The 57,671-nt window shown below is 40.9% G+C and carries 40 protein-coding genes (2 of these 40 cut by a window edge); 34 read left to right on the plus strand and 6 right to left on the minus strand.

Going from position 1 to position 57,671, the window contains the following annotated elements; translation table 11 throughout:
- From BXO88_RS01085 to BXO88_RS01110, 6 genes are all read right to left on the minus strand, one after another.
- On the minus strand, positions 1-80 hold the 5' end (the start) of the coding sequence (locus BXO88_RS01085; RefSeq protein WP_242945120.1) for a BrnA antitoxin family protein. 256 nt of this gene lie to the left of the window's left edge; only the first 80 of its 336 coding nucleotides appear in the window; the start codon lies at positions 78-80; its stop codon lies off the left edge, out of view.
- Positions 58-351, minus strand: a complete 294-nt coding sequence (locus BXO88_RS01090) for a BrnT family toxin (protein WP_078035923.1) — start codon at positions 349-351, stop codon at positions 58-60. Before BXO88_RS01090 ends, BXO88_RS01085 begins: the two co-directional genes overlap by 23 nt.
- 229 nt (positions 352-580) lie before the next feature.
- The gene (locus BXO88_RS01095) at positions 581-1,588 is read right to left on the minus strand and encodes a glycoside hydrolase family 5 protein (protein ID WP_078035924.1); all 1,008 of its coding nucleotides are present in this window, start codon (positions 1,586-1,588) and stop codon (positions 581-583) included.
- A 12-nt stretch (positions 1,589-1,600) separates the two neighbouring features.
- Positions 1,601-2,131, minus strand: a complete 531-nt coding sequence (locus tag BXO88_RS01100) for a hypothetical protein (RefSeq protein ID WP_078035925.1) — start codon at positions 2,129-2,131, stop codon at positions 1,601-1,603.
- Positions 2,132-2,143: 12 nt separating this feature from the next.
- Positions 2,144-2,440 carry an STAS domain-containing protein gene (locus BXO88_RS01105; RefSeq protein WP_078035926.1) on the minus strand — a complete coding sequence of 99 codons (297 nt, stop codon included), beginning with the start codon at positions 2,438-2,440 and terminating at the stop codon, positions 2,144-2,146.
- A gap of 156 nt (positions 2,441-2,596) precedes the next feature.
- Positions 2,597-3,619: a LacI family DNA-binding transcriptional regulator gene (locus BXO88_RS01110; protein WP_078035927.1), complete on the minus strand. Its 1,023-nt coding sequence runs from the start codon at positions 3,617-3,619 to the stop codon at positions 2,597-2,599.
- A 353-nt stretch (positions 3,620-3,972) separates the two neighbouring features.
- On the opposite strand from BXO88_RS01110, the gene BXO88_RS01115 reads away from it, so the two are divergent.
- The 34 genes from BXO88_RS01115 to BXO88_RS01290 form a co-directional block, all read left to right on the plus strand.
- Complete coding sequence (locus BXO88_RS01115) at positions 3,973-5,427, plus strand: 6-phospho-beta-glucosidase (RefSeq protein WP_078035928.1); 1,455 nt, start codon at positions 3,973-3,975, stop codon at positions 5,425-5,427.
- A gap of 175 nt (positions 5,428-5,602) precedes the next feature.
- Complete coding sequence (locus BXO88_RS01120; RefSeq protein WP_078035929.1) at positions 5,603-7,501, plus strand: beta-glucoside-specific PTS transporter subunit IIABC; 1,899 nt, start codon at positions 5,603-5,605, stop codon at positions 7,499-7,501.
- 4,686 nt (positions 7,502-12,187) lie between these two features.
- Positions 12,188-12,799: a formate/nitrite transporter family protein gene (locus BXO88_RS01130; RefSeq protein ID WP_078035931.1), complete on the plus strand. Its 612-nt coding sequence runs from the start codon at positions 12,188-12,190 to the stop codon at positions 12,797-12,799.
- A gap of 447 nt (positions 12,800-13,246) precedes the next feature.
- Positions 13,247-15,043, plus strand: coding sequence for an ATP-binding protein (locus BXO88_RS01135; protein WP_078035932.1), 1,797 nt, complete (start codon positions 13,247-13,249; stop codon positions 15,041-15,043).
- A gap of 312 nt (positions 15,044-15,355) precedes the next feature.
- Complete coding sequence (locus tag BXO88_RS01140) at positions 15,356-16,504, plus strand: ABC transporter substrate-binding protein (RefSeq protein WP_078035933.1); 1,149 nt, start codon at positions 15,356-15,358, stop codon at positions 16,502-16,504.
- Between the two features lie 217 nt (positions 16,505-16,721).
- Complete coding sequence (locus BXO88_RS01145; protein WP_078035934.1) at positions 16,722-17,501, plus strand: ABC transporter permease; 780 nt, start codon at positions 16,722-16,724, stop codon at positions 17,499-17,501.
- The gene (locus tag BXO88_RS01150; RefSeq protein ID WP_078035935.1) at positions 17,498-18,109 is read left to right on the plus strand and encodes an ATP-binding cassette domain-containing protein; all 612 of its coding nucleotides are present in this window, start codon (positions 17,498-17,500) and stop codon (positions 18,107-18,109) included. The genes BXO88_RS01145 and BXO88_RS01150 overlap by 4 nt, the downstream gene beginning before the upstream one ends.
- Positions 18,110-18,147: 38 nt before the next feature.
- Positions 18,148-18,759, plus strand: coding sequence for a Uma2 family endonuclease (locus BXO88_RS01155; RefSeq protein ID WP_078035936.1), 612 nt, complete (start codon positions 18,148-18,150; stop codon positions 18,757-18,759).
- A gap of 169 nt (positions 18,760-18,928) precedes the next feature.
- Positions 18,929-20,464 (plus strand): hypothetical protein, encoded by a 1,536-nt coding sequence (locus BXO88_RS01160; protein WP_078035937.1) that lies wholly within the window; start codon positions 18,929-18,931, stop codon positions 20,462-20,464.
- Between the two features lie 231 nt (positions 20,465-20,695).
- On the plus strand, positions 20,696-21,829 hold the full coding sequence (locus BXO88_RS16780) for a winged helix-turn-helix transcriptional regulator (RefSeq protein WP_242945121.1): 1,134 nt from the start codon (positions 20,696-20,698) through the stop codon (positions 21,827-21,829).
- 9 nt (positions 21,830-21,838) lie between these two features.
- Positions 21,839-23,176, plus strand: coding sequence for a sensor histidine kinase (locus tag BXO88_RS01175; protein WP_078035938.1), 1,338 nt, complete (start codon positions 21,839-21,841; stop codon positions 23,174-23,176).
- Between the two features lie 1,408 nt (positions 23,177-24,584).
- Entirely contained in the window at positions 24,585-25,352 is a 768-nt protein-coding gene (locus tag BXO88_RS01180) for a sulfite exporter TauE/SafE family protein (protein WP_078035939.1), read from the plus strand.
- 107 nt (positions 25,353-25,459) lie between these two features.
- Positions 25,460-27,676, plus strand: a complete 2,217-nt coding sequence (locus tag BXO88_RS01185; protein WP_078035940.1) for a thiamine pyrophosphate-binding protein — start codon at positions 25,460-25,462, stop codon at positions 27,674-27,676.
- Between the two features lie 59 nt (positions 27,677-27,735).
- Complete coding sequence (locus BXO88_RS01190; RefSeq protein ID WP_078035941.1) at positions 27,736-28,716, plus strand: NAD-dependent epimerase/dehydratase family protein; 981 nt, start codon at positions 27,736-27,738, stop codon at positions 28,714-28,716.
- 78 nt (positions 28,717-28,794) lie between these two features.
- Complete coding sequence (locus BXO88_RS01195; protein ID WP_139355466.1) at positions 28,795-30,168, plus strand: methyltransferase domain-containing protein; 1,374 nt, start codon at positions 28,795-28,797, stop codon at positions 30,166-30,168.
- A 101-nt stretch (positions 30,169-30,269) separates the two neighbouring features.
- The gene (locus BXO88_RS01200; RefSeq protein WP_078035942.1) at positions 30,270-31,511 is read left to right on the plus strand and encodes an alcohol dehydrogenase catalytic domain-containing protein; all 1,242 of its coding nucleotides are present in this window, start codon (positions 30,270-30,272) and stop codon (positions 31,509-31,511) included.
- Positions 31,512-31,645: 134 nt separating this feature from the next.
- Positions 31,646-32,704, plus strand: coding sequence for a glycosyltransferase family 2 protein (locus tag BXO88_RS01205; RefSeq protein WP_078035943.1), 1,059 nt, complete (start codon positions 31,646-31,648; stop codon positions 32,702-32,704).
- 19 nt (positions 32,705-32,723) lie between these two features.
- Positions 32,724-35,084 carry a glycosyltransferase family 2 protein gene (locus BXO88_RS01210; RefSeq protein WP_078035944.1) on the plus strand — a complete coding sequence of 787 codons (2,361 nt, stop codon included), beginning with the start codon at positions 32,724-32,726 and terminating at the stop codon, positions 35,082-35,084.
- A gap of 107 nt (positions 35,085-35,191) precedes the next feature.
- Entirely contained in the window at positions 35,192-36,607 is a 1,416-nt protein-coding gene (locus BXO88_RS01215) for an undecaprenyl-phosphate glucose phosphotransferase (RefSeq protein ID WP_078035945.1), read from the plus strand.
- Between the two features lie 86 nt (positions 36,608-36,693).
- Complete coding sequence (locus BXO88_RS01220; protein ID WP_078035946.1) at positions 36,694-38,751, plus strand: LCP family protein; 2,058 nt, start codon at positions 36,694-36,696, stop codon at positions 38,749-38,751.
- A 331-nt stretch (positions 38,752-39,082) separates the two neighbouring features.
- Entirely contained in the window at positions 39,083-40,762 is a 1,680-nt protein-coding gene (locus BXO88_RS01225; RefSeq protein ID WP_078035947.1) for a hypothetical protein, read from the plus strand.
- A gap of 157 nt (positions 40,763-40,919) precedes the next feature.
- Positions 40,920-42,782: an O-antigen ligase family protein gene (locus tag BXO88_RS01230; RefSeq protein ID WP_168171585.1), complete on the plus strand. Its 1,863-nt coding sequence runs from the start codon at positions 40,920-40,922 to the stop codon at positions 42,780-42,782.
- 88 nt (positions 42,783-42,870) lie between these two features.
- Positions 42,871-43,377, plus strand: a complete 507-nt coding sequence (locus BXO88_RS01235) for a hypothetical protein (RefSeq protein WP_078035949.1) — start codon at positions 42,871-42,873, stop codon at positions 43,375-43,377.
- A gap of 140 nt (positions 43,378-43,517) precedes the next feature.
- On the plus strand, positions 43,518-45,302 hold the full coding sequence (locus BXO88_RS01240) for a B12-binding domain-containing radical SAM protein (protein WP_242945122.1): 1,785 nt from the start codon (positions 43,518-43,520) through the stop codon (positions 45,300-45,302).
- Between the two features lie 223 nt (positions 45,303-45,525).
- The gene (locus BXO88_RS01245) at positions 45,526-46,452 is read left to right on the plus strand and encodes a glycosyltransferase family 2 protein (protein WP_078035950.1); all 927 of its coding nucleotides are present in this window, start codon (positions 45,526-45,528) and stop codon (positions 46,450-46,452) included.
- A gap of 68 nt (positions 46,453-46,520) precedes the next feature.
- Complete coding sequence (locus BXO88_RS01250; protein WP_242945125.1) at positions 46,521-47,288, plus strand: glycosyltransferase family A protein; 768 nt, start codon at positions 46,521-46,523, stop codon at positions 47,286-47,288.
- Complete coding sequence (locus BXO88_RS01255) at positions 47,279-48,268, plus strand: hypothetical protein (RefSeq protein ID WP_078035952.1); 990 nt, start codon at positions 47,279-47,281, stop codon at positions 48,266-48,268. The genes BXO88_RS01250 and BXO88_RS01255 overlap by 10 nt, the downstream gene beginning before the upstream one ends.
- Before the next feature lie 15 nt (positions 48,269-48,283).
- Entirely contained in the window at positions 48,284-49,729 is a 1,446-nt protein-coding gene (locus tag BXO88_RS01260) for a flippase (protein ID WP_078035953.1), read from the plus strand.
- An 86-nt stretch (positions 49,730-49,815) separates the two neighbouring features.
- The gene (locus BXO88_RS01265; protein ID WP_078036004.1) at positions 49,816-50,775 is read left to right on the plus strand and encodes a glycosyltransferase family 2 protein; all 960 of its coding nucleotides are present in this window, start codon (positions 49,816-49,818) and stop codon (positions 50,773-50,775) included.
- Complete coding sequence (locus tag BXO88_RS01270) at positions 50,754-51,773, plus strand: glycosyltransferase family 2 protein (protein ID WP_078035954.1); 1,020 nt, start codon at positions 50,754-50,756, stop codon at positions 51,771-51,773. The genes BXO88_RS01265 and BXO88_RS01270 overlap by 22 nt, the downstream gene beginning before the upstream one ends.
- Positions 51,763-53,010 (plus strand): hypothetical protein, encoded by a 1,248-nt coding sequence (locus BXO88_RS01275; RefSeq protein ID WP_078035955.1) that lies wholly within the window; start codon positions 51,763-51,765, stop codon positions 53,008-53,010. Before BXO88_RS01270 ends, BXO88_RS01275 begins: the two co-directional genes overlap by 11 nt.
- Positions 53,011-53,138: 128 nt before the next feature.
- Positions 53,139-54,362, plus strand: coding sequence for a hypothetical protein (locus tag BXO88_RS01280; RefSeq protein WP_139355468.1), 1,224 nt, complete (start codon positions 53,139-53,141; stop codon positions 54,360-54,362).
- 105 nt (positions 54,363-54,467) lie between these two features.
- Positions 54,468-55,835: an exopolysaccharide biosynthesis polyprenyl glycosylphosphotransferase gene (locus tag BXO88_RS01285; RefSeq protein ID WP_078035957.1), complete on the plus strand. Its 1,368-nt coding sequence runs from the start codon at positions 54,468-54,470 to the stop codon at positions 55,833-55,835.
- Positions 55,836-56,411: 576 nt separating this feature from the next.
- A protein-coding gene (locus tag BXO88_RS01290; protein ID WP_078035958.1) for a hypothetical protein crosses the window boundary here: on the plus strand, positions 56,412-57,671 show its 5' portion. 267 nt of this gene lie beyond the right edge of the window; only the first 1,260 of its 1,527 coding nucleotides appear in the window; the start codon lies at positions 56,412-56,414; the stop codon falls past the right edge of the window.

Raw genomic sequence — 57,671 nt, forward strand, 5'->3', positions numbered from 1 at the left:
TCTTTCAGCATATTTAACTGTTCGTTTGTAAGCCCTGCGGATACATCTATTTTTTTTCTAATAGTAGCCATAGTATTCATCCCTCTCTTCCTTTTCAGCTTTTCTTGCAGATATTAAACGGATAACCTTATCATCATTTCTCATGGTATAAGAAACAACGATGACCATGAGGTGTCCATTGATTGCTCCGATAACCTTAAAGCGATCCTCATCTTCACTGTGCTTTCCATCAAACTTTTCTATACGGCGATCGTCACCAAAGACATGCGCTGCCGTAGAAAAATCGATTTTATGTTTCTTGATATTTGTTTTTTCTTTTTGGTCATCCCATTCAAATATTAGTTCTTCCATAGATTAATCATACATTTTGCAACACAATAATGCAATGCAATTTTGCATTCCTGCCGTCACCGAGAGCCCTGGGCTGCTCCCGGTAAGAAACAGGTAATAAGCAAAAACTTCTAAAAATGGCGGAATTTCAAGCTTTTCGTCATACCCTCAGTTCTCAAAGAGATAATTTTTTCTCACGAAAAAGAGAATACCAAAAAGCTCTCCGGTTTTCCGGAGAGCTTTTTTATCTTTAATTACGTTTTTTAATAAGGTCTCTGACCCATAATCCTACCGATGTAAGATCTCCATCGTTGATGGTGCGTGAAGGGGCATAGGACGTCGTGAAAAGTGCAGAGGTTTCAGCTTTATTGGATAGATTCCATACTGCGAAGCTAATACCCTTGTCTTCTAACAGACGGAACCATACAGCTGCAGACTCAAAATCCGCATATCCGCTTCCACTGGCTTCGGAAATGCCGCATTCGGAAACGAAAACAGGAAGACCTCTGTTTAGCGCCTCTGTCAGCACATCCTGCAGATCCTTACGGTGAGTTGAAACGTAGAAGTGAAGAACATACATTATGTTGTCATAGGCTAAAGGTCTGTCAGCTGCATCCAGAAGCTTCTGGGAATAGAATGGTGTTCCTACAAGTATGACAGAATCCGGGCTGTTCTTTCGTATGACCGGAACGACCTCATTTGCATAATTATATATATCAGACCAGCTTGTAGAGCCGTTAGGCTCATTGCATATCTCGTAGATGATGTTGGGGCTGTCCTTGTATCTGGAGCTGACCAGATCAAAAAATGCAAGTGCTTCGTTCTTATGCATATTAGGATCGTAATCTTCCAGGATATGCCAGTCAACTATCACATACATATCATTTGCGATAGCGTAGTCGATTCCCTTTAGAAGAAGAGTGAGATTCTCTGAAGGGTTTCTCGTATATTCTGCGGAATACATGGCGAGTCTTATGAGATCACAGTCCCAGTCCGAGGAAAGCTGTCTGAAGAAATCTTCGTTGATAAATCCCGGAAACCATGAAAGCCCATGGGTGCTGAGTCCTCTCAACATCACGGGCTTTCCGTACTTATCTAAAAGTTTCGTTCCATTTACCGATAGCTTTCCGTTAACGGAAGGTCTGGGTTTTGCCAATGTCTCTGACTGTGATGCATAGCAAGTGGTTTTAACATATAAGCTACCAAGTAAAACTGCAGTCAGTAAAAGCATCGAAAAAAATCGAATTATTCTTTTCATGCCTCTGGAAACTCAGAATACCTTTTCAACTACCATACGAACCTTTCCGTTCTTGATTCTCACTCTTACATCGGAAGCAAGGTTCGCAATGACTGATTTTTCCATATTATCAAGTGCCACACTCGGATCAGGATTCTCTTTGATTTCTTTCTTGTAGCTGTCAAGGGACCAGCTGTAGCCTTCTTCAGCCTTTCCGCCTACTCCTCGACGGAAAATTCTTGCGATCTTTTGTCCGAGACCGAGATCTGCCTCATTTTTTCCGGTGGTGGAAAGAGAAAGAAGTGTGCTCTTCTCTGAGACATTGGTGTCTACATCAGCTTCAAGAATGATTTTATATTTATTGCCCTCGCCTTCGGCCCAGAATTTAGCATTGAAATCGGTAACAACCAGACGAACCATAGCTAAGACTTCCTCTGCGAGAAGTCTCAGATGTAAAGTGTTGTTACGTGAAAGTGCCTGACCATCTGCCAGACCTTCAACCTGATCCAGCGCAAGCTGCATGTTGGTGCCATTGGAATCAAGTACAACTACATTTGTCTTCATAGCTTTCCTCCTTTATTCAATCGTCATGATGGAAGAAAAGCCCGTAACCTCCATTATTTCTAGCACGTTTTCATTGAGATTTCTGAGCTTCATAGTTCCGTTGCCCTGTATCTTCTTCTGAGCGGAGAGAAGCGTACGTAATCCGGCAGATGACACATAGTCCAAAGCGGTAAAATCAAAAATCAACTCATTTGTGCCATCCAGGATCTCGCCGAGCTTAGCTTCAAGTTCCGGAGCTGTGATGGTATCAAGCCTGCCGGTCAGAGATACAGTAGTCGTTCCATCCGTTTTTTCTGTTTTGATTGTCATGTCGGATCTCCTTTTCTGATGATTATTTTTCTTTATTTTAACTTTTTGGAAAAAACTCTTCAATCTAACTTCGTAAAAAATCACCAAAATATAAGAGAATTTGGAAAAATAACACTAGAAGATATTGACAAAAAAACTACGAAATCTTCGAGTCTTTCAAAGCTGATTTCCCTCCAGCAGAGTCTGGCCGGGAAGGATGCCTGTAGGTATCACGATATGTTTATTCGGGACAGGTTCTCCTTTTATGAGATGCATGAGCTGATCACAGGAACACTGTGCAAGGCGCTTTGTATTCTGCTGTACACTTGTGATGTTTACACTCTTGCAGGCAAGGGAAACGCCATCGAAACCGATGATACAAATGTCTTCAGGAACGTGCTTTCCCATGCTGATGGCACCGGTGTAAGCACCCAGTGCTCTCCAGTCGCTGATGGCAAAAACGCTGTCGAATTCAACACCCTTTGCGATGAGATAACGAATAGCTTCCCGGCTGTCTGTGAAACCATCCTTTGTGCTCTCTATTTCGACGATGTTTTCTTCAGTAAGTTCTATACCTGAGCGCTTGAATTCTTCAAAAAATCCCTGTTTACGTTCCTTGCTCCTTATACTTCTTCTGGTGCTCATAAGCATGATGGGGTGCTTGCAGTTCTGATTCAAAAGTGCTCTTGCAGCAAGACATCCAGAGACATACTGGTCACTTGTGACAGTGCATATGTCATCTGTGTAGGGAGATGAATCATTACAATCTATCCATACGTGAGGAAGAGAAGGATCTAGTATGTCTTTGATGGAAAGATAATCGCCGCTGATGATTATGATGCCGGAAACATTGGAATCATAAAGTGTCAGAAGAGAGTCTCTCAGGCTAAAACGACCACGTTCCATACTGCAATTTATGACAGTATAATCATAATCTGCCATGAAATTGATGATCTCATTCAGGAGGCTTGCGAAGTAATCCTGATTGCTGACACTTGTGATGACGCCTATCTTTTTTCGGGTTCCGGAAGTAGTCTTTTCAGGTATCTTGTAGTTTGAATTTAGGCAGGCTTCCAGCACCTTTTTTCTGGTGGTTTCTGAAACCTTGGGATCATTATTCAGAGCTCTCGAAACTGTGGCGGTGGAAACTCCACAAAGCTCGGCTATGGATTTAACGGATACATTCTTTTTCTTGCTCATATGATTATTCCTGTCATATTCGGATTTATAGGATGATAGCTGCTGTTTTATGCTGTGGATTTGAAAAATATCATTTATAGAATTTTATCTGTAAAGGGATAATATTTCTCTATAAAAACAGAAAAATTCATTATCAGTTGGATATCACCCGTTAGAAATATGATATCACATAAAATGTAACGTTACATAGAAAAGTTGCATAAAATGTAAAAAATATATTGTAAGAAATAACGAAATGGCAAAAACAAGCAAGGAATTCGTTGAAAATATACAAAAATGAAACTAATATGTAACTATAACATAACAAAATCCGATGTAACGTTACATCGATGGAGATAAAGAAAGGGGAAAGGATGACGAGTAAAGGATTTCCTGAAGGATTTCTCTGGGGAGGAGCCACAGCGGCAAATCAGTGCGAAGGTGGTTATGATCAGGGAGGAAGAGGCCTCAGCAGTGTGGATGTGGTTCCCTTCGGACCTGATCGTATGAAGGTGGCCAGAGGAGAACTGAAGATGCTTTCCTGCGAGGAAGGATACAGTTATCCGTCACATGAAGCTATAGATATGTATCATCATTACGAAGAGGATATAAAACTCTTCGCGGAAATGGGCTTCAAGTGCTACAGGCTCTCCATTGCATGGACCAGAATCCTTCCTAACGGAGACGATGACACTCCAAATGAGGCCGGACTCCAGTTTTACGAGGATATTTTCGCACTCTGCAAAAAGTATAGTATAGAACCATTGGTAACTATTGATCATTTTGATACACCAATAGCTCTTATAGAGAAATACGGTGGTTGGCGTGACAGAAGGATGATAGATGCCTATGTGAAATATTGCGGGGTGATCTTCAACAGATACAAGGATCTGGTCAAATACTGGATCACGTTTAATGAGATAAACATGCTCCTTCATATGTCCTTTATGGGAGCTGGAATCGTGTTTAACGAGGGTGAAGACAGACAGAACGTTTTATACAATGCTGCCCACTATGAGCTTCTCGCAAGTGCAAAGGCGGTAAAGCTTGCTCATGAGATCATGCCGCAGTGCATGATGGGATGCATGCTGGCAGCCGGTCAGTTCTATCCTTACTCACCTGATCCCAAGGATATTTGGGACGGATTTGAGAAGGACAGAGACAATTACTTCTTTATAGACGTTCAAGCCCGCGGAAGCTATCCGGTATGGGCATGGAAACGCATGGAGGCAGCAGGGGTCAAGCTTGACCTGCAGGAAGGGGATAAGGAGATTCTTCAGGCAGGTACAGTTGACTATATTTCATTCAGCTACTATGCGTCCAGATGTACGACAGCAGATCCTGAGATATTTGAAAAACATCAGAGACCCGGAAATGCTGTATTCAGGGCGGTAGTGAACCCGTATCTCAAAAATACAGAGTGGGGATGGCAGATCGATCCGCTGGGACTCAGAGTCACCATCAACACACTTTATGATCGCTACCAGAAACCATTGTTTATAGTAGAGAACGGTCTCGGAGCTACAGATAAGGTGGAAGAGGATGGAAGCATTCACGATCCGTATCGTATCGATTATATGCGTCAGCATATTGAGGCTATGAGAGATGCTGTCAATGTCGACGGAATTCCGGTTCTCGGCTACACCTCATGGGGCTGTATAGACCTTGTTTCTGCATCGACAGGAGAGATGAAAAAGCGTTACGGCATGATCTATGTTGATAAGGACAATGAAGGAAACGGAACCTTAAAGAGATCCCGTAAAGACAGCTTTTACTGGTACAAAAAGGTAATAGAAACAAACGGTGCAGATCTCAGCTGGGATAAGTGATAAAAGAATAAATATTATCCTGTTTAAAAAAAGAGGATAAAAACGTTGTATAGCAGATATGTTGGTTAAAGACGTTTGAAATTTTACGGTATTTATCATTGAAGGAGACAATGATACTTATAAATAAAATTCTATCCGAAAGGATAGAAATAAAAATATTAAAGGGGAGAAAAACATGAATTACAGAGAATTGGCTGCCACCATTATCGAGAACGTTGGCGGCAAGGAAAATGTTAATCAGGTCGTACACTGTGCGACGAGACTTCGCTTCCGTCTCAAGGACGACAGCAAGGCAAAGACAGATGTACTGAAGAAAACAAATGGTGTACTTTCTGTTATCAATGCAGGAGGTCAGTATCAGATCGTTATCGGCCCTGATGTAGCTCAGGTCTATCAGGAAGTGGTTGACCTTGGCGGATTTGAAGCAATGGCACAGGTTCCTGATGATGAGCCTAAGAAGGATCAGAATAAGCTGAGCGCAGCCCTTGAGTTTATCGCAAGTATGTTCCAGCCTATCATCCCGCCTATCACAGCAGGCGGTCTTATCAAGGCTATCATGGCACTTCTTGTGACTCTGAATATGCTCGATAAGACAACTCAGACCTATGCCTTACTTAACGCATTTGCTGATGCACCATTCTATTTCCTTCCTATATTACTTGCATCAAGTACAGCAAAGAGATTTAAATGTAACCAGTTCATGGCTATGACTCTTGGCGGTATACTCATTTATCCGTCATTCATCACCATGGTATCTGAGGCGAAGGCAGCAGGCGCAGGAATAGCGATGTTCGGAATTCCTATCACACTTGCAAGCTACAGTTCATCAGTTATCCCTATCATCCTCGGCGTATGGTTCATGTCCTATGTTGAGAAGTTCATGAACAAGGTTTCGCCAAAGGCCATCAAGTTCTTCTCTGTACCTATGGTTTCACTGGTGGTTTCAGGTATCGTGACACTTTCAGTTCTCGGACCTATAGGAACATGGGTAGGTAATCTTCTTGCAGCATTCTTCACATGGCTCAATGCTACAGCCGGCTGGGCAGTACCTACACTTGTGGGAACATTATCACCGCTCCTTGTTATGACAGGAACACACTATGGACTTATCCCTATCGGTGTAAACAATCTTGCAACAACAGGCTTCGATACAGTAGTTGGCCCTGGAATGCTTGCTTCAAACGTAGCACAGGGTGCAGCAGGTTTCGCAGTTGCGGTTCGTTCAAAGAATAAGCAGACAAAGGAGCTCGCAGCTTCAGCAGGTCTTACAGGCGTACTTGGTATCACAGAGCCGGTACTCTATGGTATAAATCTTAAGTTCATCTATCCTTTGATCGGTGCGATGATCGGTGGTTTCTCAGGCGGACTTTACATGGGAATCACAGGTACAGGACGTTTTGCAGCAGGTTCACCGGGACTTCTGGTACTTCCTGGATATATCGGCGGTGAAGGAATGACAAACTTTGTCAATGCCTGCATCGGTACAGGTGTGGCTGTAGCCGTATCATTTGTTGCCACATTTATACTCTTTGGAGTATATGCCCGTCAGGGAAAGCTTGATTCAGAGGAAACAGGCATTAAATCTAAAAAAGACGATGCATCTGTTGCAGAGAATGCAGAGTCACACGAAGATACAGATATAGTTTCTGTTGCAGATGGAAAGATCCTCGCGAAGGAAGAAATCAAGGATGAGATGTTCAAGGAAGAGGCTATGGGACAGACCATTGGTGTTGAGCCTGAGAACGGAATCATCGTTAGCCCTGCAAACGGAACATTGGAAATGGTTTATGAGACAGGACACGCATTTGCAGTAAGAACATCCAATGGCAGAGGATTGCTGGTACACATCGGAATAAATACAGTAGAGCTTAAAGGAAAAGGCTTTACACCACTTAAGAAGCAGGGAGAAGCTGTCAAGGCAGGAGAACCTGTAATTAAGGTAGATCTCGAAGCAGTAAAGAAATCAGGATATTCAATGCAAACATTTACAGTTGTGACAGAGACAGAAGATGGTGATGAGATCACATTCACGGCTTCCGGAAAGGTTACAAAGGGTCAGACTATCAATGCTTAAGCCGTAAAACCCCAAAAACTGAAGGGGTAAAATATGAAAAAACGGCAAAAAACAGTAAAAATCCGAGGTATTTAGAGAATATTCGAAAAAGGAAAAAGCTGTAAAACAAAATTAAAAGAGATAGGTCTATATTATGACCTGTTAAAAGAGGATCGATCAGAAACCAAAAAATGGCTCTGATCGGTCTTTTTTTGTTGTAAAGGTAATAGACAAGTGAAAACTGTAAGGATAATGGCGTAAAAAACATGTAAAATAGAGGGGGTGTATACAGAAAAGTCTGAAAAAATCGGAAAATTAAAAGAAGCATAGATTAATTAAATTCATACAATTAGCCGCAAAGAATTAAGAAAAACGCATCAAATTGAGGCTATATGGGATTTTTTGAAAGCGTAAGAATAAAGAAAATGAAAATCCATCACCTTTGACTTTTTTTAAAATCTCAATCCAGAGCAAGGAGAGAGGAAAGTGTGAATCAGCCAAAAAGAAGAACGTATGTATCTGTATTGAAATGGTGAATTTATGCTATACAAATAGAAAGCGTAAAAAAGCACGGAATTACGTAATCTGGACAAAATTTACAAAGCAGATAATTTTGAAAATGATGAAGAAAAGAAATGAATTGAAATTTTGGAAGACACAGGAAATATGTAAAGTACTTGAAAAATTAGTTCGTAGAAAAATTGAAAAATTAAACGAATTTAAGAATGGGTTAAGGGGATAAAATTTTCAGGTTTTTTAAAAAATGTATGAGGAAGCAGTAAGAAGAGCTCGAAGCGTATGATATGGGCGTTGATTTGATAGGGACTTAATAGGGTAAAAAGCCACAAAACGTCTAGAAAGCGCATAAAACCGTGCTTTCTAGAGTTAAAAGGATAAGACATACAGAAAAAAGCAAAAAGTGATGAGAGAAGAGACGTTAAGGAAATGGTAGTTCCAAAAACAAGTGTTTTTTATCCCCTTAAGAAAGCAAACAGAATATTTCGGAAAAAACATCGTGGGGTAGGATAAAGATAGCTGTGAATAAGAAGATATAGGCAGCTTGGTTCCGGTTCTGAAAGATATAAACAGGGACAATTTTAAAAACCCAAAAAGAGTAAATTTACTGAAGGCTGTGAAGATACAAACAAAGCGCTATATAAAAAGAAATGAAAGTAAATATGAATGAACAGATGAAATTGATCCTGAACTGCTGAAAAAAGGTAAAGGGTATCAAATTCGAATGATAATGCATAAAATTTTTCAGTATGCATAAAGGCAGTGAAGGATTCCGGTGTTAATGAGACACGTATGAAAACGGAAATATGAGAAAAATGGAAATACACCATTAATGATAAATCGAAATAAAAATAAAGGAAAAATGAGAGAAAGAAATTAAAATGCATACAAAATTGCAGAAAAATAACAAAACACAGAAAGTAAATGGACGTTTACATGGTTTGGGAGTATGAGGCATAAGTGACTGGAATATACTCTGATCTACATGAAAAAAAGTAATTAGAAGCAAATAGTATTAAATAGTTGATTTAAATGATCTAAATTTACGAATTATAAAAGTGATAAGAAAATCTTTGAAAAATCAGAGATTTGCGGCATAAAAAGAAAAATGGATGAAAAAATGTCCGGGAACCGGAAAATAAGGGGATAGTATTTTAAAAATGGAAAAATATATACCATATGTAAAGGAACATGGAGGAATGAGGAAAGTACAAAATACGTATGTTAAATATTTAAGTATTTAAAGGTGAAGATAGAACAGTAAAAATGAGAAATTTCTGAAATGATAAAAAAGGGATTAAATTTATAAAAAGTTTAGAAAATTCAACACAAAATGTGTTCATACAGATGGAAAATTTTTATTCTTCGTATAATCGTAAGCTTCGGTAAAAGATATAAATCTCTGATTCTTTATTTTGGAATTGAGGTACTGAAAATGTGGATGAATACATGCTCCTGATTAGGATAAAAAGATACCTCTATAGTGAAAAATAAATGCATAAAGGATATAAAAATAATGAATAATGTAGGTTGAATAAGGTGCAAGCAGGTACAAATATCAAAAGATAAAAATATACTTGTTAAGCATGAATGAGAGTAAAAATGGAAATAATCGACAATTTATGTATAACTGTTTAAAAAGCAAAAAACTTTTTTTAAATAGGCCCCGATATATAGATCCTGAAAGGTGAAATGATTAAATCAGGCAGTGAAAAATATATGATCCAGGTACAGCTGAAAGTTAAGAAATAGGGAATTATAAGAATCGAAAAAATACGATGTTCTATAAAGCACACAAAAACAAGCTTTTTTGGACCTTATTACAAGCAGAGGGCAACTACATCGTATACGAGCGAAATGAAGGGCGTTTTGAACCCTAAAAATAATTGATTTTGCTGCATGATCTAATGTGAAAAATGTATTTATTTCGTGGATGAAATTTTCATGAGGCGCACGGAGGACTTTTCGCGACGCAAAATAGAAATTTGCTCCAGAAAATGACAAAATCGCGACAAATACTTAAAATTTATAAAAAAATAAAAACAATTAAGAAAATCATTTGGTTAAGGCGTAATACTAACAAGCTTCCGGTTTTTTGATGAGGATATTAATTATTTTTGGGATATACGCAAGATAATTTGTGTTTAAGGGATAAAGTATTATCTAAATTAAATAATTTACTGTTGAAATAAATGAAATGTCATAAAACTTGTTTTTCAGAATACTCTTAAAAAGCCACCTTGTTTTAGAGCTGATTATCATTTTAAAAGTATAGAAAACAATAAATGCATCAGATAAAAAATCTATTTATAAAATATAAAGAAATAACGTGGGAAAACAAACTTAAAAGTATAATAAAAATTAGTAAAACAAATATAGAAGAATAATAAAAAGGGTATAGGAATGATGATTTTTTATAGTATTCAGAATCTATCTAAATAATAATTTTTTAGATTTAAAAAAATATAGAGTTTCTGTTCCATAAAACAGAAAAGCAAAAATACAGTATAAAAGTTAAGTGGAAAAATGTGATTTTATAAAAGGCATATTGGTGAAAACATATATATATTAATTCTTCCTTTTTAACGATTTTTTTGATAAGGAAAGGTGCATAATCCGGAAATGGATAAATTTTCCCTAAGAGCGGAGAAAGGTATGATGATTTAAGAGAACGAGTGTGCTGATTTATATATCGAAAATGGATGGTTTTTTGACCAGAGAAGAACAAAATCCGGGAGAAATCCGGAAAATACAGGACTTTTTACTATAGAAAAGATTTTTAACAGTGACAAACGCAAAATAATGAAATAATTAGCTTTTGTTTTACTTTAATACGCTTAGAAAAACGGTGAAAAAATGCATGCTTAAATAGCTTGGAATACCATATAGGAAATAATGTTTTAAAGTGGATTATGATGACTGCTTGTTAATAAAAAGAAATATAAAGATGACTTTTCTTCAGGAAATACGTGCATCTACAATAAATTGTGATAGCGAATTTTTGGATTTAATTAACACTTAGCTGATTTATGGGGGATAAAAAACAAAAAAAGCAAAAACATCATCAAATTTAACTGATATGGTAAGAGACATATTACTCGAAACTCAGGTTATTTGTGTGTTGATAAATTACATATATCTGTTAATGGGTGTCGAAAGGATCAAAAACCGAGGAAAAGCTTTGCTCCTAAAAGTGCGGAAAACCATAGCAAAAAACAATATTATTAAGTGAAAATAGGGATTTAATGGCCTGCATCCGGAACCTGAGAGATTAATATGCTAAGTGCAAAAAATTATTTTGCAGCATGAAAATACAGAAATTAAGAATATGAATTGTGGATAAATCAACTAAAAATGTGGAAAAGTCAGTAGGGATAAAAATAAAGGAAGAGATTTGAGCTAATCGGTAAAAAATGTCTGTTTTAAGAGAAGAATTTAAGAGTTATTCTGAAAAGCTACCGGAAAAAACCGGAGACTGTATTGCAAACACCTGAGTAAAAGAGCCTGTTATTTGCAGTCTTTCATTATAAAGTGGAAAAAATGTAAATTTTACATTGTATATATAAACTCAGAAAATCTGATATTTGGATGAGAAAAGCTCAGAAAATTACGCGAAAACGAGAGTTACAGAAGAAATGATTTTATATTATGTGGATTTTATAGTGCAGTAAAGGGAAGAAAGTCTCAGATTATTTCAAGTGATTGAAAGATACATCATTTGTCTGGAAACAATTATTTCTTTACCCAAAATGTATTCATCTGTAAGATGATTTTATTGAACTAAAGGATGAAAATATTTCAGAAGAGACCTGCAGGATCGAAGTAGAACCAACTTGTTTAGAGGAAGGACTGATTTTTATTTAATACACATTGTTAATTTTGTAGCATTGATGCCTCTGATATGCTACTCTTAGCACACTGTATACAAAAAGGTTAGTGTAACCTAATGCTGACCTGAGAATTAGACTATATGAGAGATATTACTCAGAAGATAATATGTAGACAAATCATATTTTCTACTGTTACAGATCGGGCAGACTTTGCTTTGCGTTTTTATCAGTTAAAATAATTCTGTACTGTTAGAGATAAGATCCACGTAATATTCAGAAAAATCAGAATCGATTTATCATTTCATAGGCAGTTCGATCAGAGTATAAAAATAGGAGTAAGAAATAGGATATGGAGAACAAAATGAATTATTTTAAGATATTGATATCAGCTGTGCTTGCGGGAATATGTATCGGACTCGGAGGAGTGGTGTTTTTATCGTTGGACAACAAGCTGGCTGGTTCCTTCTTCTTTACAACAGGACTGTTTGTGATCTGCAGCATGGGACTGCATCTCTTCACCGGAAAGGTGTGTTATATGTTTGATAATAACAGAGAGTATGTCTTGTCACTTCCTATAATATGGATCGGAAACCTTTTCGGGACCACATTGGTTGCAAAACTCGTTTCCTTCACAAGAATCTCTGGAATCGCACAGAAGGCAGCTGCTCTCTGTGAGACAAAAATGACAGATACTTATCTTAGTCTTTTCATATTAGGTATATTTTGCAACATGCTCATCTACATAGCTGTGGAAGGATATAAGATCATCCCGCATGAAACAGGCAAATATCTCGCTCTTTTCTTTGGTGTGATGGTATTTATACTTTGCGGCTACGAACACTGTGTGGCAGATATGTTTTATTTCTCGGCTTCAGACATGTGGAGCTTGGAGGCATTTCTTAGGCTCTTTATCATTACATTGGGTAATGCTGTGGGAGGAGTGTTGTTCCCCGTTCTCAGACACAATATATAGTTGAGGGCAGAACTTTTACCCCCTGATATCGAAAATCACATATAGATAATTAAAAAATAAGAGGGTGAAAGCGGAAAAAATCCGCTTTTTACCCTCTTTATTTTTGAACATATATTTGGAAATATGATGATTTCTTAACTATTATACATACAAGGGGGAGATTTAAGCGTTTTGGTGTAAACGTAAAAAGTGTGCAAAATGGATAAAAAATAAGGGATAAACGGAGCTGTAAATAAAATGTATTATAGCTAGTAAAAACGTGGTGTTGAGAAATACGGTCATATTTAACAGTATTATATTTATTTGTAATAAAAATATATCAAAATAGACCAAAAAGATGAGTTTTAGATATAGACGGTTTTTCAGAATGCGGTTATAATTCAAGAAAACAGCAAAATATTACCCCATAAAAGAGCTGTAGATTCAAGGGAGGATGAGGAGGCAGCTATGAAACTATACAAGAGACAGTATTATCTGAAAAAGATCCGTGAGTTTTATCAAGACAAAGAGCTGATAAAAGTCCTGACCGGAATAAGAGGAAGCGGAAAAACCTGTATGATGGAGATGATCATCAACGAGCTACGCTGGAGGGGCAATGCTGCAGTTAATCTTATCCACATCGATCTTGATACCAAGGAGTTCAGAAATATAAAGAACATCGAGAAGCTCCGCATCGCTATCAAGGAAAAGATGGTGCCCTCCAAGGATGGAACGATCTATCTTTTCATAGATGAGATACAGATGATAGATGATTTCGAAACACTTATCGAGACTCTATACAATGAAGGCAGATATTCCATTTTCCTGTCAGCTTCAAGCTCATACCTTTTGAGCGATACCTTTAGACAGAAGTTTGAGGATCACTACAAGGTATTCGAGATATTCCCGCTGTCTTATGCGGAATATGAAGGCATGAAGGACTTCATGGGCATGAAGAAGGAAGAGAATCCTTTGCTGGAGTTCGTTCGCTACGTACATGATGGCGGACTTCCGAGGATTCTTCAGTGTGACAATGCTCAAGAGAAGCAGAAGTATATCCTTGGGGTGCTTGAAGAGATCTTCAAGAAGGATATAGCGAAGATGGAAAAGATCCGACATGTGGTATATTTCAAACAGGTACAGGAGTATATCATTGACACCTTCGGTGAAAGCATTAGTATGACCAGACTTACGGATTACTTCAGAAATTACGTGAGGATACCGGTGAAAAGAGAGACGCTGGAGAGGTATCTGGAGCTCCTTGAGAAGGCTAAGCTTGTATACAGGTGCAATCGTTTCGATATAAAGACCGAGAAAGAGCTTCAGGGTGATCAGAGATATTACCTTACAGATCTCGGATTCTATTTTGCGAAGAAGACAGATTCGAAGATCGACTACAGTCTCATCATGAAGAACATCATCTACATGTACCTGAGGAGCCGTGAGTACAACATCGCAACCGGAAGGATCGGAAAGAGGGAGTGCGATTTCGTGCTGGCTGATTTCGTAAGCGCAGATGAGCTGGGTTCTGACAGTGGACGTGAGGGCGCAAGAGCGTATAGGAGCGATAAGTCAAAGTCAGGAACAAAGGGTAACAAGGTGGTGGCTCAGGCAGTCAGCAAGAACTCGATCACAGAACGTATCAGGGAGTTCAAGGCCAGCAGAAGCGCTGCGGCTGCACCGGCACCAAAGACGGCGGCTACCGAGACAGTTGAGAGACCTCAGGACATCAACATAAATGTAAGGGTGGATGAAGAGAAAAATGTCTCTAACGGCATGTCAAGTGCTCTTCAGAAGTATCTGGAGTCCAGAAAACAGAGTGCGGCAGTAAATGGAAGAATGGGCGCTCAGGAGCGGGATGGAATGTCGGATGCAGAGGAAAAGACACGTACATTCGCAGGTGTTGAAACCGTAGAAGAGCCTGTATCTGAGTTCAAGGCCGAGATGAGACCTGAAAAAGAGACCATCGAGATGGACGATGAACTCTTTGAGCAGGCTGTAGGACTTGATGAGGATTATGACGAAGACATGATGGATGATGAAAGAGAAGAGGAGCCGGAGTTTGTTCTTACAAATTTCAGATACATCAAGTTCGCCATCACAACTGCAGACCCTTACAGAGAGCAGGTAGAGTATGCAGCTCTTGACAGCATCCGGGATAACTATCCGAAGTTCATGCTTACGCTGGATTCCAAGATTCAGGAGCATAACGACATAGTTCATCTCAATGCTATCGAAGCTTTAAAAGAGGAGAAGGAGTTTTAAACATATTTATGTGGCAGGTTTCCGAAGGGGACCTGCCACATGTTGTTTTTATGATGCTCCGGATCAAAAGCTCAATTTATTGCTTATGATCGTTATAATGTATTCTACTTTACACATTATTTAACAGAGGTATGCTTGATACCACTATGAAGTTGAAATATAATTTCTTCTAAACGCTGTATGATACCAGTGTTGGAAACTTTTTCGCAAAAGCGGATCAGAAAAACAGTGATGCCAGGCTTTATCGGAAACCTGACATTAAGTCCCTGACACCTTTTATTAAAGGCAGGAGCTCAGGTTTAGGAGGAAATTATGAAAAAGAATATGTTTTTAAACGGCATTCTTGCAGTATGTGCTGCAGGAATGATGCTTACAGGCTGCGGCAGTTCAACAACAGAAACTACCACAGCGGCAGCTACCACAGCGGCAGAGACAAACGCAGCACCTGAAACTGCAGCAGAGACTGAGGCTGTAATGAGTGCAGCAGAAGAGACTACAGCCGCAGAGAGCGCAGCAGAGCCAACAGAAGCTGCAAAGAGCGAGAGTCCAGCAGAGACTGAAGCATTTGGTGATACCGGAGAAGGCGCTATGAAGATCGGTTCACTGAAGGGACCTACAACCATGGGTCTCGTAAATCTCATGGATGAAGTTGAAAAGGGCGATAAGAGCGGCTATCTTTTTGAGATGCAGACTCAGCCTGACGTGATCCTTGGAAAGCTTGTATCAGGAGATCTGGATGTGGCACTCATTCCGGCTAACCTTGCGGCTATCGCTTATAACAAGACAAATCAGGGAGTAAGCGTCGTAGACATTAACACTCTGGGCGTGCTTTACTGCGTTACAGCTGATGAAAACATCAAGAGTGTGAAGGATCTTTCAGGAAAGACTGTGCTTTCAACAGGTCAGGGCGCAACACCTGAGTATGCTCTCAACTACCTTCTCGAGAAGAATGAAGTTACAGACTGTGATGTCCAGTTTAAGTCAGAGGCAACAGAGATCGCAGCAGCTCTCGGAAACGATCCGACACAGATCGCTATCCTTCCACAGCCATTTGTAACAGTTGCCATGGCTCAGAATCAGGATTTAAAGCTTGCGTTCTCACTTACAGATGAGTGGGATGCTGTTTCAGAGGATTCCAAGCTTCTCACAGGTGTTACAGTTGTGAGAAACGATTACCTCGAGGCCAACGAGGATGCTGTAAAGACATTCCTCGAGGATCACAAGGCAAGTACAGAGAAGGCTGTTTCAGATACAAAGAGCACTGCAGAGCTCGTGGCAAAGTATGGAATCATTGCCAAGGCTCCTGTAGCTGAAAAGGCACTTCCACAGTGCAACATCGTAGCTGTAACAGGCGATGAGATGAAGAAGGATCTTTCCGGATATCTGAAGGTTCTTTTTGACCAGAATCCAAAGTCAGTTGGCGGAAAGCTTCCTGAGGACGGTTTCTACTACGTAAAGTGATGACTGCAGGGGTCAGAGTTTTTTGATCTTCATTATGCATTCCTGAGAGATCATTTCTTCAACAGGATGACGTCCATCTGTATAATGTTTCCGTGGGAAACTACGGCGTGAATATGGTTATTTTAAGTGCCACAGTTCGGAACATTTAGTTCTTACTGTGGCGCTTTTTTGCTAAAATAAAAAGTACGTGTATTTGTGGCAAAAAACGTGGTGTGAAATGAGAGAACAACGAAGAAAAGGGCCTGAAGGCTCGATCAAAAAAATAGGAATCATTCTTTTCTGGATACTTGTGTGGCAGCTGCTCAGTATGACCATCCACAACAGTATCCTTCTGGCAGGCCCCGTTGAAGCGGTCATAGCCCTAAAACATATGATTTTAACGAGGGAATATTGGGATGCGATCATGTTCTCGCTTTTCAGGATCATAGGGGGCTTTTTCTTCGGCTCAACTCTCGGGATTATTCTCGCCTGGCTTTCCTATCGGGTGAGCCTCGTAGAGGATATCCTGCGCCCGTTCATATCGGTTGTGAAGGCGGTTCCCGTAGCGAGCTTCGTAATCATTCTGCTCATATGGGCAGGCAACAGGATATTATCCTTTTATATAAGTGCCCTGGTGGTGCTGCCGCTTCTCTATATCAACACACTCGGTGGACTCAAGGCAACTGACATTAAGCTCCTTGAGATGGCTGAAGTATTCAGGATACCCATGCTCCGACAGCTGAGACACATCTATCTCCCATCGGTCTACCCGTATCTTCACAGCGCATTTCAGACGGCGCTGGGCATGGCATGGAAAAGCGGCGTGGCTGCGGAGGTCATAGGACAGCCGCTGGGCTCCATGGGAAACGGACTGTATCAGTCGAAGATCTATCTTGAAACCGCTGATCTTTTTGCCTGGACCATCACTATAGTAGTGGTCTCATTCCTTGTGGAAAAACTGTTTCTGAAGATCGCAGGATACAGCATCGGACGCATGAAAAGGAGTCTGATTTTATGAAGATATATTTTAAAGATATAACAAAATCCTATGACGGAACTCCGGTGCTCGATCACGTGAATTTTTCCATCGATACCGGATCGGATGCCAGAGACATACTTCTCCGCGGACCATCAGGCATAGGGAAAACCACTCTTCTTAGGATCATTGCCGGTCTGGAAAAAGCAGACAGCGGAAGTGTGGAAATAAGTATGGGTGAAGCGGCTCATGGAGGAAGCGGCCTCAAGGTCGGGATGGTCTTTCAGGAAAACAGGCTTCTCGAGCATATGTCTTCGGTTGCCAATGTCTCTCTCGTGGACACTTCTGTCTCTGAACAGAGAGCCAGAAAGGCGCTTGGTGAGATTCTGCCTCCGGAAGCTCTGGACAAACCCGTAAGTGAACTATCCGGTGGTATGAAGAGAAGAGTGGCAATAGTAAGGGCCATGCTTCCGTTCTCAGACATACTCGTGATGGACGAGCCCTTCACCGGCCTTGATGCCGAGACCAGAGAAAGAGTCATCGATTACATCATGAGAAACAAAGGGAGGCGTCCGCTCATCATTGCAAGCCATGAAGTGGAGGGACTACCGAAAATGAGGGAGCTGGTATTGGAGCAAAAACAGCTCTGAAATCAGATAAGAAGATAAAAAAATAAGAGGTGAAAATAATGTACGAAATTGGACCATATACCATAGAGGACAATCAGAAAAGGGAGGACAGAACAGAGCTTATTGACGGTTACATCTATAAGATGAAGGCGAATCTTCCCATATACGGAGTATATCTCAGGAATCTCTACGGGATGATAATGCAGGCATGCAATGCATCGGATGAATATGCGAGAGCCTTCATGTATGTGGGAGTACGTATAGATAAGGACGATAAGACCTGCATAGTGCCTGATATCTGTATAGTAAGAGATGAAGAACAGGTTGCAGGAGGAAAGTTCGTTGAAGGCGCCCCCGATGTCACCATAGAGTTTCTGGGAAGTGACCTGGAGGACAGAAAGCGTGACCTTTTCCTGAAGCTCAACAAATACAGGGAGGCCGGAGTTAAGGAATACTGGATCATAGATGTGGAACACAAGGGACTTATGGTCTACGATTTCTCAGAGGTCACTCTGCCAAGACATTACAGCTTCGATGAGGAGGTTCCGGCGGGAAGCATTGTACCTGGATTCAGTATCGATTTTAAAGCGCTGGAAGAGAAAGTGAAGAAGTTCTATGAGATGGCTGAATTCACCAGAAAGATGAAGGAGAAGAAGGCTAAGCAGGGATGATTGCAGCCTGCCAGGCTGAAGCCTGTAATATCCCGAAAAGAATTTGTAATCAGCTGCCGCAAATCTGCCACACCGATAATCTAGTTTAGCCGTCGTGACCCGGGCTAATATAACCACGAGCTCGAAAAGAGCAACGAAAAACATGATTTGGTTATATTAGGAGGTCAAAATGATCGTAAATAGAAACAACGGAAAGAACAGGTGGATCCCATCTATAGGAAAAACTGTTCTTGCAGCAGGCGCTATAGCAACATTTATGGCTACAGGAGCCCTGGCCGCAGGCTGGCAGCAGGAAGGTGAGGAGTGGTACTACGTCGACAGCGACGGAAACTATGTGACAGACAGCTGGAAGGTTTCAGACGGAAAGTATTATTACCTTGGATCCGACGGAACACTTGCCAAAAACACACTGATCGAGGATAGTAACGGCTACTATTATGTAGGCTCAGACGGTGCCATGGTGACCAACACCTGGAAGGCTGTGACCACAGACGATGACAATTATGACGGCTATGCCTGGTACTATTTCCGCGATACAGGAAAGGCTTATACCGACACATCTACGCCGGTGACCATCAGCGGTAAAAAGTATATGTTCGACGAAGAGGGCAAGATGCTCTACGGATATGTGGATGAGAGCGGAGAGATGATCGATGTCTCGGATGACCCTCAGGCGGTTTATGAAGCCGTATGGTACTTCGGCGACAAGGACAGCGGTGCCATGGTGACGGGCTGGCATCAGTACGAAGAGGACCTTACGACGGCAGATGATACCTATGAGGATTACTCAACCATCTGGTTCTACTTCAAGTCTGAAAACGGAAAGAAGCTTACCGATACAACAAAGGTCATCAATTCCTACAGATATACCTTCGATTCTAACGGTGTCATGATCTCAGGATGGGATGACGATGCATCCTCATCCACAACATACAGATACTCTGATCTCTCTTCAGGATCTATAAAGAAGAACTCTTGGGTACAGGCTATTCCAAGTGAAGAGATGAATTCGACCGATTATGAGGATTCAACATACCGCTGGTTCTATACAAACAGCTCAGGATATGTCATCACTAACCAGGCAAAGAAGATAAATTCAAAGTGGTACTATTTCAATGATTGCGGAATCATGCAGAGCGGTCTTCTGGTACTTAATTCAAGCTCCATTTCAAGCTGCAGTTCTATAGTAAAGGATCTTGATGAGGATGAAATAACAGCAGAAGACATCTACGACCTCGGAGATGCTAACGGGGGAGATCTCAATCTCTATTACTTCGGTGATGAGAACAGCGGTGCCATGAAGAAGGACGGAACCGTAAACATCACACTATCAGATGATACCTATACCTTCTATTTCAACGCTAACGGTAAGGCATACAACGGAATCAAGAGCAAGAAGTACTATAAGTACGGTATCTTACAGAAGGCTTCAAGCGATGAATATTATAAGCTTGTAGAGTACGGTGACACCGGAAGCTACTTACTTGTAAACACGTCAGGAACAGTCGTAAGCAGCGGATATGTAAGGGATGCGGATGAGAACTACTATGCGATCTATGACGGAAAGGTAGCATATATCAAGTCCGATGACCTCGCAGCAAAGGCGGCTTCTGCATACAAGTCAGGAGAAGAGACCTTCACATATAACTCTGAAACATATGAAACAGAGAAATACGTAACAAAGGAGTACACACTCTATAGCTAAATAAGCTGATTTGTAAATAACTTAGAAACTGAAAATCACTCCCCAAAAACAAGCTTTCCGATCCGTATGGATTTAGACGGATCAGAAAATAAAGCGGCTCAATGCTTCTGCCGTAAACACTTACCTCCGATCCGGAAACGGACCGGAGGTTCTTTTGTTCTCATAAGCTTATTCAGTCTCATTTCAGAAAATAATGTTAGAATCTGCGGAAAATAGGACAAGAGGGTAAAGATGGAAGAGAAACTTATATATGTAATAGACGATGAAAAAGATATAAGGGAGATGGAGAAGACCTTCCTTGAGAATGAAGGATACCGGGTGGAGACCTTTGCAAATGCTGACGATGCCATGGCTGTCATGGGGCTTGCAGAAGCAGATGAAGACGTGAGACATCCCGGTACTGCCGCGAACTTATGCACTCATTATGACGGAATGCCTGATCTTATCCTGATGGATATAATGATGCCCGGAACCGGGGGACTTACGGCTTGCAGCAGGATAAGAAAGTCTGAAGATCCACGCTTACGGGCTCTGCCTGTGATACTGGTTTCTGCAAAAGACACACCCCTTGACAGAGTGACAGGACTTACTATGGGGAGCGATGACTATCTGATAAAACCGTTTCTTCCTCTTGAACTAGTCGCGAGAGTGAAAGCGCTCCTGAGACGGTCAGATATTCTCAGGGATCAGCTGCTGAATTCCACGGAAAATATGATTTTAAATGAAGACGGAACTAAAATCTTAGGAGAAAATTCCGGAAAAAACCTAAACGGGGTAAAAAGACCACAGAATGTGGGTGAAAATCAGGAAAAATGTGGAAATCTTGTGGTGAATTTTGCGGCTCACAGGGTCTATGTGGAATGTGGAAGTGGAAACCCACGGAATTCCGGTCCGGTCTATGAAGTGAATGTGGATAAAGATGCCTATAAATCCGTGGTAGACATACATTCAGAGGCTAGAAAGATTTCCGGAATAAAATATAATGAAAAATTCTCCAATGGGGAAGAAAGAATCACCGCTTTGGAGGTAGACAATTTTAAGGGTATAAAAATCGACAAAAAAAGCCTGAAAAATGAAGAATTTGAAGAAAACGAAGAAAAAATTAAAGGGAAAAGAATCATGGAGGTCCAGGTGACACCTATGGAGTTCGATTTCGTCAGCTTTCTTATACTCAGAAAAGAGACCGCTGTATCCAAAGCTGAGCTTCTCAGGAATGTGTGGAAATTGCCCGATGCAGAGCTCCTGGAGGACGTCAGAATGACTGATGACCTGGTAAAACGCCTGAGAAAGAAGCTAAGAGCAGCAGGATCCACCGCAAGGGTGGAAACTGTATGGGGCTTCGGATACAGAATGACGGAGAATTAAAGGTTAAAAATGAATTTGTTGAAGAGAAGATTAAGAATACTGCTTCCGGTCCTTACGGTGCTAATGCTTTTTACAGGAGCAATCTGGCTTGTTATAGAGAAGGGTGCAGGTAATTATCTGTCCTTTGCTGCTGAAACAGATGTTGATCAAAAAATGCGTGAAGTCAGGAAGGAGTATGAGAAACCACGCCCAAATGAGCTGGACTTTCAGAATTCCGTGAAAAGGTACTTCAGCTTTGAGCCGGATGATGCCGAACTTTTGATTCTGGATGCCGAAAAAAATGTGGTGTTCCATTCCTCAGGGAGAAATTACCGGAGCAATCTCGTTCAGGAGCTCGCAGAAGCCCTCGAAAAGGCCCATATAGGCGAGAAAAGCACTTCAGTGGACATAGATGGGGACAAATACCAGGTAGCGCTGTTTAAAGCGAATCAGTACTACATCGTCTACAGGAAAGTGGAGAACGCAGCCATACTGCTCAGACAGATGCGATACTACATCCTCTGGATCACAGCTCCGATGATGCTAATAGCTTCGATTTTCATCTTTTTGCTGTCAAACAGGATGGAGAAAAGAGAAAGAGAGCTGGAGAGGCAGAGAGAACACGAAAAAATGGTGCTTGAAGCCCAGAGGGAGAAGGAAAGACTGGCGAAAGAAGTGGAGAGAGAAAGGGCTGATAATGCAGCCAGGACTCAGGAGGCAAGAGAGAGGCTTTTTCGCGACATTTCACATGATCTCAGGACCCCTTTAGTATCCATAATCGGATATGCCGACGGGATTGAAAGGGGGATAATTACCGAACCTGAGAGAGCAGCCTCCGTCATAGTGAGAGAAGGCAGAAGGATACAGAGACTTTTGGAATCAAGCCTGACACTATCGAAGCTGGATTCAGATGCATGGCCTAAAAACAGAGTCCGCCTTTCCTTTAACGAGCTCATATCAGAACAGGTAGAAGTCCTTGAAAAGCTTGATGACAGTAAGAAACTGGTGTTTGAAGAGGATGAAGATGTTGACGAGGAAATCATGGCGACTACAGATCCTGACCTTCTGATACGCATACTGCAAAATATAGTCTCTGACTGTATGAGATATGCGGAAACGGAAGTGGAGATCAGGCTTATGGGGGGAGAATCTGTGACTATTGAGATCTCGGATGACGGACCCGGGATCTCAGACGAAGATCTTCCTCACATGTTTGAGCTGTACTACAAGGGAAAGGATGGAAAATACGGCATAGGTCTGTCTGTTGTTTCGAGTGCCGTAAAGTATCTCGGAGGTAGCATTGAAGTAAAAAATAAGCCTTCGCCGGAGCATGGAGCTGTGTATACACTCGTTTTGCCGCAAAATTAAATTTTCCAAAATGGATGGATGATTTAAGCGAAAACGCATAAAATTTTAAAATCAGGCGATTTCAGACGTTTTTCAGTGCAGACGCAAATTTGGCTGACGGATTTATTTGAGCGACCTTTCCGGGGCATTTTGAAAATCATCCGGTAAAGGGATAAAAGGGGATAATTTGAATTATGAAAGTACGGAGATGCAGAGAGAGCAGAAATGAATTCTCTGCATCTTTTTTCTTTTATCTTCAAAAACCCTGATTTCACTATATGACCAGATTACTACCGTTTGCGAGAGAAAAAAGCAATTCCTCACGGAGAAAAGAAAAAAGCGGAAAAGCTATACGCTTAAAGCACAGAATGAAAAGAAAAGCTACCGTTTTTCTGACTTGCAGCCATTTTAAAGGGGATAAAGCAAAAATGAAATCACGTTTTTATGATGGTAAATTTATGCCGATTTTCGTGAAAAACAGAAAAACTCGTAAAATATGAAAGTTATCTAAAAAATTAATAGAAAAAAATAAATTTGAGTATCCTCCAAATGAAATTTTAGTGAAAAGAAACTTAATTATTAAATAGATAATGATGGTATGAAGATTTATAAGAAGAAACGATAAAATGGATATGATCAGATTAAATACTTAAGAAAATGCCTGGAATTTCATTAAATAGAAAAGCAAGCTGTTACAACTATATATAGGGATGGATACGATATAATTACTAAATAGAGGAATGGGAAAACAGAAGTTTTGCCAAAAAATTAAAGAAAATAATTTCAAAAAAATATAAGTGTAGAAAATAGCGTTTCAACGGTGGTAAATGGGAGTTTTTTGACTTGTTTCAGAGCGTATAAATCATGTAAAAACCATAGATCAACCTTTAGAAATTACATCCGGAACTCAGCCGGTACAGGTTTCCCTTTTTAAAAGGCGTTTTTTTGAATGGGAGTATTAATTCCATAAAGAATATTGCATTTTGAAGCCGATTTTCTAAGGGACCGGAAATAAACTATATGAGAATGCCAATAATGTGCGATTAGGGGTGGAATACATCACCAAAAAGCATCAAAAACTGTTAAGGGGAGTAAATATGGGTAAAAAATGGCACAAAATGAAGCAAAGTAAAATGTGAAATTCAGCATTGAAGACCGAAAAGTTAATTATTTAACAGCCGGGCAAAGGCAATGCAAGCCTTGGATTATTAAAAATCTGAATTCTGAGGCAAAAAATAAGAAACTAGCAAATTGCGCAAAATATATCCATATTTTGTTGATTTTTAAAATTTGAACAAAAGATATTTGTTATTAAATCTATAGCAATAGCCCAATAATTTAACAATTGCGTTTTTGTTTGTCTTTTTACGAAAAAGGTATAGACTAAGAGGAAAAAATATTAGAGGAAGCTATAAAAGGAAACTGAAATATGACTATTACTGTGTTTACATATCTTATTTGTTGCCCGTTGTTGTTTCTGGCAGGTCTGGTTGATTCCATAGGCGGAGGCGGGGGGCTTATTTCTCTGCCGGCTTATCTTCTTGCGGGACTGCCTGTACATACAGCCATAGCCACCAACAAGCTTTCAAGTGCCTGCGGAACAACTGTTTCAACTGTGAGATTTATCAAAGAAGGACTTGTCAACTGGAGGATTGCTGTACCGTCTATAATTGCCGCCGTCATAGGTTCATCCTTCGGCGCCAGATTAAGCCTCGTGATCCCTGAAAAGGTTCTTATATATATACTCATTGTGGTACTTCCGGTCACTGCATTCATAGTACTGAACAGAAAGATCTTTAAGGATAACGGAAGCACGACAGTGGAACTTGACAAAAAAACATATATCACTGCTGTGATCGCCGCTCTGGTCATAGGCTTTTACGACGGTTTTTACGGTCCCGGCACAGGAACATTCCTTATTATCGCATTTACAGTTTTTGCAAAGCTTGGAGTAAAGACTGCGAACGGGCAGACAAAGGCGATAAATCTGACCACCAACATCACATCTCTTATTATCTTTTTCCTTAACGGACAGGTACTTTTTGCAGTGGGACTTCCCTGTGCACTCTGCAACATGGCAGGTAACTACATAGGCTCCGGCCTCGTGATGAAGAACGGGATCAAGGTCGTACGCCCATCCATCATGGCTGTTCTGGGGCTTCTCGCCATAAAGATAGTGACAGAACATGTGCTGTGAGGCTAAAATAAAAGCCGGTTTAATTTAGAGTCGTGCAAAAATAGAATGATGGCAGGCTGACGTGAAGCTATAGCAGATGTCAGTATTCAGTGCGAAAGGTAAAGATAATGAAAATTAAAGTAGCTAAGTATATATCAGAAAAACTTGTGGAGAACGGCATAACCCAGAACTTCTCAGTCACAGGAGGCGGTGCCATGCATCTCAACGATGCTTTCGGACATCAAAAGGGCATGCACACCCTCTACCAGCATCATGAGCAGGCATGCGCCATGGCAGCAGAGTCCTATGCCCGTATCTATAACAGACCGGCACTTCTCTGCGTGACTTCCGGTCCCGGTGGAACCAATGCCATCACAGGAGTCCTCGGAGCATGGCTTGACTCCATCCCTATGATCGTTGTCTCCGGACAGGTTCGCTATGACAATACAGCGAGATGGGCAGAAGAGCAGAACGGAACACGCCTTCGTGCCATGGGAGATCAGGAGTTTGAGATCACTAAGTCCATATCCTGCATGACGAAGTATGCGGAGATGCTCAGTGATCCTATGAGAGTGCGCTATGCAGTGGAAAAATGCATTTACCTCTCACAGACCGGCCGTCCGGGACCTGTATGGCTGGATATCCCCGTAGATGTACAGGGAAGCTTCATTGAAACAGATGATCTCGTAGGATTTGACAGAGAGAATTACGAGGCAGGTGGTGACGGTTGGGCAGCCGGTGGCGAAAATTCTCATCGGATACCGGCTGACAGTGACACCGGGAATCGTGAGAAGCCGGTTCCGGCACTGGATCCATCTGTACCGCTGAAGATCATAGAGAAGATCCGTGAGGCAGAGCGTCCTGTATTCTATACAGGAAACGGAATCCGCATCGCGGGAGCGGAAACACTGTTCCTTGAGGCCGCACATCGACTTAACATTCCTGTGGTCGTCGGCTGGAACGGACCTGACATCATCCCGACAGAAGATCCGCTTTATGCCGGACGTCCCGGTGGAAGAGGAGACCGTCCGGGAAACCTTTCCGTGCAGAATGCAGACCTTATACTTAGTATCGGCTCCAGACTCAACATCCGTCAGGTGGGTTATAACTTCAAAACCTGGGCGAGAGATGCTTACGTTATCGTCAACGATATAGATATAGAGGAACTTAAGAAGCCTTCTGTTCATTGCGACATGGCGATCCATGCGGATGCGAGAGCTCTTCTCAAGGCGCTCCTCCATGAGCTTGATAAGATGGGCATAACCAGAGATGAACCGTTATTCAAGGGCGGAAAGGGCATCCTCAGAGAAGATGCAAAGAGCATATGCCATAACGACAAGGCAAAGGCTGTAGCAGATGGTGAGTGGGCTCAGAAGACTGCGACCGGAGAGTCTCGTGACAATTGTGCCGGAAAAGATGAGCTTCGTCTCAGCTGGCTGGAGACTTGCGCCTTCTATAGAGAGAACTATCCGACAGTGCTTCCTGAGCACTTTACACCTAACAGTGAAGATCCTGACAGGCAGGATGATCCTGAGAATCGTGCCAATGTCTATGCCGTAATTGATATCATTTCCCGTCTGGCAGAGCCGGGACAGGTCACAGTGGTAGGAAACGGCTCCCCTTGTGTTGCAGGAGGACAGGCTTACATCATCAAGAACGGAACCAGATTTATCTCACAGGACGGCGTGGCTTCCATGGGATACGGACTTCCTGCAGCCATAGGTGCGGCAGTGGCTGTTCATGCGGTCAATTCAAAGGATGACCCTTCTTACTATGAGACAGAGGATGAAAGACTTAAGGCAGAGATACATGATCCGTACTGGACAGGAAAAGACGAGACCTATCCTCCATACGAGAAGCATGACATAATCCTTCTTACAGGAGACGGCTCCATTCAGATGAATCTGCAGGAGCTTCAGACCATCATAAGCCACAGGATGCCGATAAAGATATTTGTCATAAACAACGGAGGATACCACTCCATCAGACAGACCCAGACGAACCTCTTCAAGGGAGAGCCTCTGGTGGGCATAGGTGTTGACTCAGGTATAGAGGGTATAAATGACCTTAGCTTCCCGGATATGGAGAAGCTGGCAATGGCTTATGGTTATCCGTTTATGAGAGTATCCCGCAACCAGGATCTGGAAGAGACATTCAAAAAGACCATGGAAACAGAGGGACCTGTTATCTGCGAGATAATGGTGACCATGTCTCAGCAGTTCCTGCCTAAATCGGCTGCCAAAAAGCTTCCGGACGGAAGTATAGTGAGCCCTCCGCTTGAGGATCTTGCCCCTTACCTTTCAGAAGACGAAATGAACAAAATAATGCTTGTCAAACGTATATAAAAGGGTATTATTAGGGGTAGGCAATAAGCCTTAGAGTATAGGGAAGAGGGGAACACCGTATGAAAGTACTTATTACCGGAGTCACCAGTTTTCTTGGTGTATATACAGCACTCCAGCTTTTAGGGGAAGATCATGAGGTGATCGGGGCAGTAAGACCCGGAAGTAAAAACGAAGCTGTTCTGGATGAAAGAGGTATAACCAAGTATTCCAACTACAGGACAGTCTACATGGATTTTGATGAGCTGCCGGATGCAGAGTGTGGCGAGGAGCATTTTGCCGAGTTTGTTGAAAAGTCGGGAGACGGCGGCAAGGTCATCGACGCGTGGATCCATTTCGCTTGGGATGGCATCGGATCTGCGGGAAGAGAGAACACAGACATTCAGATTCAGAACATTGAAAATGCTAAAAAAGCCTATATCATGGCGAAGCTCCTGGGAGCAAAGAAGTTTATCTTTGCAGGCTCACAGGCGGAGTATGGAGACGGTAATCACCGCTCTCCGAGACCTATAAGTCCATATGGCAAAGCAAAGCGTGCCTTCGGACGCTGGGCGACAGAGCAGAGTCTCCTTGGTCAGATCTATGACAAGGATGCCATGCAGTTCATCCATATGCGTATCTTCAGCGTGTATGGAGACGGAGACCACAAGACCAGTCTCGTCAACACGGTACTTAAGGGCTCCATCAAGAAGACTCCTGTAGTACTTGGACCATGCGTACAGAGATGGAACTATCTTGAGGTTCGTGACTGTGCCAGAGCCATAAGCATTCTCATTGAATCAAACGATACACGCACAGATGTATATGATATAGCAGGAAGCGATTCCAGAGTGCTGAAAAAGTATGTTCAGGCTATGAATGAGATAGCCGGTGGCGGAGCGGAGCTTGAATTTGGCATGCGAAGCAACAACGCTGAGGGCGGTTTCAGCATGTCGCCTGAGATCCTTAAGCTGCAGAGGCTTGGATTCAAGCAGGAGATCTCATTTGAAGATGGAATCGGTGAGCTGGTTGAAAAGAAGCGCATGGAGCTTGAAGCCGGCTGAAAGTAAGATTAATGAAGCCCTGATGGCGGATTTTCGTCCGCTGTCAGGGCTTTTGACTAGAAGAATAGAGAGAATGATATGAACATGAAATGTATAGCCTGCGGGCATGAAATAAAGAAGCTTATGACGGTTGAGAACATGCCTGCAAGTGCACAGAATATACCGAATGAAACTGAGCTGAAGGACGATCATCCTGTTACACTTGATCTCTGTCAGTGCCCTGAATGCGGTCTCGTACAGTTCGACTGCGAGCCGGTTGAATATTATAAGGATGTTATACGTGCCGGAGGCGGCACCAGAACTATGACCAGGCTCAGGCATGAGGAGTACGCAAGGCTTCTCGAGTATATGCAGGAGTATGGGATCAAAGGCAGAAATATAGTGGAAGTGGGCTGCGGAAGAGGCGAGTTCCTGAGGATGTGGCAGAATCTCGATGAGGATAAGGATGGAGCCAAGGCTCTTTCCGGTGACAGGGAGAAGGACCCGCTGTCTGGACAGCCAAAGGCAGCAGCCATCAGACTTACGGGAATCGAGCACAAGAAGGAGCTGGTGGAAGAAGCTGAAAAGATCCGAACTGAGACAGAGTGTCAGGATATGGGAAATACGTTTATGACATCAAAAGAAGAGACAGCCGAATCAGATAGTGATAGCCGGATCAGAAGAACTAAAGCTTCGGACAGGATCGATTATCAGGTTGTCGAAGGCTTTGCTGAAGGGGATTACAAAATTCCAAACGGACCCTTCGACGCCTTTGTACAGTTCAACTTCCTCGAGCATCAGCCGAATCCAAAGGATATGCTGCAGAACATCAGAAAGAATCTGAAAGAGAAGGCCCTTGGACTGGTCACTGTTCCGAGCTTCGAGTACATCCTTAAGTACAACGGATACTATGAGCTTCTTCGTGATCATATAGCGAACTATACTGAGTTTACGCTTCAAAAGCTCTTTCAGGATAACGGGTTCGAAGTGCTCGAGATGCGTACAGTGAACAGAGATACCATCGAGATAATAGTGAAAAAGGCTGAGCCGGAGGAGCTTACAAAGCTCTGCTATAACGGAGCACTTATCGATGTATCTGCATTGAAGGAAAGCTACGAAAGACTGGATAAAGAGGTCAATGCTCATATAGAACATCTCACAGAGGCCGGAAAGACCATGGCTGTCTGGGGAGCCAGTCATCAGGGCTTCACTCTTGCTGCGACCACAAAGCTCGGAGGAAAGGTGAAGTACATCATCGATTCCGCGAAATTCAAGCAGGGAAGATACGCGCCTGCATCACATATACCTATCGTTTCGCCGGAACATTTCCACGAAGAAAAGGTGGATGAGATACTTATAGTGGCTCCGGGATACACAGACGAGATCGCCTCCATCATCAGCGAGAAATACGGAAAAGATGTAAAGATACTTGTCCTGAAGACCGACAAGATAGAGGAATATGCAGCCGACTGATAAAATTTTTTGCAGATGGTTTATGCAAATAGATATAATTGCCCCGGTGTTCCCGGTTAAGTAAGAATATCGAATACATGATTTAATGACAGGAAGTAATAATGAAAGCACTTGTTTTAAAGGGAAGAGGAAAAATCGCATATATAGATAAGGCAGAACCGAAGCTTCTGGAGGAGCATGGGGTTCTTCTTGAGCCTGTACTGGTATCTCCATGCACTTCGGATGTTCACACCATATGGCAGGGAAGTCCTAAAAGAGATGATCTTACTTTGGGGCATGAAGTGATAGCCAGAGTGAGAAAAGCCGGAACCGGAGTAAAGGATTTTAAGCCGGGAGAAATAGTTGCGGTATCAGCCATAACCCCTGACTGGAGCCAGCCTGACGTGGATTTGAATTATGCCCACGCGGGGCACAACTTCAGCGCTCACATGATAGGAAAGTCCATAGACGGAGCTTTTCAGAGTGTCTTCTATCTTCCGTATGCAGATAAGAATCTTGCTCACATCCCTGAAGGCATGAGCCTTGAGGATGCGCTCATGTGCGTTGACGTAGTACAGACAGGATTTACTGCGGTTGAAGAAGCCGGAGTGAAGAGCGGAGATACAGTGGTGGTCATGGGCATTGGCGCCATAGGTCTTGCTGCCATCATGGGAAGTAAGCTTGCAGGAGCATCGAGGATTTTTGCGGTAGGCTCCAGAGAAGACAACGTTCGCATAGCAGAATCCATGAGCGATAGAAACTGCCGTGTAGAGGTTCTGAATTACAAGACTCTGAACTGCGACCTCCCTGAAGGCATGCACCCTCTTGCAAACTCCACCGGTTCATCTGTGGTGAACTACGTGCTTTCGGAGACAGGAACCAAAGGTGCCGATAAGGTGCTCATATGCGGTGGCAATGACTACAGCTTTCCACAGGCCGTTGATATGGTGAAATACGGTACGGGTGTTGTGGCCAACGTGATGTACTACGGCGCAGACACAGATGTACAGGATGAGGAATACAGAAATCTCACGAATGATATGAAGGATCCGGACAATGCTTCGCCCGAGACCGATGATCCGAGAGAAAAAAAGAGGACAAATACAGTTATCGACTCCATACAGATACCTAAATTCTCCATGGGACGCGGAATGGCAGGAAAGACTCTGAAGTTTTCTCTCAGCAAAGGCGGTCGGGAAAACCTTGAGAGAGTCATGAAGCTTATAGGGGAAAACGACCTGCATCCGTCAGTATTTATTACAGAGAGATATTCAGGAATAGACAAGATTGAACAGGCTATATATGACATGAAAGACAGGAAAGCCATAAAGATCGCAGTTGAGCTGAACGGTATATCTTGCTAAACTCATTGGCTGAGTGTACAATCGACTCTGTGCGTCCTGATGGAGGCCATGCCTAAAGGTGTAGCTTTTCGGAAGGATAAGATAGTGTATGAAGGATGCATAAATCAGATGATGCATCTTGAGAGGAAAACAATTTGAAAACAATCAGCATAGTAGTTCCATGCTACAACGAGGAAGAGAACGTGGTGCCTCTTTACAAGGCCATCAAAGCCATGTTTGAGGAAAGACTGCCTCACTACAAATATGAAATCATTTATATAGACAACGATTCCAAGGATAAGACCAGGGAGCTGGTGAGAGGACTCTGTGAAGAAGACAAGGACGTGAAGGCGATCTTCAATGCAAAGAACTTCGGACAGTTCAACAGCCCATACTACGGTATGCTCCAGTCAACAGGTGATGCCACCATGCTCATGGCTGCGGACTTCCAGGATCCTGTTGAGATGATCCCGGAATTCGTAAAGGCATGGGAGGAAGGCTACAAGATAGCCATCGGAGTAAAGACCCGTTCACAGGAAAACCCGCTCATGTACTGGCTGAGAGGCATCTACTACAAAGTCATAAAGAAGATGTCATCAGTAGATCAGATCGCTCAGTTCACAGGCTTTGGACTGTATGACAAGGCATTTATCAATGTCATGCGTAATCTGAACGACCCTACACCGTTTCTTCGTGGAATCGTAGCGGAGCTTGGATTCCGTCGAAAGGAGATTCCGTACACCCAGCCGCGCCGCCGCGCCGGGATAACTCACAACAACTGGTACTCACTCTATGATGCCGCCATGCTCAGCTTCACCAGTTACACCAAGGTGGGTCTCAGAGTAGCAGTGTTCTTCGGAGGAATCTGCAGTGCCATCAGCATGGCCATCGCCATCATCTATCTCATCATGAAGCTCATCTGGTGGGACAGATTCCCGGCAGGTATGGCGCCGATGCTTATAGGTATGCTGTTTCTGGGCTCCATACAGATCTTCTTCATAGGACTTTTGGGAGAGTATATCCTTTCCATCAACCAGAGGATCATGAAGAGACCGCTGGTAGTAGAGGAGGAGCGTCTCAATTTCGGAGATGCGCCTAAGTACCGCGGAGTTAAGGATATGGAAAAGAACGTAAATCGCTTTGCGGATCATCAGGTAAATCAGGTATCTGAAGAAGCCCTCAAAGATGAATCAAATTCCAGAATAGAGAAATAAGACCGGAGAAAATTCAGTTATGCGTTATAAAGTAGATGTTGCCGTATCCAGAGAAGGAAAGATCACCTTCCTCGGCTGGGCGTTCGGCAAAGATCCGGAAACTCCGGTGAAATATACAGTCCTCGATGGAGAAGGAAGACCCGTAGAAGGGACCGTAGTCGAATCTGTGAGACGAGATGAAGTAGCGGAAGCCTTTTTCAAGGACTACGAAAAGGAACACGGTCCGATCAAAAGAGAACTGGGTTATGACATTAACACGCCATATAAAAAGGGCGAGACCAGATATATCGTCATCGAAGTGGACGGAAAGACCAGAAAAGTAAAGTTCAACGACCAGATCCTCGAGTCCTTCAATTCGGTGGCTCATAAAAAAAGAGAAAAGCTCATGGCGCTGTTCCATTGGGAGACCGTGGAGGTTGCCTGGGAATATTTCAGAGACCACGGCTTTCGGGCTCTCTGGAAAAAATCCGTGCATCGTATAAAGGGCATTCAGGAGGACTACGACTACAACGAGTGGTATAAAAGAGAAAAGGTCACAGAGGAAGAGCTGGAGAAGCAGAGAAACACGGTCTTTGCGCTTCAGCCGAAGTTCTCTATCGTGATACCTGTCTATGAGACACCGGAGAAGTTCCTTCGGAAGATGCTCGCCTCCATAGAGAATCAGACCTACGGAAATTTTGAAGTCTGTGTGGCAGATGCGACTCCATATGATAAGTATGGAAAGGCAGATGCAGCGGGTAAGCTTCCAAAGGAAGTGCTTCAGGAGTTCCACGACAGAGATCAGAGATTCAGATTCAAGGTTCTGGATAGGAATCTCGGCATTTCTGACAATACCAATGCCGCCATTCAGATGGCTGAAGGGGAGTTCATCGTATTCGCAGATCATGATGATGAGCTTGAGCCAAATGCACTTTTTGAGTGCGCGAAGGCTGTAAACGAACATCCCGATGCAGTGATGATCTATTCCGACGAGGACAAGATAGATTTTGAGGACACCTACTACTTCGAGCCTCATTTCAAGAGTGATTTCAATCCTGATCTTCTTCGTTCTGTGAACTATGTGTGCCACCTCATGGCATTTAAGAAAGAGCTACTTGAGGCTATAGCCGAGGAGGATGAGGAAGGAAACAAGGTTTACGAGCGTAAGGCATATGACGGAGCTCAGGACCATGACCTCATACTGAGAGCAGTCGAAAAGGCTCAGGAGATGGAAAGAGAAAAAACCGGAGGAGACCTGTCGAAGCTTAGTGATTCCGACAGAAAGCTTCTCAAGGAAGGTCGATTCACCAGCTCGAATATCTGTCATATACAGAAGTCTCTCTATCACTGGAGATCACATCAGGCGTCCACAGCACAGCATCCGGAGGCAAAACTTTATGCCTTTGATGCCGGAGCAAGAGCAGTATATGATCACTGCAAGAGACTGGGACTTCCTGTAAAGAAGGTGGAGAAGGGGATAACCTACGGCTTCTATCACACGGTTTATGAGAACACTCAGCCGCTGATCTCGGTCATCATCCCTAACAAGGATCATACGGCTGATCTCGATAAGGCGATTCAGTCCCTTGCAGGCAGTAACTACAAGAATCTTGAGTTCATTGTGGTAGAGAACAATTCCGATCAGGAAGAGACCTGGAAGTATTATGAGGATATCCAGAAGCAGTATCCTACAGTACGTGTTGTGAAGTGGAAGGGTTCCTTTAATTATTCCGCTATCAACAACTTCGGTGTTAAGTTCTCGAGAGGAGAATATATTCTCTTCCTCAACAACGACATCGAGCTTATAGAGCCGGATTCTATCGACGAGATGATAGGTTATGTGCAGCGTGAAGACGTGGGAATCTGCGGTGCGAGACTCCTGTATCCTGATGAAGACATACAACATGCCGGAGTCATCATGGGAATGGGTGGAATCGCCGGAGCAGCATTTGTCCGTACCCACGATGCAGAGCTTTCCTATATGCACAGAGCGAAGTGCGTACAGGACTATTCCTGCGTAACAGCAGCCTGCCTTCTTACAAAGAGAAAGCTCTTTGATGAAGTAGGTGGCTTTACAGAAGAACTGGCTGTGGCATTCAACGACGTTGATTTCTGCATGAAGATAAGAGCTCTCGGCAAGCTTGTGGTATATAATCCATATGCCAAGTTTTATCACTACGAGTCGAAGTCCCGCGGTATGGAAGACACCCCTGAAAAGGTGGCGAGATTCAACAGCGAGATCGTCGAGTTCGCGAAGCGCTGGCCGGAGTGCCTGAGATACGGAGATCCGTATTATAACCCAGCCCTTACCTTTATGAAGTCAAACTTCACATTGAAGAACCTCGATAAGGAAGTGGTGGGAGAACCCTTCAGAATGGATATTCTGGAAGGCATAGTATAAAAGAGAAAGGAGGATGTTCGGCATCCTCCTTTCTCTTTTCTTACCTATTAAGAAAATTCTAATATCATTTTTATGGAAATTTCTGAAAACGAGAGTATACTTCCATTATGATTAAAGACAACCAACAATTTTTAAACCATTTCCATGTGGTTCTTGACGCGATGGTCATCATAGCAGCATACGCTCTTTCCTGGTATCTGCTCATAGCATCGCCCATCTTTCCAGAGGGTCATGGAGTACTCCCTCCGGATGTTTATTTCAGAGCACTTATCCCTGTGGTTCCGGGATACCTGCTCCTTTATTGGGTTTTCCATCTGTACGAACCCAAAAGGACCAGAACAAAAAGAAAAGAGTTCATAAATATAATTGAGGCTAATGCTGTTGGCCTCATGCTTTTTGCGTCCGTACTTTTCGCCTTCAGACGTTCAGGATACTTTGCCAACTTCTCGACGAGGATGATCGGAGCCTTCTGCTTCATCAACATCCTGATGACGACCGTTGAAAGATTTGGCATCAGATATATCCTTACGAGGATGCGTAGGAACGGCTTCAACCAGAAGCATATCATGCTGGTCGGATTTTCAGATGTGTCGGATCAGTTCATAGATGCCTGTAGAAGAAACCCTGACTGGGGTTATAACATTTACGGAATAGTTGATGATATTACAGAGACCGGAGCCTCCTACAAAGGAGTAAAGATCGTAGGAAAGATAAAGGATCTTGAAAACATTCTCGCAGGAAACACCATAGATGAGATTGCCATAACACTTCCCCTTGCAGCCTATGAGAAGCTGGGAGGAATAGTTGCGGTCTGCGAGAAGTCAGGCGTACACACCAAGTTCATACCTGATTATAACAATGTCATCCACTCGAAGCCGGTGACTGAGGATATGGACGGACTTCCTGTTATTAATATAAGAAACGTTCCCCTTACAGACCCTGTAAAGGCAGCAGCAAAACGTGGAATCGACATCATCGGGGCTGTTTTTGGAATCGTGATCTTCAGTCCTGTGATGCTTGTCGTTGCAGCGCTTATCAAGCTCTCATCCCCGGGACCCATCATCTTCAAACAGGAAAGAGTCGGGCTTCATAACAAGCCCTTCATGATGTATAAGTTCCGTTCCATGGTAGAGCAGAAGCCGGAGGACGAGAAAAAGGGATGGACTACTCCGGGAGATCCGAGAGTTACAAAGATCGGTAAATTTATAAGAAGAACTTCGATAGATGAGCTTCCACAGTTTTTTAACGTGCTTATGGGAAGGATGTCCCTCGTGGGACCAAGACCTGAAAGAACACAGTTCGTAGAGATGTTCAGAGAAGAGATACCTCGATATATGGTCAAGCATCAGGTCAGACCGGGCATCACAGGCTGGGCTCAGGTCAACGGACTTAGAGGAGATACATCGATTCATGAGCGCGTGCGCTATGACATCTGGTATATCGAGAACTGGAGTATGGAGCTGGATATAAAGATCATGTTTTTGACCATATTTAAAGGCTTTGTAAATAAAAATGCCTACTGATTCAGTCTGCGCACAGATAAAGTTTGCCGAATCAGTTTATATGTGATAAAATGCCGATGTTTTATGAAAAAGATGAGGACTTATAAATGGCATTAGACAATGGCAAGGATACCCGACGCCCGCATTCTCAGGAGGAAGCGGACAAGCGCCAGAGGGAACTTGAAGATAAGATAGTTAACGATAAGGAAATGGGAGACAAGCTCATGGATCGCGCCATGAGACCCCAGAGGATGATCCGGAACGAAGAGATAGTCGTTCCGGATGAAGCCTTTAGAAGAGGCGGATCAAAAGGAGATATCTCAGGCATAGGAGCCGCAAGAGGGAGCTCTTCAGGGGAACCTCGCGTTACCCGTGATGATAGATCGACAGTCTCGCCGAAACAGACCGGCTCAAACCGTAAAGTATCAGTTATCACACTGAATGATACTTCGGAAGTGGAACATGACATAGAGTTTGCCAGAAGGATGCGCGAAAAGAAAAAGAAAGCTGTTCGCACAAAGTTCCTTCTTATGGCGGTAGTGGAGATACTTACTCTCATCTGTATATTCGGCTTCGGTTCGGTATACAGATATATGAACATGACTCAGGCAGTTGAGTTCGATGTATCGAAGGTTCAGAACAACAACATTGACATAACTCAGAAGCAGAAGATGTCAGGTTACTGGACAGTAGCCGTATTCGGAGTTGACTCCCGTGACGGTGGAGTAGGACGAGGAGCAAACGCTGACGTTCAGATCATCTGTAACGTTGACATGGCTAGCGGTGATGTGACCCTTGTATCTGTATACAGAGATACATATCTTAAGACTGGCTCCAGCAACAGATATGCAAAGATCAACGAGGCTTATGCCATCGGAGGACCCGAGCAGGCAGTTGCGGCTCTTAACAGCAATCTGGATCTGAACATTGAAAATTATGTGACATTCAACTGGAAGGCAGTTGCGGATACCATCGACATGCTGGGCGGTGTAGATATCGATATCACGGATAAGGAATTCTACTATATGAATGCCTACATCCATGAGACATCTGTAAAGGCAGGCATTAACGAGAAGAATCCGGCTGCCAACTATATAAAGAAGGCAGGACCTCAGCATCTCACAGGTGTTCAGGCAGTAGCATATGCGAGACTCCGTTACATGGATAGCGACTTCGAAAGAACCAGACGTCAGAGAGAGGTTATCTCACAGTGTCTCGACAATGCGAAGAAGTCAGATCTTGCCACACTTACATCTATCATAGATACAGTTCTTCCTCAGGTGGCATTCAATATCGATGCAGGGGATATCGTAGAGCTCGCAAAGGGAATTTCCAGATATAATATCAAGGAGTCAGCAGGCTTCCCTAAGGATATCAAGGATCAGATGATGGGCAAGAAGGGTGACTGTGTTATCCCTGTTACTCTTGCTTCCAATGTAAAGTGGCTGCACAGCGTACTTTTCGGTGATGAGGATTATAAGGTATCAAGTGCGGTAGAGACTTACTCACAGAAGATCGCGGATGACTCCGGTTACTATGCTAATCATAGGGACGAGACATCAAGTACCAAGAAGGAAACAACATCTGAAGGATCCCACGATTCGGATGATTCGGACTCAGGCAGCAGCAAGAAGTCTCAGAAGGAAACCGATAAGGACGGATATGTGATAAAGGGAACTGACGAAGACGGCAATACCATCTATCAGACAGATGCAGACGGCAACAAGGTCAAGTCCTCTGATAAGTCAAAGACCAAGACTGAAAAATCCGAGACTGAAGAAGGTGAAGAGGCAGAGGAGGATGTAGACACAGAGGAGACTGAAGAAGAGACCGATGAGGATGGAAATGTCGTAGAGACATCCAGATCCACAAAGGAATCTGCTTCTACTGAACATGGTCCTGCTTCGGAAGAGACAAGCTCAGATAAGAACAAGAACGAAACAAAGTCTTCAGAAACCAAATCATCGACAGAGGAGACTACCAAGTCTTCCTCAAAGAAGGAAACAAATTCTGAAGATGTGATAGAACCAGGTCTCATCGACGATGATGACGATGCAGGTGCCGGTCCAAGTGGCGGCAACACATCGTCCCCTGATTCAGGAGGACCCGGATCCATAACAAATTTTGAGGAACTGGAGGTTGGTCCCGGTATAGGACCTTCTTGATAGATCTAAACATTAAAATTGAAGCGATCACTCAGGTAATTAAGCCGGGGTGGTCGCATTTTTTATATATAACGAAAGATTCTTAGGACTTTCTTAATTCCAGTTTAATATTTAGGTTAAGAAATGCGTAAGAAATAGAAAATATTTAGTTATGTACTTATATATGGCGGTATTGTATTATGTGAATGTAATCGAAACGGGATTGAAAAAATTTCGTGCATCCCTTGGGAATTATTTGAGAAAAGACTTGAATAATCATTAAGTCAGGGGTATAATCCCATCGTAATTGAGCTTATAAAAGCTCTAAAACAAAAAGGAGAGTGCATTTATTATGAAGAAGCAGACAAAGTTATTTACAACTCTTTCAGCTGCAGCACTTCTTACTATCGGCGTTTCAGCTGTATCTATGGCTGCTGGTTGGGACAACTCAACAGGCGAGTGGAGATACCTCAACAACGATGGTACAGAGGTAACTGACGCTTGGAAGTCAGCAAACGGAAATTGGTTCTACCTTAACAGCGACGGTGTTATGGCTACAAACCAGCTCATTGAGGACAACTCAAACTCTAACACACGTTACTACTATGTAGATCAGTACGGTGCTATGGTTAAGAACACATGGAAGGCTGTAGCTATGGACAGCCAGGATTCTGATCTTGATGCTGAGTACTGGTGGTACTATTTCGGATCAGACGGACGTGCTTATACAAACACATCCAGCAAGGTATCTTCAAGCCAGATCAAGACAATCGATGGCAAGAAGTACACATTCGATGAGCAGGGTCACATGCTCTATGGCTGGATCGATGCTGACAACGTTGCTCAGCAGGATGGCGATGAGTACGCTTGGAAGCATTCAGATTATTTCTTCAACGGTTGGAACGATGGTCACCTTCAGACAGGTTGGGCTCAGATCACTGTAACTGATAACGAGGTTAAGGACGGTGAGGATGAGACTCAGACTTACTGGTTCAGCTTCAAGAACGACGGTAAGAAGAGAAAGGGAAGAAAGAAGGTTAACGGTAGTTACTATCACTTCCACTATGAAGATGGACATATGCTCACTGATTGGGCTGAGGCTTCTAGCAGCGTAACAACAAGCACAACTGCAAATGAGCTTTCATTCCTTAACGGCGATGGTTCTGAGAGAAAGAACAAGTGGGTATGGGCTATTCCTGATGAGAACTATGACAAGACAGACTACGATGATGATGAGTACTCATGGTGGTACTTCAACAAGAGTGGTTCACTTGTTTCTGATCAGATCAAGAAGATCAACGGCAAGAAGTACGCTTTCGATGCTAAGGGCAAGATGCTTAAGGGCTTCGTAACAGCTGATTCTGATGCAAAGAATGTTAAGGATCTCGGAAATCCTGATGACTGGACAAGAGCTAATGTTCTTGCAGGCACATCTTCAAAGGGATCTGTTGATTCAGCACTTTACTTCTTCTCAAATGATAAGGAGAAGGATGGCTCAATGAAGAAGGGTTATCAGACTCTTGAGCTTGATGATATGACATGCCAGTTCTACTTCAATACTACAACAGGTAAGGGTGAGACTGGATACAACACAAAGATTAAGAAGTACACAGTAAATGGTCTTGTAATGGCACCTTCAAACGATGATGATTACAACTATGCTGGTGTAGATATGTCAACTCCTGCTATCAAGTTTGGCGCTAACACAGAGGGCTATGTACTTGTTAATAAGTCAGGAACTGAGGTTAAGAACAAGGCTAAGCTTAAGGATAGCAATGATGGATACTATATCGTAGATTCAAATGGTACAGTTCTTAAGTACTTCAGATCTGAGACAGAGTATGACAACTTTGTAGAGTTCACTGCTACAAAGACAGAGAACGGTAAGACAACAACTCTTACAAAGAAGTTCAGCATTACTAGTGATATGCTCAAGGCAAATCATGACTTTGCTAGCCTTAAGACAGCTATGGATACACAGGCTAAGGCAGATCTTGCTGGCTACACAATTACTTGGAAAGAGGCTAAGTAATAGCGAGTTAATTTAGTAATAGACTAGATTAATAATTAAAAGGTTCGAGATTTTCTCGAACCTTTTTTTTATAGAAAAAATGATGTATAGTCTATCTGCATATATTAAGAGTATATCTTGGAATAAAAGGGCTAAAATATATAGAGGGAAAATCAAAATGGGCAAATATAAAACAATATATGGCAAGATAAAAGGAGAAGATAAGATGAAAACCGAAGCACAAATTAAAAAATTGTTCGGCGGCATTACGGAGAGACTTATGGAAGTTTATGTATTGTTTTATATATGTTTATTTCCACTCTGCATGCATGATAAATATTACGATGTACTGCATTTTCATTTCAAAATATTTTGGAAACCGACAATTGCATATTTCGTTGGCTTTTTGATTATAGGACTGTTGTTTCTGTTTTGCGATGCGCTTTATAATCATGGAGCTATCAGACGAAGCTATTTCGATAAATTAAATAAGGATGAAATGTCTGATACTAAAGGTGCTAAGAAGGCAAATGAAGAGAAAAACAATTTTGAAGCGAAGAAAAAATGGAAAATATGTGAAGTTCTAAAAGTTGGTTCATTAGATATTTCTATAACAGTATTTCTTCTTATCTTGATAATATCAACCATATTTGCTGAATATCCATATGAAGCCTTTTGGGGAGACAGAGGCAGATATCAGGGTCTTCTCCTTTGGCTAATGTTTTATATTGCCTATTGGCTTGTGACCAGATTCTATAAGTTTAAGAAATGGCACATTTTTGCATATATGGGATTTGCTTCATTGGTATGCATGTGGGGGATATCGAACTTTTTCTTAAACACATATGGAATGTTTGAGGGTACAAATGATATTTTTAAATATACTTTTGTTTCTTCAATAGGAAATATCAATACATATACAGCATTTACCGGTATACTCTATGGCGTTTCTGTAGGGATGTTCATCAGCAGTGAAAAATTAGGAACGACAATATATGCATATATTGTGGTGCTTATAGCTAGCTTTGCTCATATTATGGGGCTTAGTGATAATGCGGTGCTTTCAATGGGGATAGTTCTTGTGGCTGCACCGTTACTTTTATGGAAGAGCTACAAAAATGTCACAAAGTATTTTCTTGTTGTTACAACATATATTGCTGCTATGAAGATTACATCATTGATTACTCTGTCCGGGATTGGAACCATGAATGATCTAGATCCTAGTTTTCAGATCACATTTGCGGGAAAAGAATTCTTTGCAAAGCTAATTGTAGTTTCTGTGGTGTTAACAATGTTTTTTTTCGGTCTAGCTATTAAAGAACACAAGGGTACTAAAAAAATCAACAAGAAAAATATAAATACTGAGGAGACTGTAAAGCTGAATACAGATAACAGTAAAAATAGTTCAAAGGCTGTAATAACAGGCGAAAATACCAAAAGCCAAGAGATGGTAGTAAAGGATGAGAAGAGTGTTATAAAAAAACTGAAATTTGCCTGGTGCGGCGTGATTGTACTGGTTGTTGCTGCGATTATAACTGTTCTCGTGCTTGCAAATACAGGCTGGCATGCGGAATTATGGGCGCCTTATAGTAATATGCTTATATTTAACGATTCCTGGGGCACAGGAAGAGGTCTCGTATGGAGACTGGGCATGGAATACTGGCATAATGATGCTACTTTGATTTCTAAGCTGTTTGGATACGGGCCTGATACATTTTATATCATAACCATGGATCGATTTATGAATATAATGCAGAATGCAGGATACGGAATGTTTGACAGTGCACATAATGAATATTTCGAATATTTCATAACTATAGGTATATTTGGTTTACTTGCATATGTTGTATTTATGATAACGGCATTAAAAGAATTGTTTAAGGATGGAGTATATTCAAAGATTATAGGGCTAGCGGTACTTGCATATGCATGTCAGGCTCTCGTGAATATCGCAGTGCCAATAATCACACCGGTTTTAATGATATTTATGTTTGCGGGAATAAAGGTAAGTAAAGATTCAAAAATCGTTAGAAAATCATAAGAGCATTAAATGTTGATTCGATAGGATTAAAATGTTATTATTTTCTTCATGTTTGTTTTCAGGAAATGAAAAGATAATAAGGAGAAATATGAAGAAGTTAATAGGTTCAGTAATTATATGTTCAGCAGTATTGTTTTCGGGTTGCGGAAAAAGATATGTTTCACCGCTGGAGACGCCTTCCATGACAAAGGCAGCGGAGGACCAAGCCTATGAATTTGACTTTGATCAGCTTAACAACGATGTTATAGAGAGCTTACAGGACGAAGAAATATATAGTTTTGTTAATGATCTTTCTATAAGTGGAGATAATGGTAATAAGGAAATAGTCCTTGAAATAGATATCAAGGATAATGTTTTACCGGATGCTATAGAGATGCTTCTTGCGGATTCTACCAAGGTGATAGTTGATAGTGCACATACACAGGATTTTAGAATCGATGAGTGTACAACAGATAGTTTCGGAAATCTGTTTGATATGTATTCGTATCATTGCGTAGTAAAGTGTGGTGATCAGATAGTCAGAGAAGAAAACATTAAGGCAGGAGAAAGTGTTCCATTTGATCCCGGTATGACATTTGAACAGGTTATCGGTTGAAAGTAATAAGTAAGAACTTTTTCAACAGTAATAATTGAGACAAAAAAGCTAGGAGCAAATCCTAGCTTTATTTTTTAGAATTATTTACAATAGATATAAAAGTTTTAAGAACAAATATTATAGAAAGAATAATTCAAAATATGAAAGTGGTTTTTATAAATCCTCCGTTTAAGTGGGAATATGGTAAATTTTCAAGAGAGTCCAGAAGTCCGGCAGTGGCAAAGAGTGGTGTACTTTACTATCCTTTGTGGCTCATTTATGCTGCGGCGTATACAGAGAAAAAGGGTTTTGATGTTAGCTTTTTAGATGCGCCGGCAAAGACCATGGACTTTGAGCAGAGCTTGGAAGCTGTTGAGAAAGTCCTTTCGACTGATGCAACAGAAAAAGACGAAAGCAATGTAAGTATACAAGAAAATGGTGAGGAAGCTAATAAAGAAGATAGTAAGAAAATTTGTACGGAGAATAGTAGGGAAATAAGTTATAAGCAGCAGGGAAACACCGTTGAGTGCCTTTTCGTCTTGGATACAAGTACACCTTCAATAGATGGTGATGGGGCTTTTGCTCAAAAGCTGAAAGATAAATATCCGAATTCTTTCGTATATATGGTAGGAACGCATCCAACTTCTACGGCTGATGAAACGCTAAGAAACTACCCGGGTGTTGATGGTATAGCCAGAAAAGAATATGATTTTACGATAGCAAAATTAGCAGAGATCATCCAAGAGTATTACAAAAATGCAAAAAGTGTAGATTTTGATATAAGTAGTGATAAAGACATTGTTAAAAAGGGTAATAGAGATGATATCCAGAGCGGAAATGACAATAGTGAAATAGTTAATACCGATAATGTGAATAACACTGATGAAAATGTAGCTGATGCTGTATATGAAAGTTCTAGAAGAAAATTAACGAAAGACTTAGCTGCACTTAGAGGAATAAGCTATAAGGATGTTCTGACAGGTGAGATAAAGCATAATGCTGATGCGGATTATATAACAGATCTCGATGAGATTCCGCTGGCTGCGGAGTTTATAAAAAAGCATTTGGATTATAAAAACTATTTCTTTGCTGCAGCTGAATATCCGGAGATACAGATTTTCACAGGAAGAGGATGTCCTTGTAGATGTAATTTCTGCGTTTATCCTCAAACCATGCATGGACATAAATATCGTTTGAGAAGTCCGCAGAATGTTGTATCGGAGTTTTTGTATATTGCTGAGAATTTCCCGGAAGTGAAGGAAATAGTTATCGAAGATGATACATTTACTATAGATAAAAAAAGAGTATCTGAGATATGTAATCTTCTGATTGACTCAGGTATGAGTAAACGTTTTAAGTGGCTCTGTAATGCAAGGGTAAATACTCTTGATCTTGAGACAATGAAGCTTATGAAGAAGGCCGGATGCAGACTGGTAATTCCAGGAATAGAAAGCGGAACGCAGGAAATACTAGATAACATAAAAAAAGGTACGACCATCGAACAGGTTAAAGAATATATAAAGAATACCAAGAAAGCCGGACTTTTGGTTCATGCCTGCTATATGGTAGGAAATCAGGGAGAAACAAAGGAGACTATGCAGAAAACTCTGGACCTGGCACTAGAGCTTAATACTGATACGGCTCAATTCTTCCCGCTTATTCCATATCCGGGAACAGAGGCATATGGATGGGCAAAGTCCAATGGTTATATCAAGGCCGGTTATAGTGAGTACTGCAGAGAAGATGGAACACATAATTCTGTTCTTGATCTTCCGAATCTTAGCGGGGAAGACATGGTTAAATTCTGTAATGATGCCAGAAAGAAGTATTATTTGAGGCCACGCTACATTCTGCATAGACTTTGGACTGGACTCAAAGATCCAAATGATCTGAAGAGGTCATTGAAAGCCTTTGGTAAATTCAAGAACTATTTGTTCAAAAAATAAGTATTTAATAGTCATAACGAAAGATTAAAATACACGATAATGAAATAGTTTGGTATAATTAGCAGATTGGGTGGAAACTCGGTCTGCTATTTTCGTAATACGGAATTTAAGATGGTTCTGTACTCATGCAACAAAATATTTATGGATTATAAGAATCGAGAATGACACATCGGTTAATAAATGGACCGATGTGAATGCAAATATTAATGAAGAGCAAAATAAAATGGAAAAAGTTGTTGTTTTGATGTCAACCTATAATGGAGAAAAGTATCTGAGGAACCAGATAGACAGTCTGATAGATCAGGAAGGCGTCGAAGTTGAGATATTGGTTAGAGATGATGGTTCTTCAGACGACACCATAAAAATCCTTGAGGAATATAAGAAAAATAGATATGTAAAGCTGGAGTACTATCTGGGTAAAAACATGGGACCGGCAAGAAGCTTTCTGGATCTCATGAAGCATGCGCAGGAAGCAGATTACTATGCATTATGCGATCAGGATGATACATGGTTGCCTGATAAGCTGAAAATTGCAGTAGATTCTATAAAAAGGATTTACAGCAAAGCTTTTTTGCATGAAATACCGGTATTATATTATGGTATGCCGAGATTTGCAGACAATGATGGAAATCTGTTGAAAGGACCTAAGGGGATATATGAAAAGTCGTTGGATTTCCCATCTTGTCTGATAAAAAGTAATTCTACAGGATGCACTATGGTATTCAACAGAAAACTGTTGGAAATTATAAACAGCAAAACTCCGGGATCTATAACCATGCATGATGAGTGGCTGCATAAGGTGTGTCTGGCTTTAGGTGGACAGATTGTATATGATGAAGATGTACATATCTTATATAGGCAACATGGTGGAAACACCATAGGTGGACAGCTTTCCATCATGAAAGTGATAAAGAGATATCTTAAAACAATGTTCAGACCAGACTGCATAAGAAGCAAATGTATAAGCTCTCTGGTAGAATGTTACGGACCTGAAATGGCGAAGAGAAATCTTGATTTGGCAAAGAAAGTCCAGCTTTATAAAACAGGATTTATCAATAAGTGGGACTTGATGCTTAATAAGGAAATAAGAACAGTGTATTTTAAAAGGAATCTTCTATTTAAACTTGCGGTTTTGTTTGGGATTTTTTAACTTGAACTAAACAAATAATGGATAAAAAAATGTTAAATGAGATAAGATCGAAAAAAGTATCGGTAATCATGCCGGCTTATAATGCGGCTGGTACCATACGAGCTTCAATAGACAGTCTGATAAATCAGAGCTTTAATGATTGGGAGCTTTTGGTGATAGATGACTGTTCATCAGATGATACCGTGAAGGAAGTTGAAAAATTAATAGAAGAAACTAGCGGTTATGATATCAGGCTTATAAAGAACGAAGAGAACAGAGGAGTTGCCTATAGCAGAAATCATGGAATCGAACTCTCGAATGGGGAGTGGATAGCGTTTTTGGATAGTGATGACATGTGGGAAAGAGACAAGCTTGAAAAGCAGATAAAACATGCAAAGGAGTTGGCGCTTAATGAGGGGCTCATTTTTACAGGCTCTTCATTTATCTCTAAAGACAACAGAAGATTGGATTATATTCTTCATGTCCCTGAGATGATAGACAGAAAGTCGCTTCTTAAGCAGAACCTGATATCCTGTTCATCAGTGCTTGTTAGCAGAAAACTGATCATGAAATATAAGTTTCCGGAAGGCATAAAGACTATACATGAAGATTTTGCAGTGTGGCTTGATGTGCTCAGAGAGATAAAAATCGCTTATGGTATAGATGAACCTCTTTTGATTTACAGAATTGCATCGGATTCTAAATCGGGTAAAAAATCAAAGGCTGCTGTGATGAACTGGAACACATATAAATATGTGGGATTAAGTGCTATAGAAAGAGTTTATTATATGCTTCACTACATTATAAATGGGATAATGAAGTGGGGGCAAATAGGAAGGGCTGAAAAGTGGGAATAAAAAGATTTCTCGGTACGAATAAGATAACGAAAGAATTATACAGGAAAATAAAGAAAAGCTATTATCGAAGGAAAAATTTCACCACCAAATATAGCTTTATAAACCGTTCCACAGGAAGTGATAAGTTATGTATAGTTCTGGCGGGATATAAGAATTATCTTATACCTTCAGTTATGGGAAGGATAAAGAGATTTGCACCTAAAGATGTAGATATTTGCATCATTACTTCCGGAAAATGGTCGGAAGAGATAAATGAGTTGTGTGAAAGAAATCAGTGGTCCTATCTCAGTACAAAGAGAAATAATGTAGCTCTGGCTCAAAACATGGCCATAGACCTTCATAAGAAAGCGGATTATATTTATAAGCTTGATGAGGACATCTTCATTACCGAGGGTTACTTCGAAAGAATGCTGGAAGCTTATAAGGCTTGCGAGGAATCAACGGATTATAATGTAGGAGTATTGGCACCTATCCTCCCTATAAATGGATATGGACATGTTCAGGTGTTAAGAGAATACGGCTGTGAAGAGGTCTACAAATCTCTTTTCGGGAGTTTGAAAATTGCGGCAGGACCTGACAGAAAGATAGAATCGAGTCCTGAACTTGCGAGATTTATGTGGGGAGAAGCGCTCGCTTTGGAGGGAAAAGAATATAGACTTCCAAGTATCGATGAGATGAACATCAGGTTCATGAATAAGGAACAGGAGATTGTGGCATGTCCCATCAGGTTTAGTATAGGTGCCATACTTTTCGAGAGGAAACTATGGGATGCCATGGGCTTTTTTAGGGTCGAAAAAGGACCGGGAATGGGGGCGGACGAGGCTCAGATATGTGAGTACTGTATGCTTGAGTCAAAACCTGTAATGGTGAGTCATAACATCCTCGTGGGGCACCTTGCTTTTGGAACACAGAATAAAGCAATGAAAGAGTACTACGAAAGTCATACTTCGTTATTCCTGCCACCAACATACAAAAGTTGAAAAGAGCTTGGTAACATGGAGAAAAAGAGTATCAAAAAAAATTACATATATAATACGGCATATCAGGTACTGTTGCTTATAACTCCTCTTATCACGACTCCATACTTAGCTCGTATTCTTGGGGCGGATGGAGTCGGAACTGTAAGTTTTGCTGAATCCGTGGTTTCATATTTCACTTTGTTTGCAACTCTTGGAATAAGTACATATGGACAAAGAGAAATCTCATACCATCAGGATGACAGGGAAAGACTTTCGGCGGTATTCTGGGAAACAAAGATATTACAGATTCTTATAAGTGTCAGCGTTTTGGCTGCATATCTGATTTTTGCATTTACTCAAAATGATTGCGGACTTTATCTTATTCTTTCATTCAATATAATTGCAATAACGGCAGATGTTGTATGGCTGATTCAGGGAATGGAGGAATTCGGTAAGATAGTTTTTAGGAATGTTCTGTTTAAGGCGCTGGGGATAGTATATATTTTTGTTGCAGTCAGAACAAAAGCAGACATCCTGAAATATGTTTTCGGAAGTTCTTTTTTTCTTCTTCTCAGTAATATTTCATTGTGGCTTTATGTTCCTCGATATGTTGATAGCCCAAAATGGAAGGAAATAAAACCATTCAGAAATATCAAGAGTGTATTTTCTTTATTTATTCCTACAATCGCAGTTCAGATATATACTGTTTTGGATAAAACCATGATCGGACTTATCACGGGAAGTGAATTTGAGAACGGTTATTACGAGCAGGCAATCAGAATCTCAAAGATGGTCATGACTGTTGTTACTTCATTGGGGACAGTCATGATTCCTCGTATAGGTTATTATTTCGGCAGAGGAGAAAATGAAAAGGTTCTTTTTTATCTGTACAGAGGGTATAGATTTGTCTGGTTTTTAGGGATTCCGCTTTGCTTTGGCCTTATAGGGACAGCACCGAATTTTGTTCCATGGTTCTTTGGAGATGGATATGTTAAAGTCGTTCCACTGTTGGGGATACTCAGTTTTCTTATTTTAGCAATAGGAATCAATAATGTAACAGGAATGCAGTATTTTATACCAACGAAGAGGCAGAATTTACTGACTATTACAGTTATTATAGGTGCAGTTGTGAATTTTTGCTCAAATGTTGTACTCATTCGAATTTTTCAGTCAATTGGAGCTGCAATTGCTTCGGTGGTTGCAGAAACAGTTATAGCACTTTTACAGATAGCACTTGTAAGAAATGAAATATCTTTTTATAAGATCATGGTTTCAGGCTGCAATTACTTTATGGCTGGCGGAATCATGCTTGTGGCTCTGAAACTGACAGGTACATGGCTTACGTCTTCAGTCATAAACACTTTTATTATGGTTATGCTTGGCGCGATGGTATACTTTGCAGTTTTGCTGCTGATCAGAGATAGTTTCTTTGTGGAGAATCTGAAGAGTGCTCTTAACAGAGTAAGAAGAGATAATAAATAAAATAATATAACAAGTGGTGAATAGCCAAAACATATTACTATATATTTGATGGGTTAAGAAAAAAGTTAAAGGCATTGGGGAAAAAGATGATTGCAATACTGCTTGCTTCATATAACGGTGAAAAATATATAGAAGAACAAATACTAAGTATCATAAATCAGATGGATCAGGTGGATGAAGCATGTAAAATATTTATTCACGATGATGGTTCGTCTGATGGTACAACCGAAATCATAAGCAAATTAGAGAAATGCTATCCTGACAGGATAAATGTACTTGAAGCTCCTCCTTGCGGTGGAAGTACAAAGAACTTCATGTTTATGCTGGAAAAGGTAGAGGCAGACTACTATATGTTCGCGGACCAGGATGACGTCTGGTTGGATACAAAAATAAAAAAACAATTCGAAGAGATAAAAAGAATGGAAATAGAAAAAAGCGTGGAATATCCGCTGATGGTCTTTTCGGATATGAAGGTGGTTGCTGAATCATTGGAAACAATAAATGAGTCTTTTTACACCTATTCAAACCTGAATCCTTATAGATCTAAACTGAACGAACTCATACTGGAAAATGTTGTTTCCGGATGTTGCATGTTGTTTAACAGAAGTCTAAGAAATCTCGCTATCATGTATACTGATATAAACAAAATAAAATGGCATGACTGGTGGATCACAGAAGTGGCTTCAGCGGTGGACGAGTCAAATGGGAATATCGTTTATATCGATGAACCGCTTATGCTGTACAGGCAGCATGGTTATAACTCAGTAGGAGCGATTGACGATCTGAATTCTGTCCGAATTAAGAAAAAACTTAAGATGGTCATAGGTGGAGAACAGTCAAAAGAAACCAGAATATACATCCGGGAAGCGATAGATCAAGTGAAACAGCTGGATAATCTAGGAAATGTTATTACTTCAAACGCCTGTGATATAATAAGATATCTGAAAAAATTTGATGCTCAAAGTAAAATACAAAAGATCATCAGTTTTAGAAAATACAAAATCTCGAGGGACAAAAGAAATATATGGATGATGTTGCATCTTTAAGCGATAAGGTACTGACTATATCTGTTGCGGCATACAATGTTGAAAAAACAATAGAAGAGACTCTGGATTCATTGGTTGTGGGAGTTCCGGATGAAATCCTGCACAAAATAGAGATCATAGTTGTAAATGACGGATCACAGGATGGGACATCTGATGCTGTAAAAAAATACGCCGAGAGATACCCGGAGTCGGTAAGGATTTACGACAAAGAAAATGCCGGCTGGGGTTCTACAGTCAATACTTCCATAAAGCTCGCAAGAGGAAAATACCTGAAGCTTCTGGATGGTGATGATTGGTTTTTGACAGAAAACATACCAGAATTTGTACATTTTTTGGAGGGTGCCGAGGCTGATCTCGTGATGTCTCCTTATATTAAGCGATATCCGGATGAAGAGCTACAGGAAAATAATCATAGGCTAATAGGTAAGGAATTCTCTAGAATAGAAAGACTTGATCCTGAAGAGGATATCTTCATGCATGAGCTTGCGGTGCGAACTGACAGGCTTCGTTCGGGAGGGGTTAAAATAGCCGAAAAATGTTTTTATACGGACAATGAATTTGCTTTTGAAGCTATAAGGTGTTCCGATACTGTCCAGAGATATGAGAAGCCTGTATATGTATATCGATTGGGGAATGCAGAGCAGAGCGTAGGACTGAATGGAATAAAAAAGCATTATCATGATACGGTGGTGGTTGCAGAAAGAATATATGACAGCTTTCAAAAGTATGAAATGGAAAGCAGATGTTCAGATGTAAAGGTTGATCTTCTGAAGAGGAAAATACTGCTTATTACAGATGCACTTTATGTTTCTTATCTTTTGATGGATTCCTGGGAAACAAAGAAAGAATTGATGGAATTTGACTGTAAGATCAAGGGCAGATATGGAAGAGTGTACGAGCTTACAAATGCGACGAAAAAGATAAAGCTGCTCAGATTATCAGGATTTATGTTGTATGGATTTATGGCGAGGAAGGTTAAACAGAGGTATGGCGGGTAAAATTTTTGATTGGTATCTAAATTTTGACAGAAAGAGAATATATACTCCGCTATATTACTTAGCTATGATTATATATTTCCCTTTGATGCTTATTTCTATATCTTATTTTCAACCACAGCTGGGTGAACAGGGGATAAAGGTGGTTCATTATACACGAATACTTGCATACCTTATATTTCTTTTGATTGTAGGGGATGGAGTTGCAAAAAGTTCTTTGAAAGAAATGTGTAAAAAGAAGTTTCCGCCGATGTCGCAGATAATACTGGTAGGAATGCTTGCGGTTTCAATTATAAGTGCCTACTTTTCCAGAAAAAGTGAAGCTTTCGTTATCATGCTGATAATAGCAGCTACCGTAGAGGTAAAGCCGGATACAAAGAAGCTGTTTATGCTTATTGCAGGTATTCAGTTCTGTTCGATCATTTTTTTCTGGTATCTTTCTATGGAGGGTATTTTACCAAACGAAATTAGGGATTTAGACAGGGGCATTTTAGGAAGGCATTCTTTTGGATTTGCTTATGTGACTTTTCCACCTATGCTTATGCTGTTTATAACTATGGAATATATATATGCCAGAGGCGTTGAAACGGTTACTTTGACAGAGATGGGGATTCTGGGAGTGATAAATTACATATTATTCCGTTATTGTGTTTCCAGAAACAGTGTAATTATAGCTGGTGTCTATCTGATGAGTGTATTCCTTTATAAATATCTAAGTGTCATCATAGATAAGCTGATGGCTCTCGGTATGAAAATATATGGGATGCTGATAGCAGTCTTACTGGCAGTATCATTTTTGGGACCCGGGCTCTATGTGAAATACTGGAAAGGAGATGTTTCTGAGGAACTTGGGACCTTAACGGCCAGATTGTGGCTCTCATATAGTGCAATGCAGAGATATAATGTGTTTACACTGTTTGGGCAGAAAATCGAATGGGAAGCGCCACTTCTAGGAGAGAATAAAGGAGACTATATCTTTGTTGATAATGCGTACCTTCATTTGCTTCTGGATTTTGGGGTGGTTTTTTTTGTAGTAGTAATTCTTATATATTTATTTATCATAGATACTTTTAAGGTTAAGAACGAATATATCAATTGCATAATGATGATACTGATTTTAGTTCTTGCTGTAGTTGATCCTCGTCTTTGGGTACTAGTATTTAATCCGTTTCCTTTGCTACTCTCCATCGGATATGAAGATATGATAATTAAGATGACATTACGCCGGAAGAAAAAGTAGTGAAAGTCAAACGAGTTATATTAAAGAGAGTAATCTATAAAAATCCATAGATGTTGAAATGTGGATATGAAATAATATGAGGAAAAGGGTGGGGGATAACCCTGAAAATAGAAACGATGGATGATAGGATGGATAAAACTTCATTTATAAATATGAAAGACAGTATACGGAGTAATATGGTCGGGATTACAGAGTATATGTATTATATGGCTCTTATAATATATGTTGTGCTCAGTATGATATCATCATCGATGGTTATGAATTTTTTTAGACCGAAAGTTTTTGTACTGATTATGTCAGGTATGCTTGGGATACTTGCTCTCTGTGAAGCACTGACTTTTCTGTTTATCAAAAGATATGGAATACGAGAAATCATAGGACTCGGAGTATGCCTTTTCTTTTGGTACATAGCGGAGAAAAATGATTCATCGGTTATGCTCTGTTCTTATTTCATCATATTTTGTGGAAGGAATATCGATTTACAAAAGAGATATAAGATAATCGTTCCGTTGATGATCCTGGTGATCTTTGGCGTGATGTGGGCTGCAAATGAAGGCTACATCTTACAGTATACCATGGCGGAAGAAGGGGTATACAGGCATACCTTTGGGTTTGGGTACCCGCTTGTATTGCCGTGCTATATCTTGAACATCGCTTCAATGATTGCCGTAACGAGAAAGGAGAAAGCATCCTGGACAGAGATAGCTGTAGTCTTTTTGGTCGCAGCTACATTTTACAGATGGTGTAAAGCGGATCTATCTTTCGGTGTCACAGTGATGGTGGCAATGCTTATACTTATAGTAAAAGCATTGCCAAAGATCATTACATCAGATTTCGTTTTGTGGAGAATCGTGGATAAGATTCTGATTATAATATTTCCACTATTCTTTTTGCTCAGTTTATGGATCTCACTGATATATGATCCTTCTGTTAAATGGATGAGTACTTTGGATGAAATTTGCAGAGGAAGACTGTCGCTACCGCATAATGCGATAAATACATACGGAGCAAGACTTCTAGGACAGAGAATCGGATTTGTCGGTATGGGATTAGGTTTAGATGGAGAATCTGTAACAAATGGGGCATATAATTATGTTGATAATGTATATATGTCATTACTCTTGCGCTATGGAGTGCTTTTTTCTATCATAGCTTTGGGGCTGCTTACGGTGACCATGTACTTCTGCTATCAGAAAAAGATGAGAATATGGCTTTGGGTGTTATCGCTGTGGGCGCTTCATGGACTGTTTGAAGACAAAATGCATTTTCCGTATTATAATTCGCTTCTTTTGATAGTAGGACAGGCGATACAGAATGTGGATTTACGTTTAGATAAATTCAGGAAGCACTGATTTCGTGCCGAAGTGAATTTTATCCATGATACAATTTGCAGAATGCCGGAAATTGTAAATAAGGCAGAATTTAATGAACGAGTAAGGGAATGATGATAATCCTCTATGACGAAAAAAGATAGAATAAAGAGAATAATAAAAAATATTTATACAGTGGTGAGTCTAGTCATAGCATTTATGACATCAGCTGCGATCTGGTACTGGAATGTTTCACCCGGATGGAGTGAGGGCTTTTTTGGCTTGAGAACCCTCGTTATGGTCGGAATACTGTTTTGCATTGTATATTTCTTTTTTTCTAAGATGTATAATGCTCATAAGATAGGTCTCTATAGATTGCAGGAGCTGGGATTTTCACAGATGCTGGCTTATAGCATCGGAGATTTCGCTCTGTTTGTGGCAACATTTTTCTGGTTTCATAATTTCAGCCGCATCAGTTTAAGGTTCTTTTTGTTGGGCTTTTTTCTGCAGTTAATCCCGATACTGTTCGTTACGTTTGTTTTCAACAGGCTGTATGCCAGATACGATGAACCGAGAAAAATTCTTATAGTATATGGATCTCAGGACTATAAGAGGCTCCTTGAAAAGATGAAAGCAAAACACAGACGGTATGAGATTCTGGATACATTTCATGAATCAACGGATATCCATAGGATTTTTGATGTGCTTTCAAAGTGTAAGGATGTTTATCTCTGTGATGTATCAAAAGAAATAAAAGAGAGTATCATGCTTTTCTGTGATGCTAATCATAAAGATGTTCATTTCTCTGTAGATATTTCGGAACTCCTTACTTTCAGCAGCGAAGTGTCACATACCTTTGACACACCGTTTTTTAGAAACAAGAAGACACCGGAAGCATGGTATTATGTAGGTGTAAAGAGAACTGCGGATGTAGTTATAGCGCTTTCAGCTATTATTATACTGTCTCCGATATTAATAGTGACTGGAATTCTTATAAAAATGTATGACGGGGGTCCTGTGTTATACAGTCAGAAAAGACTGACTAAGGACGGGAGAGTCTTTTCTATATATAAATTCAGAAGTATGAGAGTCGATTCTGAGAAAAATGGCGCGAGACTTGCGAGCGTTAATGACGACAGAATAACTCCTGTTGGCAGAATCATAAGAAAATTAAGAATCGATGAGCTTCCACAACTTTTTAATATTTTAAAAGACGATATGTCTGTGGTTGGACCTAGACCGGAAAGACCAGAGATAGCAGAGCAGTATGAAATGGAGATACCTGAGTTTGGACTGAGACTTAAGGTTAAGGCTGGGCTTACCGGCTATGCTCAGGTCTATGGAAAATACAATACAACACCACTTGATAAGCTTAAACTGGATCTAATATATATTTCACAACGTTCGGTGCTTTTTGATCTTAGGATACTATTCTATACTGTGAAGATCATATTCATTCCGGAAAGTACTGAAGGAATTGGTGAAGGTCAGACTACGGCGTTGAGAAAAGGTTAATAGTAAGTTTGTGAATACATTCACAGTATCGTGATAAACAGTTATTTTTTAAAGGTTGGTAAAACATATGAGATTATTAAGGAATGTTGGAAGTTTTTAGGACGTAAATACAATAGATATTAACGGAATAACTGTAATAGCAGTAGCAGATAAGAGAACTTGCTTTAGATAATGGTAGGAATTTTGTATACTAGGAACAAGGATTAGAAAAGGGTATCATAATACTTGACAAGCCCGAGAATTCACACCCAAAATGGCAGAAGATGTGGCTGAAATAATAGTTATTATGCAGGTTGAGTATAATATGGATGTTTTGTTGAGCACACAGTACAGATTTTTTGCTTTTATTCGGTATTATCCACAAAAATATGACGTTATCGATAAAAATAAAGCATATTTAATAACAAGTTGCTTATAGTGTAATTTAAGGATTAAAGAATATTAGAGCTTGTTATAATTGATTTCATAAAGATTAATATGACTGATTTTTAGAATGGAAAGAAATTTGTTGCAAGAATAATACAGGTCAATGGTTGAATTCTATTTGAATGAATAACTGAAGGAGAAAGGTTAAACTTGGTTAAAGGAAATTTTAGAAATGAAAATAAGATAATAAAGAAAATTGATCTTGCTGTGTTTTTACTGCTTATAACAGTTACGGCGATGTCCTTTAGATATAAGGAAGTGTCGGAGATGATAGATAGGTTCTTCCTATCAGAGAAAAGGAATCCAGGGTACTATGAAATCTTGAATAACTACGGGAAGAGTTATATAAGTGATGAACTTTATGAGAAGGGTACTAAGAATCTAATGGTCAATGCCCTTTGGTCCGGAATGAGGGATGCGGGATATAGCATCGATGTACATCCTGATGGCGGCTTTGCGGTTTCGGGAAGTTATAAGGGAGATGGTGACAGATATGAGTATCCGATGAGCACGGACAGAGGACTCATCCTGCCTGTCGGTGACTATATTTTATCCGATGGAGGAGCTTCATCAGAGGATGGAATCTCTCTAAGAGTTGTGGGAGTTCAGTATATGAGGGGCGGAGAAACTAATTACGTGTCGGTTGCGTGTCTCCCTGAACGGGCTTCGTTTCACTGGTACGGTGATGTCAACACGGAGCTTCTGATTGATATGGTGGTACGACCGGGATTTAAGACGGAAGGACTCGAAGTAAGACCCATGCTTCTGAAAACAGATGATACTTCTTCAGGGAGTACGAAAAACGAAATAATCTATGATGGTGGGATGAAATCCAAATCTCAAAAGAAAATAGAGTTTCAACCCTGCCTAACGCCTAACTATGAATGGGAGAATGAAGGTTATATAGTTCATTCACGTTATTATCTATACAGCATATCTAAGGGAGCTATTGATGGAGAGGTGGTTACGGATGCTGACTGGAGCGTGCTCACAAATTCTATCCGCTATCAGATGCAGGCTGATCACGCGATAATCGATCTTCTGGACGGAACAGGGATAGAGATCGAGAAAAAGGAGTTTCCTAATGCAGTGTACGGAAAGCTTGATTCATCAAAAAGAGTCAGAGAAGGAATCGAGATAAAAATCACAGACTTACGTGAAGTAATGGATATGATACAGGAACAGCATCAAGTTAAACTTGACCAAATCCGGGATTTTTACGATTATCTGAAAGCTTTAGATGGCAAAGATTATACAGTGTTCATTGTCGTAAAAGATGAAGGAGTGAACGCTCTGAATCATGGCTCTATGAAATTGTTGAAAAAGCTCGGAGTAAAGACACGACTTATAGAGAGTGATAAAGAAAATAATTTGAGAAAGCAAAATTTGTATCACAGTTACTATGCGATT

Source organism: Oribacterium sp. C9 (assembly GCF_002007235.1).
Taxonomy (GTDB): Bacteria; Bacillota; Clostridia; order Lachnospirales; family Lachnospiraceae; genus Oribacterium.

Coding starts and splice junctions, on each gene's coding strand:
- BXO88_RS01215 (WP_078035945.1), top strand. CDS start 35,192: ATGATTAAAGACAACCAACAATTTTTAAACCATTTCCATGTGGTTCTT.
- BXO88_RS01275 (WP_078035955.1), top strand. CDS start 51,763: ATGGCGGGTAAAATTTTTGATTGGTATCTAAATTTTGACAGAAAGAGA.
- BXO88_RS01155 (WP_078035936.1), top strand. CDS start 18,148: ATGTACGAAATTGGACCATATACCATAGAGGACAATCAGAAAAGGGAG.
- BXO88_RS01160 (WP_078035937.1), top strand. CDS start 18,929: ATGATCGTAAATAGAAACAACGGAAAGAACAGGTGGATCCCATCTATA.
- BXO88_RS01225 (WP_078035947.1), top strand. CDS start 39,083: ATGAAGAAGCAGACAAAGTTATTTACAACTCTTTCAGCTGCAGCACTT.
- BXO88_RS01200 (WP_078035942.1), top strand. CDS start 30,270: ATGAAAGCACTTGTTTTAAAGGGAAGAGGAAAAATCGCATATATAGAT.
- BXO88_RS01285 (WP_078035957.1), top strand. CDS start 54,468: ATGACGAAAAAAGATAGAATAAAGAGAATAATAAAAAATATTTATACA.
- BXO88_RS01190 (WP_078035941.1), top strand. CDS start 27,736: ATGAAAGTACTTATTACCGGAGTCACCAGTTTTCTTGGTGTATATACA.
- BXO88_RS01280 (WP_139355468.1), top strand. CDS start 53,139: ATGGATAAAACTTCATTTATAAATATGAAAGACAGTATACGGAGTAAT.
- BXO88_RS16780 (WP_242945121.1), top strand. CDS start 20,696: ATGGAAGAGAAACTTATATATGTAATAGACGATGAAAAAGATATAAGG.
- BXO88_RS01270 (WP_078035954.1), top strand. CDS start 50,754: ATGGATGATGTTGCATCTTTAAGCGATAAGGTACTGACTATATCTGTT.
- BXO88_RS01145 (WP_078035934.1), top strand. CDS start 16,722: ATGAGAGAACAACGAAGAAAAGGGCCTGAAGGCTCGATCAAAAAAATA.
- BXO88_RS01195 (WP_139355466.1), top strand. CDS start 28,795: ATGAACATGAAATGTATAGCCTGCGGGCATGAAATAAAGAAGCTTATG.
- BXO88_RS01180 (WP_078035939.1), top strand. CDS start 24,585: ATGACTATTACTGTGTTTACATATCTTATTTGTTGCCCGTTGTTGTTT.
- BXO88_RS01135 (WP_078035932.1), top strand. CDS start 13,247: ATGAAACTATACAAGAGACAGTATTATCTGAAAAAGATCCGTGAGTTT.
- BXO88_RS01250 (WP_242945125.1), top strand. CDS start 46,521: ATGCCGGCTTATAATGCGGCTGGTACCATACGAGCTTCAATAGACAGT.
- BXO88_RS01100 (WP_078035925.1), bottom strand. CDS start 2,131: ATGAAGACAAATGTAGTTGTACTTGATTCCAATGGCACCAACATGCAG.
- BXO88_RS01115 (WP_078035928.1), top strand. CDS start 3,973: ATGACGAGTAAAGGATTTCCTGAAGGATTTCTCTGGGGAGGAGCCACA.
- BXO88_RS01185 (WP_078035940.1), top strand. CDS start 25,460: ATGAAAATTAAAGTAGCTAAGTATATATCAGAAAAACTTGTGGAGAAC.
- BXO88_RS01235 (WP_078035949.1), top strand. CDS start 42,871: ATGAAGAAGTTAATAGGTTCAGTAATTATATGTTCAGCAGTATTGTTT.
- BXO88_RS01230 (WP_168171585.1), top strand. CDS start 40,920: ATGGGCAAATATAAAACAATATATGGCAAGATAAAAGGAGAAGATAAG.
- BXO88_RS01265 (WP_078036004.1), top strand. CDS start 49,816: ATGATTGCAATACTGCTTGCTTCATATAACGGTGAAAAATATATAGAA.
- BXO88_RS01220 (WP_078035946.1), top strand. CDS start 36,694: ATGGCATTAGACAATGGCAAGGATACCCGACGCCCGCATTCTCAGGAG.
- BXO88_RS01150 (WP_078035935.1), top strand. CDS start 17,498: ATGAAGATATATTTTAAAGATATAACAAAATCCTATGACGGAACTCCG.
- BXO88_RS01090 (WP_078035923.1), bottom strand. CDS start 351: ATGGAAGAACTAATATTTGAATGGGATGACCAAAAAGAAAAAACAAAT.
- BXO88_RS01210 (WP_078035944.1), top strand. CDS start 32,724: ATGCGTTATAAAGTAGATGTTGCCGTATCCAGAGAAGGAAAGATCACC.
- BXO88_RS01105 (WP_078035926.1), bottom strand. CDS start 2,440: ATGACAATCAAAACAGAAAAAACGGATGGAACGACTACTGTATCTCTG.
- BXO88_RS01260 (WP_078035953.1), top strand. CDS start 48,284: ATGGAGAAAAAGAGTATCAAAAAAAATTACATATATAATACGGCATAT.
- BXO88_RS01095 (WP_078035924.1), bottom strand. CDS start 1,588: ATGAAAAGAATAATTCGATTTTTTTCGATGCTTTTACTGACTGCAGTT.
- BXO88_RS01120 (WP_078035929.1), top strand. CDS start 5,603: ATGAATTACAGAGAATTGGCTGCCACCATTATCGAGAACGTTGGCGGC.
- BXO88_RS01175 (WP_078035938.1), top strand. CDS start 21,839: ATGAATTTGTTGAAGAGAAGATTAAGAATACTGCTTCCGGTCCTTACG.
- BXO88_RS01240 (WP_242945122.1), top strand. CDS start 43,518: ATGAAAGTGGTTTTTATAAATCCTCCGTTTAAGTGGGAATATGGTAAA.
- BXO88_RS01130 (WP_078035931.1), top strand. CDS start 12,188: ATGAATTATTTTAAGATATTGATATCAGCTGTGCTTGCGGGAATATGT.
- BXO88_RS01245 (WP_078035950.1), top strand. CDS start 45,526: ATGGAAAAAGTTGTTGTTTTGATGTCAACCTATAATGGAGAAAAGTAT.
- BXO88_RS01110 (WP_078035927.1), bottom strand. CDS start 3,619: ATGAGCAAGAAAAAGAATGTATCCGTTAAATCCATAGCCGAGCTTTGT.
- BXO88_RS01140 (WP_078035933.1), top strand. CDS start 15,356: ATGAAAAAGAATATGTTTTTAAACGGCATTCTTGCAGTATGTGCTGCA.